Consider the following 57,671-nt stretch of genomic DNA (forward strand, 5'->3'; position numbering starts at 1 on the left):
AGCTCAAGGAAATCGAGTGGGATATGTACAAGACGCAAGTGCATGAGTGGGAGCGCGACCAGTATCTGACGCTGTACTGATTGACGCTGTACTAATGAGGAATCATCCTCAGCCGATTCCGGCTGGGGATCTTTTTGAAAAGTCGGGGGAGACGAACGATGAACATTAAAATCGACGATTTGAATGGACCGGAGATCCAGGCGCTGATCGCAGAGCATCTGCGCGGCATGTCGGAGAGCTCTCCGCCGGAGAGCATCCATGCGCTGGATTTAAGCGGATTGAAAAAGCCGGAAATCACCTTTTGGAGCGCATGGGAGGACGGCGAGCTGCTCGGCTGCGGAGCGGTCAAGGAGCTCGATGCCGCTCATGGAGAGCTGAAGTCGATGCGCACCGCATCCCGCCATTTGCGCAAAGGCGTCGCGCGGGCGATCTTGGAGCATATCATCGGCGAGGCTAGCCGCAGAGGATACAGCAGGCTCAGCCTGGAGACAGGCTCGATGGAAGCTTTCTTCCCCGCCCAAAAGCTTTATGCGTCCTTCGGCTTCACCGAATGCGGTCCTTTCGGAAGCTATGCCGAAGACCCGAACAGCATGTTCATGACCAAAGAGCTGCGCTAGAGCCGTTGAGTTCGGAACGATTATAAAAGAATAAAGAGCGTTGTCCGTGGCGGACAGCGCTCTTTTCGTATTCTAAGGGGCAGCCGCATCCCCGTCCTCGTAGACGACTTCCAAAGCCGTGTTCTCGTCATAATTGCCGAATCCTTTGCCGAACAGCGTCAATCCTCCTTGATGGACGGCATCCTCTTCGACGGACAAGCGAAGCGTCCATTCGCGGCGGCGAAGGTCGATGTCCTGCAGCCTGGCGTCGGACAGCTTCAGCCCGTCCATGAAGGTGCCGTCCGCCGTGACACGCAGCTGCTTGAGCAAGCCGTACTGATTCGTGAACGGCGACCACCAGTCCGGCGTGAATTTGCCCGGCCGGTCTCCGTAGTCGCCGGGACTCGTCCATGTGCAAAGCTCGATGCCGTTCAGCGTGAACGTGATGTCCGATGGGAAATGGTTGTTCGTAGAAGGCGCCTCCGAGGCGACCTCAAGCGTCAGGATGAGCTCGAGCGGCCTCTGGCTGGAGAGCAGATAGTTCGGCGCCTTGTATTCCACAAACCCATTGCCGCCGAACCAGAGTATGGCGGCGGAGATGCGACCCGGCTCCCAAAAATAACGCGGATCGTCGAAGCTGCCGATAACGCTGTCCGCCGTGGCGAGGCCGCAAGTCGGCTCGATGCGGAAGTCGGAGTAATGTCCGACCGGCAGCTCGATCCGATGGCTTTTGCGCCGAAGGACCGGAGCGGATTCGGCAAATTGGACGTGCAGCGACTGGACAGCGGGCTCGCATCTTTTCTGCACGCCGCTCTTCCCGGGGACAAGCTCGTAGCGGATCAGCCCGGCTTCCGCAAGCTTGCGCACATGCATCGTCATGATGGCGCTGGAGAGGCCGCAAGCGGCTGCGAGCTCCTTGACGTTCATCGGCTTGTCCTGAAGCAGCCGCAGGATGCGAAGCCGGACGGGACTGGCCAGAGCTTCGTAGACAGGGAGGGACGTCTCCGTCAGGTCGAGCGAGAGATCAGAGTCCATGGAATCGTATCCTTTTCAAGTGATTTGCTTTCATATTAAGGAAGCCGAGATCTAAATACAAGCCGCGTCGGAAATTCGACCGGAATGGCGTTGACGGTTGGAACCCATTCCCTTATACTATTCGCGAAGTAATTACTTAATTAATATAAATATTAATTAAAGGAGCATCAAACATGACCGCCAAAGGCATTTTGAATCTCGACATTTCAAGAGGAAAGATCGATCGCAACGTGTACGGTCATTTTTCAGAGCATCTGGGACGCTGCATTTATGAAGGCTTCTGGGTCGGTGAAGATTCCGCTATCCCTAATGTGAACGGCATTCGCAGCGATGTCGTGGAAGCGCTTAAGCGAATCCGAATTCCCGTGCTGCGCTGGCCGGGGGGCTGCTTTGCCGACGAGTACCATTGGAAGGACGGCATCGGCTTGCCGGAGAAGCGCAAGCGCATGATCAATACGCATTGGGGCGGCGTCGTCGAGAATAACCATTTCGGCACGCATGAGTTCATGGAGCTGTGCCGACAGCTAGGTTGCGAGCCGTACATCAACGGCAATGTCGGGAGCGGCACGGTGCAGGAAATGGCCGAATGGGTCGAGTACCTCACGTTCGAGGGGGTGTCCCCGATGGCGGAGCTGCGGGCTGCGAATGGCCGCGAGGAGCCTTGGAAGGTGAAGTATTTCGGCGTCGGCAACGAGAACTGGGGCTGCGGGGGCAACATGCGGCCGGAGTATTACGCCGATCTTTATCGCCGCTACCAGACGTACGTCCGGAACTATGGCGGCAACCGGATAGAGCGCATCGCCTGCGGCGCGAATTCCGACGACTATCGCTGGACCGAGGTTCTCATGCGCGAGGCGGGGCGCTACATGGATGCGCTCACGCTCCATTACTATACGCTGCCCCGCGACAGCTGGCAGGACAAGGGCGACGCGACCGGCTTCGACGAGGCGGAATGGTTCTCGACGCTCCAAAAGTCGCTCCGCATGGAGGAGCTGATCTCGCGCCACAGCACGATCATGGACCAGTACGATCCCGAGGCTAGGGTCGCGCTTATCGTCGATGAATGGGGGACCTGGTACAACGTCGAGCCGGGCTCGAATCCGGGCTTCCTGTATCAGCAGAATACGATTCGCGACGCGCTTGTCGCCTCGCTGACGTTCCATATCTTTCACGAGCACAACCGCCGCGTACGGATGGCCAACATCGCTCAGACGGTCAACGTGCTGCAGGCCGTCGTGCTGACGGAGGGAGAGAAGGTCGTCCTGACCCCGACTTATCATGTGTTCGACTTGTACAAGGTGCATCAGGATGCCGAGCGTCTGGATCTGCGCCTGGACAGCGGCAGCTATCGCTTCGGCGAGGAAGAGATTCCGGCTGTGAGCGGCACGGCGACCCGGGACAAGGACGGCCATGTTCATCTCAGCCTCTGCCATGTCGATCCGCATGCCTCGGCCGAGACGAGGCTGACCTTGCGAGGTCTGCAGGGAGACGGCAGCTGGTCGGGCCTCGTGCTCGCCGGAGACAGCATCGACGCGCACAACACGTTCGAGCAGCCGGAGCGCTTGCGGCCCGAGGCGTTCGAGGACTTCCGGGAAGAGGGAGAGGAGCTGATCGTCACGCTGCCGCCGATGTCGATCGTGACGTTGAAGCGGAGCGCGCCGGCTCAGGCCTGATAGCACCATGGCGGACATGGACTGCAAAGGCTGCCGGGAGGGCTACCGGGTAACCGAAGCGCAGATGCAGCGGCTGCTTGCGACGTCCGCATTCGCCCCGGACAAGCGGGTGGACGCGGAAACCTACGAGCGCCGCCTCGAAGCTTGCCGAGCCTGCTCCAAGCTGGAGGACGGACGTACATGCCGGTCATGCGGCTGCATCATGCCCGTCGTCGCCTGGCTGCGGGATCGGGCTTGTCCTCTGCCGGGACAGCGGCGCTGGGACAGCGAGCCGTGAACGATGAAAAGCGGTTCCGGCAGCTTGCGATGGATGGTGAAGAAGAGAAAAGGACGATTCCGCTCTTTCGGAATCGTCCTTTTTTTGCTGCCGTCCGCCCGGTCTAGCGCCGCTGCCGTCCGCATAAGCTGACATCAAGGATATCGGCCCCGAAAAGGAGAGACGCGCATGAGCCTGCCCCGAAAACGAATTCCGTCCGGTCCGCTGCCGGCGTCGGCCCTGTCGCGTGCGGCGGGGGCCATGCTGCCGCTGTACCGGGAGTTCCTCCGCAGCAGGCGATTCGCCGAGCGCTGGTCCGAAGCGGTCCGAGAGGCGGACCTCGATACGCTCCTCAGGCTGTTGAACCGGTTCGTCCCGCGCGAGGAAGTCCAATCGTTCAGTACGAACGGCATCGGCTTTTTTGTCGATCTGCGAGTCCCGCCGCCGCTGGAGCGCTATACGAACGCGACCACGATCGTCCCCGGCACGGCTCAGTTCACCTTCCAGCCGGAAGCGCTGCGGCTGATCAGCCGCGCCATCGTGCCGCTCTACCGTCGGCTGGCATCGAATCCGTCCTACGCGCGGCTGGTGGCGCTGGCGATCAGCCGAAACGACAACGCGAGACTGAAGCGCCTCGTGCTGCCCTATGCCCGCAGCCGCTACCTTGCTGGCATCCAGATCGAGAGCTCCGGCTTCGTCTTGAGGTTCAAATTCCCGGGCACCGGTCTCGTTTATCTGAATGAATTCTTCTACGAGAAGTTCGGCTGAACTCCGCGTGGCACCGCGAAAAACAAGAACCTTTGACAAAAAAACGCGCACTCTGTCGGAGTGCGCGCTTCGGTGAATAAGGGCGAAAAAGGCTGGGTAATGAAGGAAACTCGGCACCGTACTCCGCATTCTCGCGCGGGCGGCCGGGAGCGTCGGACAAGCTTAGTGGATGTCCCGGAACAAGCCGATGACCTTGCCGAGGATGCTGACGTTCTTGAGCCGGATCGGCTCCATGGAGGCGTTCTCCGGCTGCAGCCGGATGTGGTCCTTCTCCTTGTAGAAGGTCTTGACGGTCGCCTCGTCATCCTCCGTCATGGCGACGACGATGTCGCCGTTCGTCGCGGAAGACTGCTGGCGGACGATGACGTAATCGCCGCTATGTATGCCGGCCTCGACCATGCTGTCGCCGATGACGCTGAGCATGAACACGTCGTGATCGCCTACGAAATGAGCGGGAAGCGGGAAGTACTCCTCGATGTTCTCCGTGGCGGTAATCGGCACGCCGGCCGTAACCTTGCCGACGACCGGAATCTTGCTGACTGCGGTCGGGAAGGGAAGCTCTGCCGGAGAATCGCCGTCGAGAATCTCGATCGCGCGCGGCTTCGTGGGATCGCGGCGGATCAGGCCTTTCTTCTCCAGGCGGTCGAGATGGCCGTGGACGGTCGAGCTGGATGCCAGCCCTACCGCTTCGCCGATCTCGCGGACCGAAGGCGGGTATCCCTTGTCGCGGACTTCGTTTTTGATGAAGTCGAGAATCGCCTGCTGGCGGTTGGACACTTTAGACATCGCACTCACTCCAGAATTAGATATAGTAGACCAGCTTGTTTTTCAAAAGTATACCACAGAACCCGAGTTCGTACAAACATAAGTTCGAGAAACAGCTGTTCGCCCGGCCGATCGCAGCGAAGGGAACAAATGTTCCAAAATGCCGTTGACGGAAACAAGCGTTCGTGCTAATCTGATGCCAGAACAAATGTTTGGGGAGTGGATATCATGTTGACGTTATCGGGATACAGCAGTCCAAAACGAGTCGGGTCGTTGCCTGCGGCCGACGGGCTCTCGCCCATGAACGGACCGGTCCGCCGCACTTCGAGCCGGATCCGGCGCGGTTCCCTTTCCGGTACGGCCTTGCAGCGAGCCGAGACGCGCCTGGGGCGAGCTGCGTCCCGTCCCTTCCCCGCAAGGCTTTCGCGCCGGCTGATGCCCTGGGCCGTGTCGGGACTGCTGCTGCTCCTGCTTCTCGTCAGCCTCTGGGGCGTCGGCGGCGCCGAAGGAGCGGAGATCGCTCCTGCTCGCCCGGGAGAGGACACGGTGACCGTCACCGCAGGGGATACGCTGTGGTCGATCGCATCGGCCCACGGGATCGCGGACGATACCCGAGAGGGCGTCTATCGCCTCCAGAAGCGCAATGGACTTTCCTCCCCGTCCATTGAGCCCGGCGACACGCTCATCATTCCGGCCTCGCGCTGAACTTCGGCCCGCATGCGGCCTTTTCTATCGACAGCCATAGATTGTTCTCTTCAGCCCTCCGGCCTCGGCCCGAGGGCCGGGCTGCTTTCTTGACATGTGTTCCCTCATCGTTCAAAGTGAGAAGGAACCGCATTTTCGGCTGAGGGGGGGAGGAATCGGAAGTGGATATCAATGCGCTGATCAACCGGATCAACGAGCTGTCCCGCAAGGATAAGACGATCGGACTCACGCCCGATGAAGTCATAGAGCGCACACGCCTGCGCAAGGATTATTTGGATAATTTCAAGCGCAATTTCAGGCAGCAGCTGGACAGCATCGAGTGGACCGACGAGCCGAAAAAGGAGGAGTAGCGATGGAATACCGTCTGCTCGGCCGGAGCGGGCTGGCTGTCTCCGAGCTGTGCCTCGGCACAATGACGTTCGGCCATACGGCGACGGATGCCGACAGCGAGCGCATGATCGAGGAGTTCCGGGAACGGGGAGGGAACTTCATCGATACCGCCAACGTATACGTCCAGGGCCGCTCGGAAGAAATCGTAGGCAGGACGATCAAGCCGTATCGCGACGAGATCGTGCTCGCGACCAAGGTGAGGATGCGGACCGAGACCCATGTCAACGGCGTCGGCCTGTCCCGCAAGCATATCGTGCAGAACGTGGAGGCGAGCCTGAAGCGGCTCGGCACGGACTATATCGATCTCTACCAAGTGCATGTCTGGGACCGCCTTACTCCGCTCGAGGAGACGCTGCGGGCGCTCGACGATCTGGTCGCCTCGGGCAAGGTGCGCTACATCGGCTGCTCCAACTACCTCGCTTGGCAGATGATGAAGGCGCTGTCCATCAGCGATGCGAGAGGCTGGTCGCGGTTCGTCAGCGTGCAGCCTCAATACAGCCTCGCCTGCCGCGACATCGAGCGCGAGCTGCTGTCGCTGTGCCTGGAGGAGAACGTCGGCATCATTCCTTGGGCGCCGCTTGGGGGAGGCTTTCTGACCGGCCGGTACGGCCAGGACAAGCCCTCCGAAGGCCGGCTGTCCCGTCCATCGGGAGAAAGCGCCTGGGAGCTGCGGGCGACCGAACGCAACTTCGCGATCCTGGACAAGCTCCGGCACATCGCCGAGGCGGCGGGACGGACTCCGGCCCAGACGGCGCTGCGCTGGCTCGCGCAGGCGCCAGGAGTCGTCTCGCCGATCTTCGGCGCCAGCACGCTGGAGCAGTTCCGCGACAACATGGGAGCCGCAGGCTGGTCGCTTCCGGCCGACGCCTGGGCGGAGCTGGACGAGGCGAGCCGCCTGCCGGACGATTACCCGACCCGCTTCATCCGCAAGTTCGACCGCGACCTCGCCGCGGCCGAATGACCCGTCCGCCCCTACTGCGGACGGTTTTGATCCAGCCCACACTTCATAATGGAGGTTATCCGATTTGTCACGCTCCTGGGAACGCAAGGTGCGCCGTAACTCGGCGCAGCTCAATCAGAAATTGAAAAAAAGCGGCATCGATCCGATGGCCGCGAAAGGCCCTTCGGCCAGCTCGTCTTTGACGATGCGCTTCAAGGGCCGCAACTTCATCTCGCCGATCCTGCTGCTGCTGTTCGTCGGCGCCTACGCGATGCTGATGCCGATGCAGGAGCAGGAAGGCAGCAGCGAGGCGATGAACTGGTTCGTCGTTGCCGCCTACGCCTTCCTGGCGCTGATGTTCTTCCTGCGGCGCCCGTACCTGCAAGTCGGTCCGGATCACGTGCAGACGCGGCGCATGCTCGGAGACAAGAGGCTCGGCAAAGATGAGATCAAGGGAATCACGGTGCAGAAGGGCTATGTCATCATCCAGCCGGCCAAAGGAGGCAACTGGGTGTTTTCGCGCGTGATGAACCGCTATCCGGTCGAGCGGATGGGCGAGCGGCTGGAGAAGCTTGCGGCGGCTCACGGCATTCCATTCCAAAAAAGCTAGGCAGAGAGATTTCGGACGAGAGTCGGGGGGAGACGGATGATGGCGAAACAAGCGGTTCTATTCGATTTGGACGATACGCTGCTTTGGGACGACCGCAGCGTGAAAGAGGCTTTCCGCGCGACATGCGAGCTTGCCGAGGCGAGACGGGGCACGGACCCGGACCGCCTCGAGCATGAGGTGAGGGAAGCGGCACGGGAGCTGTACAGCTCCTTCGAGACGTTCGAGTTCACCAAAAGCATCGGAATCAACCCGTTCGAAGGGCTGTGGGCCCGTTTCAGCGGCGGCGAGCACGAGTCGTTCCGCAAGCTGGAGCAGCTCGCGCCGGGATACCGCAAGGAAGCGTGGACGCGCGGCCTGGCTGCGCTCGGCGTCGACGATCCGGAGCTCGGAGCCGAGCTGGCGGAGACGTTTCCCGAGGAGCGGCGCAAGCGCCCGATCGTGTACGAAGAGACGTTCGAGGTGCTGGACGCGCTCAAGGGCAAGTACAAACTGCTGCTGCTGACGAACGGGACGCCGGACTTGCAAGAGGAGAAGCTGCTCGGCGTGCCGGAGCTTTCGCCCTATTTCGACGAGATCGTCATCAGCGGGAGCTTCGGCATCGGCAAGCCGGACGCCAGCCTGTTCCGCCATGCGCTCGAGCTCATCGGCGTGCAGCCGGAGAATGCGGTCATGGTCGGCGACAAGCTGACGACGGACATTCTCGGCGCGAATACGATCGGCATGACGAGCATCTGGGTCAACCGCGACGGCAAGTCGCGCACGGACGAGATCGTGCCCGATCATGAGATTACCCGGCTCGACCAGCTGCTGCAGCTGCTCGGCTGAGAGGGAATTGTCCGACACGACAAAAGCACCTGCCTCCTAAAGGAGCAGGTGCTTTTGTCATGTCGCTCGCTCAGTGGGAGCGGTCAGGCCTTTTGGAACTCGGGATCGGCATAGTCATGCGCAATCCAGCCGTCCTTTTCGATGAAGAGCCGCACGGCGACGATTTGGCGGTTGTCCATCAGCGTGAAGAAATGAGGCTTGTTCTCCGGAACGGAGATGACGTCGCCGGCGCTGAGCTCGACGTCGAAGTAGCCGACATCATCCGTGCCCTTGATGATGAAGATGCCTCGGCCGGCCGTGATGGCGCGGATCTCGTCCTCGGTATGCGTATGCACGTTCTCGAACTTGGCGAGCAGATCCTCGATGTTCGGCGTCGCCTCGGACAGCGTGATGATGTCCCAGATCTGGTAGCCCCGGCGGCTCGCCAGATCGCGGATTTCGACATCATACGTTTCGAGGATGCGGGCCTTCTCCTCGTCGGTCAGGACGAATTTCTCGCGCAGCGGCTCTTCAAGCTTGTCTGGATTCCAATGCTCGTACAGCACTTCCTGCGAATCCAAAAAGGCTTTGACCTGCTCCTCGCCGGTGATGCGTTCATCCGTGTTGCGGATGCGAATTTCAGCCATGTCCAATTCCCTCTTTTCCTATTGGTATGTATTGATTAGGCTTATACCCTCTATTATAAATCAACTTTCAGAGCTTGTCGATGACACTCGCCTCTTCTTCTGCTACACTAAAAGGTAATGATTTTGGGGGGAAGGGTGTAGAGAATTGTCGAAGCCGACTTTGCATGAAATGCTGGAAAAGCGCATCCTGATTATGGACGGAGCCATGGGCACGATGATCCAGCAGGCGGACCTCCGCCCCGAGGATTTTGGCGGCGAGGAGCTCGACGGCTGCAACGAGATGCTCGTGCTGACGCGACCGGACGTCATCCGGTCCATTCATGAGGAATACCTCGAAGCGGGAGCGGACCTGATCGAGACGAACACGTTCGGAGGCGCCAGCATCGTGCTGGCCGAGTACGATATCCCCGAGAAGGCGCGCGAGATCAATCTGGCCGCCGCCCGGATCGCTCGCCAGGCCGCGGACCGATACAGTACGCCCGAGCATCCGCGCTTCGTCGTCGGGGCAATCGGACCTACGACAAAAACGCTGTCGGTGACCGGCGGCGTCACCTTCGACGGCCTCGTCGACAGCTACCGCGAGCAGGCGCTTGCGCTGATCGAGGGCGGCGTCGACGCGATGCTGCTGGAGACGAGCCAGGATACGCTCAACGTCAAGGCCGGCAGCATCGCCATCCGCCAGGCGTACGAGCAGGCGGGCGTGAAGCTGCCGCTCATGATCTCCGGCACGATCGAGCCGATGGGCACGACGCTGGCCGGACAGAACATCGAGTCGTTCTACATCTCGCTGGAGCATCTGGAGCCGATCTCGATCGGCCTCAACTGCGCGACGGGACCGGAGTTCATGCGGGATCACATCCGCACGCTGAGCGACATCTCCCATGCGGCGATCAGCTGTTATCCGAACGCCGGCCTTCCCGACGAGAACGGCCAGTACCACGAGTCGCCGCAGTCGCTTGCGCTCAAGATGGGCGCTTTCGCCGAGCGCGGCTGGCTCAACATCGCCGGCGGCTGCTGCGGCACGACGCCGGCGCATATCCGCGCGCTGGCGGAGACGATGGCGGGCTACGCCCCTCGGCAGCGCCAGGGCTCGCACGCTCCGGCCGTATCCGGCATCGAGACCGTTTACATCGAGCCGGACAACCGGCCGTACATGGTCGGCGAGCGCACGAACGTGCTCGGCTCCCGCAAGTTCAAGCGGCTGATCGTCGAGGGCAAGTACGAGGAAGCGGCGGAAATCGCCCGCGCCCAGGTCAAGAAAGGCGCGCATGTCATCGACGTCTGCCTGCAGGACCCGGATCGGGACGAAAGCGAGGACATGCGGCGCTTTCTGGAGATCGTCGTCAAGCTCGTCAAGGCTCCGCTCGTCATCGATACGACCGATCCGGCCGTCATCGAGCTGTCGCTCAAATACTCGCAAGGCAAGGCGATCATCAACTCGATCAACCTCGAGGACGGCGAGGAGAAATTCGAGGCGGTCGTGCCGATCCTCCATAAGTACGGCGCTGCCGTCGTGGTCGGAACGATCGACGAGCGCGGCCAGGCGATCAAGCGGGAGGACAAGCTGGCCGTCGCGCAGCGCTCCTACGACCTGCTCGTCGGCAAGTACGGCTTGCAGCCGGAGGACATCATCTTCGACCCGCTCATGTTCCCGGTCGGCACCGGCGACGAGCAGTACGTCGGCTCCGCCGAGGAGACGGTCGAAGGCATCCGGCTCATCAAGCAGGCGATGCCGCGCTGCCATACGATCCTCGGCATCAGCAACATCAGCTTCGGCTTGCCGGAGGCCGGCCGCGAGGTGCTGAACTCCGTCTATTTGTACGAGTGCACCAAAGCGGGCCTCGACTACGCGATCGTCAATACGGAGAAGCTCGAGCGCTATGCTTCGATCCCCGAGCATGAGCGCAAGCTGGCGGAGGATCTCATCTACCGGACGAGCGACGAGACGCTCGCCGCCTTCGTCGCCGCTTTCCGCGAGAAGAAGGTCGAGAAGAAAGAGAAGACGTCGAGCCTGCCGCTGGAGGAGCGCCTCGCCTCCTACGTGGTGGAGGGCACCAAGGAAGGGCTGCTCGCCGACCTGGACGAGGCGCTGCTCAAGCAGTCTCCGCTCGAGATCATCAACGGTCCGCTCATGAAGGGCATGGACGAGGTCGGCCGGCTGTTCAACAACAACGAGCTGATCGTAGCCGAGGTTCTTCAGAGCGCGGAGGTGATGAAGGCGTCGGTCGCCCATCTGGAGCCCTTCATGGAAAAGAACGAGTCGTCGGTCAAGGGCAAGATCATCCTGGCGACCGTCAAGGGCGACGTGCACGACATCGGCAAGAACCTCGTCGAGATTATTCTTGCCAATAACGGGTATCATATCGTGAACCTGGGCATCAAGGTGCCGCCGGACCAGCTGATCGAAGCGCAGCGCCGGGAAAAGGCCGATGCGATCGGACTCTCCGGCCTGCTCGTCAAGTCGGCCCAGCAGATGGTCCTTACCGCGCAGGATCTGCGCAATGCCGAGATCGACGTGCCGATCCTCGTCGGAGGCGCGGCGCTCACCCGCAAGTTTACGAAAACGCGGATAAGCCCGGAATACGACGGCCTCGTCCTGTATGCCAAGGATGCGATGGACGGCCTCGACATCGCCAACAAGCTGATGAACAAGGAGCACCGGGCGGCGCTCGAAGCCGAGCATGCCGAGCAAAAGGCATCCGGAGCGGTGGCCGTCGAGGACAAGCCGCAGCTGCCGCAGCTGACGCGGGCAGTCCGCAGCAAAATCTCGCAGCACGCGCCGGTGTTCGTGCCGCCCGATTTGAACCGCCATATCCTCCGCAGCGTGCCGATCCCGCAGATCGTGCCTTACGTGAACATGCAAATGCTGCTTGGCCATCACCTCGGCGTGCGCGGCAAGGTCGAGGAGCTGCTTGCGCAGCGGGACGAAAAGGTCGTCGCGCTCAAGGAAACCGTCGACGGCATTTTGGCCGAGGCGGCAAGGGACGGCATCATCCAGGCCCATGGCATGTACCGCTTCTTCCCGGCGCAGTCGGACGGCGACGAGATCGTCATCTACGATCCGCAGGACAAAGGGACGGTGCTGAAGCGCTTCCGCTTCCCGCGCCAGCAGGTCGAGCCTTATCTCTGCCTCGCCGACTATTTGCGCAGCGTGGAGAGCGGAGAGATGGATTACGTCGGCTTTCTCGTCGTGACGGCGGGAGCGGGCGTGCGCGATCTGGCCGGGCAATGGAAGGACAAAGGCGACTATCTGCGCTCGCATGCGCTGCAGGCGGTCGCGCTTGAAGTAGCCGAGGGGCTGGCCGAGCGCGTCCACCATATGATGCGCGACGTGTGGGGATATCCGGATCCGCCGGAGATGACGATGAAGCAGCGTCATGGCGCGCGCTACCAAGGCATACGCGTGTCGTTCGGCTATCCGGCCTGCCCGAATCTGGAGGATCAGGGGCCGCTGTTCGAGCTCATGCAGCCCGAGGACATCGGCGTGGAGCTGACCGAGGGCTTCATGATGGAGCCGGAGGCATCGGTCTCCGCGATGGTGTTCGCGCATCCGGAAGCGCAATATTTCAACGTAGACAAAGCTTGAGTCGAATCGGAAGCGGATGGACCGCTTGAGGACGATCGGCGGAAGGCAAGAAAGGAGGAGGGAAGCATGGAGCTGACGTTTCTCGGGACGGGAGCGGGGAGGCCGTCGCGGCAGCGCAACGTGACCTCGATGGCGCTGACGCTGCCACCGCCGCGCTGCTCGGCCTGGCTGTTCGACTGCGGGGAAGCGACGCAGCACCAGCTCATGCGGACGCCGATCAAGATGAGCCGGATCGAGGCGGTGTTCATCACTCACCTGCACGGAGACCATGTGAACGGGCTGCCCGGCCTGCTGAGCAGCCGTTCGTACCATCCCGGAGCGGGTCCGCTCCGGCTGTTCGGGCCGGCCGGGATCAAGGCCTACCTCGAAGCCGTATTCAGCGCGACGTACTCCCATCTGGACTACGAGCTGATCGTAACCGAGCTGGCCGAAGGGGTCATCTATGAAGACGATGATTACTCGGTCGAAGCCTATCCGCTGCAGCATCGAGTCCCCTGCTGGGGCTACCGCGTGACGGAAAAGGACCGCCCGGGAGCGCTGGATGCCGAGAAGGCGCGCTCGCTCGGCGTCCCGTTCGGTCCGCTGCTGGGCCAGCTGAAAAACGGCCGCGACGTGCGGCTGCCGGACGGCCGCTTCGTCCGCAGCACGGACGTGACGGCTCCCGACCGCAAGGGCCGCATCATCTCGATTCTTGGGGACACGGTGCCATGCGGCACGATCGCCCGGCTCGCGGCCGATGCCGACCTGCTCGTGCACGAGGCGACCTTCCAAGGCGACATGGCCGAAAAGGCGGCCGCCTACGGGCATTCGACGACGCTGCAGGCGGCGGAGGCCGCCCGGATGGCCGGAGCGAAGCGGCTTTACATGACGCATTTCAGCAGCCGGTACCGCGAGGAGGACATGGATCGGCTCGTCGCCGAGGCGCGCACGCTCTTCCCCGAAGCCTATGCGGGCTCGGACCTGCTGTCCGTAGCCGTCACCCGGCCGGGCGAGCAGCCGGACGGCTCCTGCTGGGCGTGAGCGTGGATTGCGTTCCGGCAAGGGTGCACTTCTTTACCCCGCGGCAAAAGGCAAGCGGCTTCCTTCGGGGAGCCCTTTTTTTGTCTCTTTAGATAGGAAACCACATTAAAGATTAATGGAGCGAAATAAAAACGGGATTAAATGAAGCCGAGGAAAGGATTGCGGGCCGAACATGCATTCTGTACAATGGAATGACTTGAAACGAGAGCGGAGGGGAAAGGCATGAACCGATGGACGGGAAGGGCCGACAGCCTGGACGATTGGCTGCTGGAGCTTCGGGATGACCCCGAAATCATGGAGCATGTGACCCACTGGCATACGATACCTCCGCGCGAGGCTCGGTCGCGCCCGTTTCCGGACGAGCTGCACCCGAAGCTTGCGGATGCGCTGCGGGCCAAGGGCATCGACGCGCTGTTCACCCATCAGCATGACGCCTATCGGCATGTGCGTGCGGGACTCCATGTCGTCGCCGTCACGCCGACGGCCTCCGGCAAGACGATGTGCTACAACTTGCCGGTGCTGCAGTCGCTGCTCGAGGACGAGGCGGGGCGGGCGCTCTACTTGTTCCCGACGAAAGCGCTGGCGCAGGACCAGGTGGCGGAGCTGCAGCAGCTGGCCGATCGGATGGAGGTCGACCTCAAGACGCATACCTACGACGGGGACACGCCGCCGCAGGTGCGGCAAGCGATCCGCAATGCCGGCCATATCGTCGTCACGAATCCCGACATGCTGCATTCGGCCATCCTGCCGCATCATACGAAGTGGGTCAAGCTGTTCGAGAACATCCGCTACATCGTCATCGACGAGCTGCATGCCTATCGCGGCGTCTTCGGCAGCCATGTGGCCAACGTCATTCGCCGGCTGCTGCGCATCTGCCGCTTCTACGGCTCCGAGCCGCAGTTCATCTGCGCCTCGGCGACGATCGACAACCCGCAGGAGCATGCCGAGCGGCTGCTCGGCTGCCCGGTCGCGCTCGTGGACGACAACGGCGCGCCGATGGGCGAGAAGCATTTCATCTTCTATAATCCTCCGGTCGTCAACCAGCAGCTCGGCATCCGCCGCAGCAGCGTGCTCGAGACGCGCAAGCTGGCGGCGCGGCTGCTCAAGCAGGGCGTGCAGACGATCGTCTTCGCCCGCAGCCGGGTGCGGGTCGAGCTGCTGCTGACATACCTGCAGGACGCGGTGCGGGGCAAGCTGGACGACCGCACGATCCGCGGCTACCGGGGCGGCTATCTGCCCAAGCTGCGGCGCGAGATCGAAAAGGGGCTGCGCACCGGAGAAATCCGCGGCGTCGTCAGCACGAACGCGCTGGAGCTCGGCATCGACATCGGCCAGCTGCAGGCCTGCGTCATGAACGGCTATCCCGGCACGGTGGCGAGCACGTGGCAGCAGTCGGGCCGAGCCGGGCGCAGGCAGACGAGCTCGGTGACGTTCCTCGTCGCCAGCAGCAATCCGCTCGACCAGTACATGGTCCAGCATCCGGACTTCTTCTTCAGCGCTCCTCCGGAGCGCGCGCTCATCCATCCCGACAACCTGCTCATCCTCATCGACCATGTCAAATGCGCCGCCTACGAGCTGCCGTTCCGCGCGGGCGACACGTTCGGCGGCGAGCGCCTCGAGGACATGCTTGAATTCCTGACGGAGGAGAAGGTGCTGCATCAGGTCAAGGACCGCTGGTACTGGATGGAGCAGAACTTTCCGGCGCACGGCATCTCGCTGCGCTCGGCCGCGCAGGAGAACGTCATCATCATCGATCTCAGCGAGGGCAGCCGCGTGCTCGGCGAGGTCGACCGCTTCAGCGCGCCGACGCTCGTGCACGAGGAGGCCATCTACATCCACGAGGGCGTTCAGTACCAGGTGGAGAAGCTCGACTTTCCGGAGAAGAAAGCCTACGTGCGGCGCGTCGACGTCGACTACTATACGGATGCGAGCCTCGCGGTGGAGCTCAAGGTGCTCCACGCGGACAAGGAGCGGACGAGCGGCAGGCTGCTCCTGCACTACGGCGAGGTGACGGTCAACGCCAAGCCGACGATCTTCAAGAAAATCCGGCTGCGGACGCACGAGAACATCGGCTCCGGGCCGATCCATCTGCCCGAGGAGGAGCTGCACACGAGCGCCTACTGGTTCAGCTTCAGCCCGGAGGCGGCAGAAGGAATGAACGCGAACGACATGCAGTTCGCGCTGCTCGGCCTCGCGAACGTGCTCGTGCACATCGCGCCGCTCTACCTGATGTGCGATCCGCTCGACATCCGCGTCGTGCCGCAGGTCAAGGCGGTGCATACGCAGCTGCCGACGATTTATTTCTACGACCGCTATCCGGGCGGCATCGGGCTTGCGGAGCGGCTGTACGCCGTACATGACGAGCTGCTGACCCGCGCGAGCGGCCTGATCGCCTCCTGCGGCTGCCTGAGCGGCTGCCCGGCGTGCGTCGGGCCGATCGAGGAGGTCGGGCTGCTCGGCAAGCAGCAGGCGATGCAGCTCATCGGACAGGCGGTGCGCCCATGAGCTCGCTGCGGGATCGGATGAACCGGCTGCGGGGCGTGAAGGCGGCGGAAGAGTCGGAGGACTCGCCGATGGCTGAGGCTCAGGCAGCCGAAGCGGAAGCCGAACGGGATCGTCTCGCCTCGGAGCGGAGCGAAGAATCCGCCTTCGCGGGGGCGGCCGAGCCGGAAAGCCCGGCCGATGCGCCTGCGGAGCAGCCGGTGCGCTCGGGGGCGACATGGCAAGGTGCTGCTGAGCTGACCGTGCAGGAGGACGAGGCGGGCCCCGGCTGGGCCAAGCTCGGCGTGCGGCTGCATGCGAACGGGTCCGGCGAATGCCTGGAGCGGCGGCTGCTGCTGCCGCTGAACCATCGCAGCGGCCATCATCGGCTCAAGGAGTGGATCGATGCCTGCGCCAGGCTGTCCGCCTTTCATCCGGAGGAACAAGCGGCGCCCTCGCCCGGCGACGTGCTGTTCCTCGACCTCGAGACGACCGGGCTCGGCGGCGGCGCCGGCAACGTGGCGTTCATGATGGGGCTCGGCTATTTCGAGGCGGAAGGCTACGTCGTCCGCCAGTTCCTGATCCGCCATCCGGCGGAGGAGCGGGCGATGCTCGCGGAGCTCGAGGCGCTGCTGCCGCGCTTCCGCTGGCTCGCCACGTACAACGGCCGCTCGTTCGACTGGCCGCTCGTGCAGACGCGCCTCATTTTGAACGGCCTTGGCCGCTCGCTGCCGGAGCTGCTTCATCTGGACTTCCTCCACCCGTCGCGCAGCCTTTGGAAAAACACGCTCGCCTCCTGCCGGCTGAGCCACGTGGAGGAGGAGCGCCTCGGCATCTTCCGTCAGGACGACGTGCCGGGCTCGATGGCCCCGACGCTTTATTTCCGTTACTTGGCGGAAGAAGACCCGTCGGTGCTCGAAGGCGTGTTCCGCCACAACGAGCAGGACATGGTGACGCTCGCTTGCCTCGGCATCCGCTTCGGACGGCTTCTTGCCGGCGAGGCGGGGAGCGCGTTCCCGATGCCGGACGCCGGCGAGGAGCTGCTGCGGACCGGCCTTTGGCTGGAGCGCATGGGAGAGCCGCGCGAGGCGGAGCGGATGTACGGGCGGATCGCCGCGTCCGGGGCCGCCCCGGACGTGCTGCACGGGCTCGCGATGAGGGACAAGAAAGCTGGCAATTGGGAACGCGCTGTGGTATTGTGGCAACTAGCTGCGGCCAGGGGCGCGGATAGAGCGCTGCCCGACTGGCGCTCGCATGTCGAGCTGGCGATGTACTTCGAGCACAGGGCCAAGGACAGCCTCGCCGCGCTGGAGCTGGCGGAGGAGGCGCTGGGGCTGGCCTCCGCGCATCCGCTCCAGCGGCGCGACGCCCGGCGCCGCGCGGAGCTCGAGGAGCTGCGCCGGCGCCGGGACCGCCTGCTCCGCAAGGCGGGCGCGGCATCAGACAGGGAGGCGGAAGCATGACGAACGAGGCGGCAATACCGCAGCTTCCCGGACTGCGCCGGCCGGACCGGCCGATATCCGGGCTGCTGCTGGATCTGGACGGCACGATCTACCGGGGAGACGAGGCGATCGAAGGGGCGGCGGAGCTGATCGGCTCGCTGCGCGCCGCAGGGCTCCCTTATTTGTACGTGACGAACAATTCCTCGGCCAGTCCCGAGGACGTGGCCGAGCGGCTGCGACGGATGGGCATACCTGCGGAGGCGGACGAGGTGTGCACCTCCGCGCAGGCAGCCGCCGCGCATGCGGCGGAGCTTTATCCGGGCGGCCGCGTGTTCCTGATCGGCGAGAGCGGGTTGTCCGAGGCGCTGCTTGCGGCCGGACTGACCTTCGCCGAGGAGGGAGCGGACGTGGTCGTGCAAGGCATCGACCGCGAGTTTACATATAGCAAGGCTGCCGCCGCCGTGCGCGAGCTGCTCGGAGGGGCGGGCTACATCATGACGAATCCCGATCTGCTGCTTCCCTCCAAGGGCGGCCTGTTTCCCGGAGCGGGGTCGATCGGGGCGATGCTGCGGGCCGCGTCCGGCATCGAGCCGGTGCTGATCGGCAAGCCGTCCCCGGTGCTGATGGACTACGCGCTGAATCGGCTCGGACTGCCGGCGGACGAAGCCTGGGTCGTCGGCGACAATCTGGCGACCGACATTGCGGCGGGCGAGAGCTCGGGCTGCCGGACGATCCTCGTCCTGACGGGCCTGACGGACGCCGCGAACTATGAGCGCTACGCCGAAACGGCCGGGGTGAGGCCTTTTGCTTCCTGCGAGGGCCTCGGCGAGCTGGCCGCGTATGTTTCGCGCGGGATTGGGACATAAGAACGGGACGCGAAGACCGCTACACCATGAGGAAGGATGCGAAGCCAATCATGCCGGAATATCCCGAGATGGATCGATACCGCGTGCTGCTGTCGGACGCGCTGGCGGGGCAGAAGATCGTCTCCGCCGAAGTCAGCCGCGAAAAATCGCTGAATGTTCCCGCCGACGAGTTCATCCGCCGCGTGCAAGGGCGCGCGATCTGGTTCGTCGAGCGCCGGGGCAAGCATTTGCTGCTGCACTTGGACAGCGGCGAGCGCCTGCTCGCGCATCTGATGCTGGGCGGCTGGATGTATTTCGGCTCGGAGGAAGAGAAGCCGGACCGGACGGTGCAGGTGCGGCTCGGCTTCGAGCACGGCAACCTGTATTTCATCGGGCTGCGGCTCGGATACCTGCATCTGCTGAGCGCCCGCGAGGCGGAAGCAAGGCTGGCCGAGCTCGGCCCGGAGCCGCTGGATCCGAAGCTGACGGAGGAGCGGTTCGCGCAGCGGCTGCTCGCCAAAAAGCGCAGCGCGCTCAAGTCGGCGCTCGTCGATCAGCGCGTGCTCGCCGGCATCGGCAACTGCTACGCCGACGAGATCGCCTGGCAAGCGGAGGTGCTGCCGGGCGCGCGCATCGGCGCGCTGGAGCCCGCTGCGCTGACGAGGCTTTATGCCTCGATGCAGGCCGTGCTGACGGAGGCCAAGACGCTCGGCGGCTACATGGAGCATCCGTTCCGCGCCGGCGACGTCACGACCGGGGGCTACAACAGCCAGTGCAAGGTCTATGACCGTGCGGGCGAGCCTTGCCTGCGCTGCGGTTCCGCGATCGTGCAGGAGGAGCAGGCGTCGCGCAAGGTGTTCTTCTGTCCTTCCTGCCAAAAGGACCATTGACGATGAGCCGCTTCGGCAGGCTGGGCTGCCATGTGAGCACGCGGGGCGGGTATCGAGCGGCGGCGGAGCGCGCTGCGGCAGCCGGTTGCGGGTCCTTTCAATATTTTCCTAAAAATCCGCGCTCGCTCGGCGTCAAGGCGTTCGACCGCGGCGATGCCGGCCGATGCCGCGACTTCTGCGCGGAAAACGGCATCGAGTCGATCGCCCATTCGCCTTATCCGTGCAATCTGGCTTCGGCGGACGCCGGCACTCGGGAGCGCACGGCGCTCTCGCTGCTGAACGATCTCGACATCGCCGAAAGCTGCGGCTCGGCGGGCGTCGTCGTGCATTTCGGCATGTACAAGCAAGCCGATCCGCTGGAAGGGTACAAGCTGATGATCCGCACGCTCGACTTCATCACGGAGCGCTGGGACGGCCGCTGCCGGCTGCTGATCGAGAACCAGGCCGGCAACCACGGCTTCATGGGCATGACGATGGAGGAGCTGGTCCAGGTGCTGGCGCTTTGCCGCGAGCCGGACAAGCTCGGCATCTGCATCGACAGCTGCCATCTGTTCGCGAGCGGCGTCTGGGACGGCCGGCCAGCCCCCGCATGGGCGTCTTCGGCTGCGGGGCAGGCGGCGCGCAGCCAGGTGCGGGCGCTCCATCTCAACGGGTCGGTCTACCCTTCCGGCTCGCGCAAGGACCGTCATGCCCGGATCGGCGAAGGCGAGCTTGGACTGGACGGACTCGGGTGGCTGCTGCGGCACTTTCCCGGCGTCCCCGCCGTGCTGGAGACGAGCCAGGACGACGGCGGCGGCTATGCCGGCCAGCTGGAGCGGCTGCTCGGCACGGGCGAGGGAGTCAATCGATGATCGGCGATGGCGCTTGCGATCGCCCGCGAGAGGAGGCATGCCCATGACGGCCGTCATGGAGCTGGACCGGCTGCATCTGCAGCGGGACCAGCGGACGATACTGAGCGAGGTCAGCCTGAGCATCGGCGGCGGGGAGCAATGGGTGCTGCTCGGCCGCAACGGCTCGGGCAAGACGACGCTGCTCGAGATGATGACCGGCTATCTGTTTCCGACCTCCGGCACGATCGACGTGCTCGGCTTCCGGTACGGGGAGTGCGACGTGCGCGAGGTCCGCAAGCGGATCGGCTATATCAGCCAGTCGCTGCTCGAGAAGCTGGCGCTCGCCGATCCCGTATGGGAAGTCGTGGCGACGGGCGAATACGCTTTCCTGCGGTTCTACCAGGAGATCGATCCCGCCGTCAAGAGCAAGGCGCTCGCCCAGCTCGAGCGGGCGGGTCTCGCCCATGCGGCCGAGCAGCCGCTCGGCACGCTGTCCCAGGGCGAACGCAAAAAGGTGCTGCTCGCCCGCGCCCTCATGAGCTCGCCGGAGCTGCTCATCCTCGACGAGCCGTGCTCCGGCCTCGACCTGCATGAGCGGGAGAAGCTGCTGGCGGCGATCGCCCGGTTGACGAACGAGCGGATGACCGTGCTGTACGTGACTCACCATATGGAAGAGATCCTGCCGCTGTTCACCCATGTGGCGCTGCTGCATGAGGGACGCCTGCTCCATGCGGGTCCCAAGGAGCAGGTGCTGCGCGGCGACGTGCTTTCAGAGGCGTACGAGATGCCGATCGAGGTGGACTGGGATTACGGCAGGCCATGGATAAAAGTAAGAGCGGATGGTGTAGAGAATTGACCGTTTGGATAGGTACCGCCAACAAGCAATACGCCTCCTACGCGATGGAGGAGCTCCGCCGGCAGTTCGAGGGCTTGTCGCTCTCGCAGCTGTCGCCGGGCGAGACGTTTTTGATGCAGCTGCCGCAGGGGCGGGACGAGGTGATGAAATCGATCCGGGACCGCAAGCCGATCTTCCTGAGGCATCTCCAGCCGGTCGACTCTTCGCGCGCGATGTCGCTCGACGCCGACGACCTGGACTGGCTCAGCGACTGGCTGCGGTTGTCCCGGAGCCATCTCGCGGGCAAGCGGGTCGGGGTCCATATCCGCAAGGCGGAAGGCAGCCCGTTCCCTTATTCCGCCGCTGACGCCCGCGCTGTGCTCGACGCCGTGCTGGCCGAGGCGGGAGCGGAGCCGGCGCACAAGCAGCCGGACTCGCTCGTCGCCGTCTACGCCTCGCGCGATACGCTGTACGCGGGCATCGGCACGCCGGAGGAGATGCTGAGCGACTGGCCGGGCGGAGCCGTCCGCTTCCAGCGCGAGGACGGCCAGATTTCGCGGGCGAAGTTCAAGCTGCTGGAGGCCGAGCGGGAGTTCGGGCTCGACTACTCGCGCTTCTCGCGGGCGCTCGATATCGGGGCGGCGCCGGGAGGCTGGACGTCCCTGCTGCTCGAACGAGGGCTCAAGGTGACGGCGGTCGACCCCGCCGAGCTGCATCCGTCGCTGCAGGCGTACCGAACGCTGACCGTGCTGCGCAAAAACGCCTCCGAGGTCAAGTTCGAGCCGGGCAGCTTCGACCTGCTCGTCTGCGACATGAGCTGGAGCCCGATGCAGATGTGCCGGCTCGTGCTGGACCTCGCGCCTGCGCTGCAGAGCGGAGGCTCGGCGATCGTCACGATCAAGCTCATGCATCGCAAGCCGCTGCAGACGATCCGCGAGGTGATGCAGCGCTTCGGCGAGTCGTTCGACATCGTCGGCGCGCGCCAGCTTTTTCACAACCGGGAGGAAATGACCCTCTGCATGAAGAAACGCTAAGATGATACGGCAATCATGACGACGGGAAAGCATCCCGCATGCCGGCAGACTCTCCAAGGGAGAGCTCTGCCTGCGGCGGGATGCTTTTTTTGCTTAGAGAAAGGGGAATCGGCATGCGGAGAAAGAAGGACGGAATGCGGTCGACGGAGGAAACGGGCCAGCTCGGGCTGCCCGAGGAAGCGGCGGAGGGCTCGCTGCAGCCCGGCGACGTCGTGGGAGGCCGCTATCGCGTCCTCAGCCTGATCGGCCAGGGCGGCATGGGGGAGGTCTATGCGGCCGAAGACTTGCGTCTCGGCGGAGCGCTGCGGGCGCTCAAGCTGAAGCCGGCCGGCAGCTGGAGCGAGCTTCCGAGCGCGGACGAGGCGAGGCTGCACATGAAGCTGGAGCACCCGCATCTGCCGCGGCTGCATGATTATTTCCCTTCGGAGGGAGGTCGGCCGGAGATGCTCGTCATGGATTACATCGAAGGCTGCACGCTTGAGGAGGCCGCGAGGGCCAGGCCGGAGGGCTATACGGCGCTCGAGGCGGCCGCCGCCGCGCTGCAGCTAGGCTCGGCGCTCGCTTACCTGCACGAGCAGCGGCCGCCGATCATCCATCGCGATCTCAAGCCGGCCAACGTCATGGCCGCGCGCTCCGGCCGGCTCATGCTCATCGACTTCGGCATCGCCCGCCGCTTCTCGCCTGAAGCGGCTTCCGACACGACGCAGCTCGGCACGCCGGGCTATGCGGCTCCGGAGCAGCTTGCCGGATGCCAAAGCGATGCCCGCACCGACATGTACGGGCTCGGCTGCCTGCTCGTCCGTCTGATGCGAGGCGCTGCGCCGGACCTCCGCGTCCAAGCGGGACGGACAAAGGAGCTGCCGTACTGGCTGACGCGGCTGCTGGAGCCGGAGCGCGCCCGCCGATTCGCCAGCATGCGGGAGGCGGAGTCGGCGATCCGCAGCTGGCTGGAGGGGGAGGGCGAAACGCCTCCGCCCGCCGGCGGCTCCGGCCCCTTCGGCGGGCTGTCCGCCGCATTCCCGGCCGCATTCCCGGCCGCTCTCCCGGGAGCCGCCGCGCCGGGGCGGATCTCCGTGCTGTCGCTGTCGCCGGGCAGCGGCGCCACGTTCATCTGCCTCATGCTGGCGAGGCTCGCCGCCGACCGAGGCTGGCCGGTGCAGGCGGCCGAGCTCGCGTGCGACCGTCCGCACTGGCAGGCTCTGCTCGGAGCTCCGGAGCCGCTGCCTGCTGCGCTCGATCCGCGCTTCGGCCGCTGGCTGCAGGACGGCGTGGAATGGCTGCCGCGTCAGAGCGGCGCGCCTGACCTGGAGCGGGACGAAGCGTCGGCTCGGCTCGATCTCATGCTGAAAAGCCGTGCCGGCACGCTGCAGCTGCTCGACTGGTCATCCGGCTGGACCGCCGGCGACGCGCTGCAGCGCATCGCCGGCTCGGCAGCGGCCGTCGTCGTCGCCGATCCGGATCCCTCCCGCTGGAGCCGCGAGCGCATCCGGCTGCTGGAGGAGCTGTCCGCCCGGCTCGGCCCGGACCGGATCCACTGGATCGCCAACAAGGATGTCCGCTTCGCGGACCGGCGCGAATGGCTCGGCCTGCTTCCGGCCCGTCCGTCCGCCTTCATGCCGTTTTTGGACGCGGAGTCGTGGTACGGACTGCTGTGGCAAGGCTTTCCGCTGCCCCGGCGCGGCGAGGCGGCAGCGGCCGTGCGCGGTGCCTTGTCTCCGCTTTTGGAGCGGATCGCCGCGAGCCTGCGCATTTAGCTCGCGGGAGGGGGGAGCCAAGAAGGGGCGGTTTATGGTACAATCACCTATTAGGGGCCGCTGATCCGGTTTCCTTCGCATTTCTAAGGAATGGAGAAATCAACTACTCATGAGCTTACTTACTGTAGAAAATTTATCGCATACATTCGGAGACCGCATCCTGTTCAAGGAAGTCTCCTTCCGCCTGCTCGCAGGCGAGCGGGTCGGCCTCGTCGGAGCCAACGGCGCCGGCAAGTCGACCTTGATGAACATCCTGACGGGCAAGCAGCTCAAGGACGAGGGCCGCGTGGAGTGGACGCCGAAGATCCGCTACGGCTACCTCGACCAGCATACGAAGCTCCAGGCCGGCAAGACGATCCGCGACGTGCTGCGCGACGCCTTCGCTCCGCTGCTCGTGCTGGAGCAGGAGCTGTCCGAGGTGACGGCGGCGATGGCCGAGCCGGACGCCGACCTCGACGCGCTGCTGGAGCGCATGGGCGAGATTCAGGAAGAGCTGGAGATCGGCGACTACTACATGCTCGACGTCAAGGTCGAGGAGATGGCCAACGGCCTCGGCTTGAACGCGATCGGCCTCGACCGCGACGTCACGGCGCTGAGCGGCGGCCAGCGCACCAAGGTGCTGCTCGCCAAGCTGCTGCTGGAGAAGCCTACGGTCCTTCTGCTCGACGAGCCGACGAACTATTTGGACGAGGAGCATATCACGTGGCTCGCGGGCTACCTGCGCAACTATCCCAACGCCTTCCTGCTGATCTCCCACGATACCGGCTTCATGAACTCGGTCGTCAGCGTCATCTACCATCTGGAATTCGCACGGTTGACCCGCTACACGGGCAACTACGAGAAATTCCTCGAGATGGCCGAGCTGAATAAAGCCCAGCATCTCGGCGCATACGAAAAGCAGCAGGATTTCATCAAGAAGCAGGAAGACTTCATCCAGCGCAACAAGGCGCGCGCTTCCACTTCAGGACGGGCGAAGAGCCGCGAGAAGCAGCTGGACCGGATCGATCGTATCGACAAGCCCGAGGAGGCCGCCAAGCCGACGTTCAAGTTCAACGAGGGCCGGACGAGCGGCAAGACGATCTTCGAGGCCAAAGGGCTGCGCATCGGCTATACGAAGCAGCTCGTGCCGGAGATGGACATGCTGATCGAGCGCGGCGACAAGATCGCCATCGTCGGCTGCAACGGCGTGGGCAAGTCGACGCTGCTCAAGACGATCCTCGGCCGCATCGAGCCGCTCGGCGGCGAGGTGTATCGGGGCGACTACCTGCTGCCGGCCTACTTCGAGCAGGAGGCCAAAGCTCCGACGATGACGCCGCTCGACGACGTGTGGAACGAGTTCTCCGGCATGAACCAGCATGAGGTGCGCGCGGCGCTCGCGCGCTGCGGGCTCAAGAACGAGCACATCACCCGCGCCCTCAACCAGCTGAGCGGCGGCGAGCAGGCCAAGGTCCGGCTCTGCAAGCTGATGCTCCGCGAGAGCAACTGGATCCTGTTCGACGAGCCGACGAACCATCTCGACGTCGTCGCCAAGGCCGAGCTGAAGCGCGCCCTCGAGGCGTACCGCGGCACGGTCGTGCTCGTCTCGCACGAACCGGACTTCTACGAGAGCTGGGTGACCAAGACCTGGGACGTCGAGTCCTGGTCGCTCAAGCAGGCTCAGAGCCAAAACTAGCCAACCCACCGGAAAGCAGGTGACATCGAAGAATGAATGAACGCGTTCTGGTCATTGAAGACGAAGAGAGCATCGCCCGCATCCTCCAGCTGGAGCTGGAGCATGAAGGCTATGAGGTCGGACATGCCGCGGACGGCCGCAGCGGCTTCACGCAGGCGTCCTCCGGCGAATGGGACCTCGTCCTGCTTGACGTCATGCTGCCGGAGCTCAACGGCATCGAGGTGCTGCGGAGGCTGCGGCAGTCCGGCAATCCCATTCCCGTCATTCTCATCACGGCCCGCGATACGGTTCCCGACAAGGTGAGCGGATTCGAGCACGGAGCGAACGACTACGTGACGAAGCCCTTCGCCATGGAGGAGCTGCTCGCGCGCGTGCGCAACCTGCTCCGCATCTTCCAGCAGAACCCCAAGGAATCCGAAGGCTCCGACCTGCTCAAGATCGGCGACCTGACGGTCGAGCTTCGCACCCGCAAGGTGTTCCGCAAGGAGCTCGCGATCGATCTGACCCCTCGCGAGTTCGAGCTGCTCGTCTACCTCGCCCAGCATAAGAACGAGGAGAAATCCCGCGAGGAGATCCTCTCCGAGGTATGGGGCTACGACTTCATGGGCGAGACGAACCTCGTCGACGTCTACATCCGATACTTGCGCCAGAAGCTCGACAAGGGCTTCCGCCACAAGCTGATCCATACGGTGCGCGGCGTCGGCTACATGATGAAGGAGCCCGAGGCATGACCCTCCGCAAGAGGTTCACGCTCTTCACCATCTTTTGGCTCATCTTCATCCTGATCCTGTTCAACATCTTCGTCTATCTGTTCATGACCAAGATCACGACCCGCAGCGAGCAGCAGGTCATGACCAACAAGGTCAACCTGATCCTTGAGAACAACAAGATCATGGACAAGGACCATCTGTCCGACGAAGGGCTGCTGCGGGAGTTCTACAACGTCAACGAGCTGATCCGCATCATCACGCCTGACGGCAAGACGGTCAACCTGCAGGGCTCCGACACCGACCTGCTCGCGCTGCCGGTCAAGTTCGAGCCGTATCACGTGCAGGGCGAGATGTTCGTCGGCAGCACGCGCGTCCTCTACATGAAGGTGCCGCTGTACGAGGACTCCGAAATCATCGGCATGCTGGAGATCGAACGCAAGCTGAACCTCCAGGACAGCTACATGAAGGTGCTTGTCGCCGCGCTGTCGGTGACGAGCATCGGGGCGATCCTGTTCGCCATCTTCGGCACGTACTGGTTCACCTCGCGCCTGACGGCGCCGATCCAGCACATGGTGCAGACGATGCGGGAGATCGACCGCAGCGGCAAGCTGCGCAAGATCGAGATCGGCGACAAGGAGGAGTCGGCGGAGCTGCTGCAGCTCATCCGCGCCTTCAACCAGATGATCGAGCGGCTCGACCGCACGTTCGCGCGCCAAAAGCAGTTCGTCGCCGACGCCTCGCATGAACTCAAGACGCCGCTGACAGTCATCAGCAGCTATGCGGGCATGCTCAAGCGATGGGGACGCGACGACGTGAAAATCCGCGACGAGGCGATCGAGGCGATCGCCAAGGAGTCGGAAAGGCTGCAGAACCTGACCAAGTCGATGCTCATGCTGGCCGAGGCGGAGCAGGAGGACTGGCTCAGCCTGCAGACGTTCGACGTCGTGCAGATGGTCGACGAGCTGGCCTCGATGCTGCAGCTGACGTTCCAGCGGCAGATCCGCGTCCATACTTCTGCCGGCGATCTGCGGATGTCCGGCGACAAGGACAAGATCCGCCAGCTGCTCGTCATCCTGCTCGACAACGCGATCAAGTACAGCAAGGAGCCGATCGATGTCACGGTGAGCTCCGTCAAGCAGTCGGTGCGCATCCATGTGACCGACAAGGGCATCGGCATCGAGGAGAACGAGATCCAGCACTTGTTCGAGCGCTTCTACCGCGTCGACGGCGCCCGCCGGCGCACGACGGGCGGAGTCGGGCTCGGCCTGTCGATCGCCAAGCGCATCGTCGACCTGCACGAAGGCCAGATCGACGTGTTCAGCAAGCCCGGCAAGGGCACGACCATAACGCTGCAATTCCCGCAGACGCTCAAAAACACGTCCGGCCGCTGAGCGGCCGGACGTGTTTTTTGGGCTTGAATATCGGCGCATGCAAAAAGCCCCGGTCGGCGGCTCGTCGGAGCAGCGGTCCGGGGCTTGGGGAGGCAGGAGTCGGATTCGGGACTACAGCACGCGCTTGGCGGTCACATAATGCTTGTTCCAGTACGAGGTGCCGAGACTGGAGACGGTGACGCCCGTCTTGCCGTATGTATGCAGGAGCTTGTTCGAGCCGGCGTAGATGGCCACATGGCCGATGCCTTTGCCGTTGCTGTTCGTGAAGAACACCAGATCGCCTTTGCTCAAGTAGCCGCGAGCCACTTTCGCGCCTTTCTGGGCTTGCTGCGACGACGTTCTCGGCAGGGCGACGCCGTTTTTCTTGAAGACGTATTGCGTGAACGAGGAGCAGTCGAACGCGTATGTGACGCCGCTTGGAGCTCCGAGCCGGTACGGCACGCCGAGGTACTGCTTGCCGTAATCGAGCAGCTTCTCCGACTCCGGCGTAGCGGCCGAGGCCGATTGAATCGATCCGAGATTGATGCCAGCCACGCCGATAGCAGCACAGAGGCTGAGGCGGGCGATCGTTTTTTTCCAGTTGCTCATGCGCATATCTTGTGGTGTCCCTCCATCATGGTGTACGGTGTACAAGGGTGTTTGTTGACTGAGGCTACTATACCATAGGCTCAGTGACCTAATTTATTCCAGTAAGAGCGTCATGCCAGTTCTGGCGCGATTCCCCCGTCAATATGAGAACTTCGTGAGAATCTTCTCATGAAGGCGTTTAGAGGAGGCGATTTGCGGTGAAATATAGAGTTTCGGCGGTCCAGTACCATCTGGAGGATATCGGCAGCTTCGATGAATTCGCAGCCCAAGTCACGCATTACGTGCGCAACGCCTCCGAATACGGCGTGCAGATGCTGCTTTTCCCGGAGTTTTTGACGACGCAGCTGCTGTCGATCGGAGACGGGCAGGGAAGGCCGCTCGGCATCGGCCGCCTGCCGGAGTTCACCGAGCGCTACGAGCGGCTGTTCCGCTCTCTCGCGGCCGAATACGGCATGCACATCGTCGGCGGCACGCATGTCGTCCGCTCGGACGACGGCAAGCTCCGCAATACGGCTTATTTGTTCCAGCCGGACGGCGGCATCCGCACGCAGGCCAAGATCCATCTGACGCCGACCGAGGTCGAGGAGTGGAACATGGCGCCCGGAGACGGGCTCGAGGTGTTCGAGACGCCTTTCGGCACGATCGCGATGCTGACCTGCTACGACATCGAGTTTCCGGAAATCGTGCGCATGGCGCGGGCCAAAGGCGCGGACGTCATCTACTGCCCGTCCTGCACGGACGACCGCCACGGCTTCTACCGCGTCCGCTACTGCGCGCATGCGAGGGCCGTGGAGAACCAGGTCTACATCGTCACGACCGGCACGACCGGCTCGCTTCGCCGCGTCGACTTCATGCGCGCCAACTACGGCCAGGCCGCCGTCATCACGCCGAACGACATTCCGTTCCCGCCTCGGGGCATCCTGTGCGAGGGCGACGACAACCAGGACATGCTGATCGTCGCCGATCTCGACCTGCGGCTGCTGGAGGACGTGCGCCGAGCCGGCTCGGTGACGACATGGCGCGATCGCCGCACCGACCTGTATCCGGACTGGTCCTGACTCGCCAAGGAGGGCTGACGCGACATGTACAAGACGCTTTACGTCCAGCATGAGGGCAAGCCGGCCGAGACGGTCATCCGCCGCTATTCGCTCGAGGACGCCGATGCGCTGATCGAGGTGCAGCGGCGGAGCTTCCCGCCGCCTTATCCGCAGGAGCTGCTCTGGACGCGCGGACAGATCGCCGAGCATGTGCGCCTCTTTCCGGAAGGAGCGTTGTGCGCCGAGGCCGGCGGCATCCTCGTCGGCTCGATGACCGGCATGCGGCTGCATGCGGCGGAGGGGGAGCACCGAAGCTGGTCGGAGGCGACCGGGGACGGCAGCCTTTCGACCCACGAGCCGGACGGGCAGACGCTGTATGTCGTCGACATCTGCGTCGTGCCGGAGTACCGCAAGAGCGGCATCGGCCGCTGGCTCATGCAGACGATGTACGAGACGGTCGTCCATCTCGGCCTGGAGCGGCTGCTCGGCGGCGGCCGCCTGCCGGGCTATCATCGCCACGCGGAGCGGATGAGCGCCGAGGCGTACCTCTCCGCCGTCCTGCGCGGCGAGCTGAACGACCCGGTGCTGGGCTTCCTGCTGCGCTGCGGCCGCACGCCGGTCGGCGTCGCATCGGCCTATTTGGACGACGAGGAATCCTGCGGCCATGCCGCGATGATGGAATGGCGCAATCCGTTTCTTCCCCGCTGACGACTGAACGACAAGGAGAGCGATCACATGGACTATTACCGCATCACATCGATCGAGGACGAGCATTTTTCCAAGCTGCACCGCCTGCTCCAGGATATCTTTCCTCCGGAGGAGGTGCTGGCCTACGAGCTGTGGGAGGGGCCGCTGCAGGACCCGGGCATCCACGTCTGCGTCGCCCTGCATGACGGGGAAGCCGTAGGCGCGACCGAATACCGCTACTATCCGCAGCTGCGCGTCGCGATGACCGACTTCACGATCATCGGCCGTCCCGGCCTTGGCGTCGGACGGTTCCTGCTGCGCAGCCGGGAGAAGGAGCTTGCCCGCCTGGCGGCCGAATCCGGTACGGAGCCGATCGGCATGTTCGCGGAAATCTACGATCCGTACCGCACGGAGCACGGCTTCGGCGGCGCCGATCCGATGAACCCGTTCGTGCGGCGGGAGGTGCTGTCCCATATCGGCTACAAGCGGCTGGAGCTCGACTACGTGCACCCGTCCTGGGATTTGCAGGGAGGAGCCGTGAGCGGCCTCGATCTCGGCTTCCTGCCGCAGGACGAGGAGCTGGACGGCATACCGGGCGCTCTGGCGGCGGAATTCCTCGAGACGTACTATTCGGCCATCGAGGCCAAGCCGGCGCAGTGGTACGACATGGTGGCGGGGCTGAAGCGGCAGGGTCGCGTCGCCCTGCTTCCGCTGTAGCATGAGCGCTTACGAAGACGGCCGTCCTGGTCCGCTCGAGCTGCGCTTTCTCGGCACGGGAGATGCGATGGGCGTGCCGCGCGTCTATTGCAGCTGCGTCGTATGCGAGGAATCCCGCCGCACGGGCTTCAACCGCCGGCCGCGCTCGTCGCTGCTGCTGCGCGGGCTCGATGCGGACGGAGCGGCGACGCTGATCGATTGCGGCCCCGACTGGGGCCGCCAGATGGAGGAGGCCGGACTGCGCTCGGTCCGGCGCATCCTGATTACCCACGCGCACTTCGACCATATCGGCGGGCTCGTCGAATGGGCGGACGCCTGCCGTCGGACGAAGCAAAAAGGAACGGCCTTCGCCCCGGCGGAAGTCATCCCGGCCATTCTCGACCGGTTTCCCTGGCTGGAGAGCTGGATCGACTTTTTGCCTTGCGACGAGCCGCTCCGCCTCGGCAGCTGGACGATCCGCTGCTGGCGCGTGAATCACGGGCACAACGGCTACTCCTACGCCTACCGCTTCGAACAGGCGGAGACGGGGCTGAGCTGGGCTTACTGCTCCGATGCGATCGGCCTCGACGACGGCATGAAGGCTCCGCTTCGCGGCTGCCGCCTCGTCATCCTGGGCACGAGCTTTTACGAAGAGCCGTACTCGTACGAGACGCGATCCTTGTACGACGTGAAGGAGGCGATCGAGCTGCAGCGGGAGCTGCAGCCCGGCGAGCTGCTGCTGACCCATCTGTCGCATGACATCGACCTGATGCGCGACTATGGCTTGCCGGCAGGAATGGCTTTCGCCCAGACCGGCTTGACGAGGCGGATCGGAGGCCAGGCGCAGGCCGATTGATCGGCATGGCCGACCGCAACCCAAAACAACCGCATTCGCCGGAGACTTGCTCCGGCGAATGCGGTTGTTCGTTCTTCCACGGAAATCGGTCGAAGCAGGGATGCCGGATGCTCGTGCCGCTGCTTCCGCCTGTCAGCCTGCAGGCTGGCTGCCGGAGTCCGGCCGGCCCTGGGAGTGGCGGTACAGGCGGGCGTATGGGCCGCCCTTGCCGAGCAGCTCGCCGTGCGTGCCGGACTCGACGATGCTGCCGCCGCGCATGACGACGATCCGGTCGGCGTTCATGATCGTCGACAGCCGATGCGCGATGACGAGCGTCGTCCGTCCCTCGGAGACGGCCGCGAGCGCCTGCTGCACCATCTGCTCGGTGCTGGAGTCGAGGCTGGCGGTCGCCTCGTCGAGGATGAGGATCGAGGGGCGGAAGACGACGATGCGGGCGAAGCTGATGAGCTGGCGCTCCCCGGCCGACAGTCCGCTCCCTTTCTCGCTGAGCATCGTCCCGTATCCGTCCGGCAGCCGCCGGATGAGGCGATCGGCCCCGACGAAGCGGCATGCCTCGCGCGCCTCCTCCTCGGATATCGACGGATCGAACAAGCGCACGTTGTCGAGGATCGATCCGGAGAACAGATACGGCTCCTGCTGCACGAGCCCGACGACGCGCTGCAGGCGCGCGAGCGGAATATGGCGCACGTCGACGCCGTCGATCGATACCGATCCCCGCTGCACGTCGTAAAAGCGGCAGAGCAGGCTGATGAGCGAGCTCTTGCCGGCGCCGGTCGTGCCGACGATGCCGATCGTCTCGCCGGGCGCGATGTCGAGGCTGATGCCCCGCAGCACGGGCTCTGCCGGATCATAGCCGAACTCGACGTCCCGGAAGCGCACCGCGCCGGAGCCGATGCCGTCCAGCTCCGGCGCGGCTGCGGGGGCGGCGTCCGGCAGCGCCGAACGGGTCTGGAACAGCTTCCAGATGCGGTCCATGGAGACGGAGGCGGCCTGCAGCGTGTTCCACTGCTGGGTGATCGAGTTGATCGGCTGGAAAAACTGGCGGATGTACGTGATGAACGCATAGAGGACGCCGAATTCAAGCCCTTCTCCGTAGACGGCGCGGCCGCCGAGCCACGTGACGAAGGCGACCGACAGGTTGCCGAGCAGGTCGAACGAGCGGTTGAACAGCACGTTCGTACGGATTTCCCGCAGGTTGGCTTCGTAATAGGAGCCGTTGCGCTCCTCGAACTGCCGCTGCTGCTCGCGCTCCTGGCGGAACGCCTGGACGAGGTTCATGCCGCTCAGGTTCTCGGCGGTGAAGGCGATCAGCCGCGACAGGCGGCTGCGCGACTGCTGGTACGTGCGCCGCATGTAGCTGCGGAACCCGGCGGCGATGAGCGCGATCAGCGGCAGCAGCAGCAGGCTGTAGCCGGCCAGCACCGGATCGAGCTGGAACATGAGGAACAGGATGAAGACGAGCGTCAGCCCGTCGCGGAACAGGCTGAGGCATACCTGCGTGAAGAACTGGCTGACCGTCTCCGTGTCGCCGGACATATGCGTGACCAGGCTGCCGCTGGACATGCGGTCGTAGAACGACGGCGACAGCCGCGACAGATGGCGGAACAGATCCTTGCGCAGCTTGGAGACGATGCCCTGTCCGGCCCGCTGGACGAGCAGGCTCTGCCAGTAGCTGAAGGCGAGCGCGAGCAGCGACAGCGCCAGGTACAGTCCCGCCAGCAGCAGGACGGGGCCGAGCTCGCCGCCGCCGCTCATCAGGTGGTCGTCGATTGCGATCTTCACGAGGTACGGCTGCAGCAGGTCGGCCGAGATCGCGAAGACCGTGCAGGCGACAACGCCGGCGAACGTCTTGCGGTAAGGCTTCGCGTAGGTCATCAGGCCGCGCAAGGCGGTCCGCTCGGAACCGTCGGCCGCCGAAGAGGGGGCAGGAGGAGGCTCCGGCCCCTTCTTTCCGCGTTGGTCGGGGGCAGGCTCAGGCGCCGTTTCGGCCATGCTCCATTCCTCCTTTCTGCAGCGCCGCGAGTTCCGCGTACAGTCCTTCCTCGAGCAGCAGCTGCTCATGCGTGCCGCGTTGGACGACGCGCCCTTCGTCGAGCACGACGATCTCGTCGGCATGCTGGATGGCGCTGATGCGATGGGCGATGACGAGCGTCGTCCGGCCCGCTCTTCCGCGGCGGATGCTGGACACGATGGCCGTTTCCGTCTCCGCGTCGACCGCGCTCACGCTGTCGTCGAGGATGAGCAGCGGCGCTTCCTTGACGAGCCCCCGCGCCAGGCTTGCCCGCTGGCGCTGTCCGCCGGACAGCGTCACGCCGCGCTCGCCGAGCCGGGTGCCGAAGCCTTCCCGGAACTGCTGGACCTGCTCGTAGATCATCGCCTGTCGGGAAGCGCTCTCGATCTCGGACGCGGTGGCGTCCCGCTTGGAAAAGGCGATGTTGTCCCCGAGCGTCGTGCTGAACAGGAACCCGTCCTGCGGCACGTAGGCGATCGAGCCGCGCAGCGAGCGCAGCGTCACGTCCCGGATGTCGGAGGGGCCGATCCGGATCGCGCCGGCAGGAGGCTCCATCATGCGCAGCAGCAGCTTGGCGAGCGTCGTCTTGCCGCTGCCGGTGCGCCCGACGAGCGCGGTCGTGCGGCCATAGCGGATGTCGAGATCGACGCGATCGAGCGCCGGCCGCGAGGAGCCCGGATAGCGGAACGTCAGGCCCCGGACGGCAATGTCCGCATGCTGCGGCAGCTCGGCTGCTTGCGGACTGTCCTCGATGTCCGGCCGGCTCGCGAGCAGCTCCTGGATGCGCTCGAGGCTGGCGCGCGAGCGCTGCATCGTATTGATGACGTTGCCGATCTGCTGGAGCGGGCCGATCATGAGCCGCACGTACAGCGTCAACGAGACGTACATGCCGACGGTGATGTTTCCGCTCAGCGCATGATAGCCGCCGGCGGCCAGCGTCACGACGAGCGACGCGGAGCCGAGGAACGGCAGCAGCGCCTGGAACAGCGAGCTCAGCCGCACGAGCCTCAGCTGGCTGCCGTAGACGCCGTCGACGCGGGCGCCGAAGCGGGCTTCCATCATCGGCTCGACCGCGAACTTCTGCGTGACGCGCATGCCGCCGATCTGCTCCTCCGCGGATTCGGTCATGGCGGCCAGCTCCTCTTGGGCGAGCCGGGAGCGCTCGCGGATGCGCGGGCCGAAGTAGACGACGATCGGCGGGATGAGCAGCAGCGGGGAGACGCAGGCGGCGACGAGCCCGAGCGGCAGGCCGGACAGCGCCATCATGACGACGGCGCTGCCGAGCAGGATGACGGCGTTGGCCGTCTGGTTGAAGCCGGCGGAGATCGCTTCCCGCACCGACTTGACGTCGTTCAGCACGTAGCTCAGCATGCTGCCGACGCCATGCTTGGCGTAATACGCCTCGCTGAGGCGTGTGAACTGCTTGAACAGCTTCTTGCGCGTCAAGCGCTCGAAGTTCCGTCCCAGCCTCATGATGAGGTATTGGCCGGATCCGGCGAGCGAGCTGTAGAGCAGGGCGATGCCGGCGAGCATCAGCGCCGAGCGGCTGATTAGCTCCGGCGTCAGCGCCTCGTGCTGCAGCCGGTCGGTGAAGTCGCCGAGCACGCGCGGATACAGCGACTGGACGATATTGCCGAGCGCGATGGCCAGCAGCGCCGCGGCGTACAGCTGCGCCTTGGCGGCCAGATACGGGCGCAGCAGGCGTTCCTTCATCCTGAGCATTCCTCCCCGTAAAATTCTTCGCCTCCATTATACCTCCATCCGCTTCGTGCCGAACATTTTAGGGCCAAAATCTTTCCTTTGAAGCAAAAATTGACTTCCGCACGGGATTCCGGGTAGGATAGGGGAAGGCCGATTCCAATCGCCTTTCATCCACTTTTCCAAAAAGGGGAGCTATTGATGATTAAGGGTGTTCAGATCTCGTAATTTCATAGGATCGCAGTCGATTCGCCTGCCGGCGCAAGCGCCGTTTTTCCGCAGGCTTTTTCGAAGCGGTCCATGATCGAGCTCTGAACCGAAGGATCCTCCCTGACCATAGACGGTCATCCGTCCGTTCCGCCGCCTGCTATCGTCAGGCTCTGCGGATCGCGGATGATCCGCGTCTAAGACAGGAATGGAGCGCTTCTGCGTTCCGTTCCTGTCTTTTTTGCGTTCATGCGAGAGGATGAGGCGCACGGAATCGGCTTGTCCACCCTTCGGCTTGCGCTGCATGCCATGGAACGTTGCATCCCAATCAAGGAGGTTTTTTACATGAATCACGCATCCATGATGCGACTTGAATATAGCTTCATTCAAAATCAACTGCTCGAACTCGCCGTATCCGAGCCGGGCCGCCGGCTGGCGGAGCGTCATGCCCCGACCGCCCATTTCCGTCAGGCGGAAGCCTGGCAGCAGGAGACGGCGGAGGCGGACGCGCTTCTGCGCGCCGGCTCCAGCGTGCCGCTGTCCGCGATGGAGGGCATCGGCGCGTTCCTGGCTTTGCTCGGCAAAGGGCGGGTCTACGACGAGAAGGAGCTCTCGGGCCTGTCGGCCTGGCTCGGCTCCATCTCGCAGATGAAGCGCTACATGGCGTCCAAGCGGGAGCTGGCTCCGCGGCTGTCGGGCTATGCGGACGCCATGCGGGACTGTCCCGCCCTCAAGGAGGAGATCGATCGCTGCATCCGCGGCGGCTGGCTGGCGGACCACGCTTCGCCCGAGCTGTCGCGGATCCGACGCGGCGCGCAGGTGGCCGAGGATCGGATCCGCCGCAAGCTCGACGCGGCGCTCGCGAAGTACAGGAGCAGCCTGCAGGAGGCGATCGTCAGCCGCAGGGGCGAACGTTTCGTCATTCCCGTCCGCAGGGATCAGCGCCGGCTCGTGCCGGGGACGGTCTGGGACGAATCGGCGAGCGGGCAGACGCTGTTCATCGAGCCGCATGACGTCGCCGACCTGCAGGCGGAGCTCGCGATGTGGAAGCAGGAGGAGGAACAGGAGAGAATCCGCATCCTGTCCATGCTGTCGTCGATGGCCGAAAGCGAGTCGGAGCCGTTGACGGTCAACCTGGAGGCGATGGCTCTGTTCGACTTCATCCTAGCGCGAGGCAAGCTTTCCCGTTCTTATGACGGGACGAGGCCGCGTCTGCTCGCCGAACCGCTCATCCGGCTGCGCGGCGGACGCCATCCGAAGCTCGGCGCTCGAGCGGTGCCGATCCACGCGGAGCTGGGCGACGGCTGGGACCAGCTTTGCATTACCGGGCCCAACACAGGCGGCAAGACGCTGGCGCTCAAGACGCTCGGCTTGTTCGCGCTCATGGCGCAAGCGGGACTGTTTCTGCCTGCGGACGAAGGCTGCGAGTTCGGGCTGTTCGATGACGTGCTCGCCGATGTCGGAGACGGACAAAGCATCGAGCAGTCGCTCAGCACGTTTTCGTCGCATCTGGCCGTCCTCGGCGAGATTCTCGGGCAGGCAAGCCGAACGACGCTCGTCCTGCTTGACGAGCTGGCCGCCGGGACCGATCCCGGAGAGGGGATCGCGCTGTCGATCGCGGTGCTCGAGGAGCTCGGCGCGAGAGGGACGAAGGTGGCCGTGACGACCCATTTCAATGAAATCAAGGCTTATGCGTCGCGGACCCCGCGCTGCATGAACGCGAGGATGGCGTTTGACGCCGAGTCGCTGCAGCCGTTGTACCGGCTTGAGCCGGGCGAGGCGGGAGACAGCTATGCGCTGTCGATCGCGCGGAGATACGGCTTGCCGGAATCGCTGCTTGCCCGAGCGGAAGAGCTGAAGCGTTCCGGAGTCAAGCCGGCGGCGGCAGCGTCCGAGGCCAAGCTGGATGAGGACCGCGCAGCGGCTGCCCCGAGGCGAGAGGCCGAGCGGCAGGCAGAGCGGCGGGGCGGGAAGCGCCGCGGAGCGGATGATCGGGCAGAGACGGAGCAGGGCGGCCGGGCGCTTTCTCCCGGAAAGCCGGAAAAGCCGAGAGCCCGCGGCGAAGCCGGCAGCCCCGAGTCCCCGCACGACGGCGGCAAGGCGGCCGCGCGGTCCAAGGAATTCGCGGTCGGGGACTGCGTCTGGATCCATCCGCTCCAGCGGACCGGAATCGTCTTCCGCGAGGCGGATGCGAGAGGAGAGGTGATCGTGCAGGTGAAAAGGGAAAAGAGAGCCTTCAACCGCAAAAGGCTGTCCCTTTACATCAGCAGGGACAGCCTTTATCCGGGCGAGGATTACGATATGGACATCGTGTTCGATACCAAGGAGAACCGCAAGGCGAGGCATCGGATGTCGCGGATGCACGTGCCCGGACTGCAGATCGAATCGCCGGACGGAGACAAGTGAGCAAGCGGGGCGTTCAGCCGATCGACTCGATGACGAGCAGCCAGCCTTCGCGAAGCGAGACGGTGCCTCTCTCCCCGTCCAGCGCGTTGCTGATCCCGAGCGACTGCCCGATGCGCAGCTCCGCCTCCCGAAGCGGATAGCGGAATCCGTCCAGATTGATGCCGGCGGTCGTTTCGCTCAGCGGAAGCAGGGAGACATGCGGGAAGCGGCTCCGCTCGACGGGCATCGACCGGCCTCCGCGCAGCAGGCGGATGCGGTTCGTCTCGTCTTCGATCGCGGTCTCGATGCCGCGATCGGCCGCCAGCCGAAGCAGATGCACGTTGGCGAGCGAATGATCGAAGCGGCTGCCGAGAGCGCCGACGATCAGGATCGACGCCGGATTCAGATCGAGCGCGCGCCGCAAGGCCAGCTCGGTGTCGGTATAGTCTTTGTCGATCGGATCGAACGAGGCGAGCTCGGCGCTGCCCGCCTCGATCTCGGCCCGCTCCGCCTCCTGTACGGAGTCGAAGTCGCCGAGCGACAGATCCGGCCGGATGCCCGAACGGACGAGGAAAAGCGCTCCTGCGTCCGCTCCGATGAGGTAATCGTCCGCCCGAAGCAGGCCGGCCGCCCACGGTCCAAGGCTGCCACCCGTCACGATGGCGGCCCGCTGCAGCTGCTGCGGCATATGGCTCATTCCTCCCTCTAGGTTCTGCGGCCCATTATAGCGCGGAGGAGGCGCCGCCGCAATGCGGTTGCGGGAAGGGCCGGCCCCGGCTATTATAGGTAGGACAGTCGCGGCATCTTGCATCTTGCATACGGGGGCGTAATCGATTTGTACACAGAGATTTTTGCGGTATTCAGCATCATCGGCACGATCGCCTTCGCGGTCAGCGGCGCGATCGTCGCCATGGAAGAAGAGTACGACATCCTCGGCGTGTTCGTGCTGGGTCTGGTGACGGCATTCGGAGGCGGCGTGATCCGCAATCTGCTCATCGGCATCCCGGTGCCGACGCTCTGGACGCAGGGCTTGCTCATCAAGATCGCGCTCGCCTCGATGACGATCATTTTCCTGCTGCCGGTCAGCTGGATTCAGCACTGGCGCAAGGCGGAGGCGCTGTTCGACGCGATCGGGCTGTCGGCCTTCGCCATCCAAGGCGCGCTCTATGCGACGGAGATGAAGCATCCGCTCAGCGCCGTGCTCGTCGCCGCGACGCTGACGGGCATCGGCGGCGGCATCGTCCGCGACTTGCTCGCCGGGCGCAAGCCGCTCGTGCTGCGGGACGAAATTTATGCCGTCTGGGCGATTCTCGGCGGGGCGGCGATCGGGCTTGGCTTGTTCCAAGGGACGGCGATGCTGCTCGTGCTGTTCGTGCTCATCATCGTCATGCGGATGCTGTCCGTCGTCTTCAAATGGCGCCTGCCTCGAAGGTCGCTCCGGACGGCGGCAGCCGACCGCAGGGAAGGAGGGATGTTCTGATGGAGCGCGGAGTAAAAGTCGTATTCGTCTGCTTAGGGAACATCTGCCGCTCTCCCATGGCGGAAGCGGTGCTCCGCCACCTCGCCGCGCAGCGCGGGCAGGGGCCGTACATCGAGATCGACAGCGCCGGAACGGGCGACTGGCATCTCGGAGCGGTCCCGCATGAAGGAACGCGCCGCGAGCTCGATCGCGCAGGCATTTCCTACGAGGGGATGAGGGCCCGTCTGGTCGACCGCGCCGATCTCGAGGAGGCGGATTACATCGTCGTCATGGACCGCTCCAACGAGCGGGACGTGCAGGAGCTCGTCCGCGCCTTGGGCATCGTGCCGCAGGGCCGGCTGCTCCGCTTCATGGAGCTGCTACCGGACGAGGAGCTGGACGGCGTGCCCGATCCGTACTATACAGGCGACTTCGAGCAGACCCGCCGGCTCGTCACCGCGGGCTGCGAGGCGCTGCTTGACCGGATCGAGCGGGAACGCCTCTCTTGAACGACGACGCCAAAAAAGCGGGACGAAGCCGGGTCAGCCCGGCTTTCGTCCCGCTTTTTGGTTGGGCATCATCGGAGCTGCCCTTAGTCCAGGAAATGCTTCAGGCCGTCGGGAATCTCGCGCTGCCAGGAGCCCCATTGATGCTTGCCGTCCTTCTCCACATAGCGGATCTCGGCGCCGCGGTCGGCGAGCAAGGCGTCCATCTCGCGGTTCAGCCTCACGAAGTCGTAGACGCCCGTGTCCGTCTCGTAGTCGGTCTCCTGGAGGCCGACATACAGATAGAGCTGCAGCCAGGACAGATCGCCCTGCCTCGCCGCGATCGCTTGGGAAGCGGGATAAAAAGCGCCCGACAAGGAGAGGACGCGGTTCCACAGCTCGGGGTAGCGCAGCGCGAGATGGAGCGATACGGTGCCGCCGAGCGAGTCGCCGATCAGCAGCCGCTCGCGGCGTTCTCTCCGAACGGGGTATTTATCTTCGATATAGGGAAGCATCTCCTCGGCGAAAAAGCGAGCGTACGCCTCGTGCCGGGCTCCGTCCGGAGCGTATTCGCTCGTCCGCTTCTTCTTGTCGACGTCGACGCCGACGAGGATGAACGGCTCGAGCTCGCCGTCGATGATGAGCCGGTTGGCCAGCGTGGCCGCGCGACCGAAGTTGAACAGGTCCTCGCCGTCCTGCCCGTAGACGACCGGATAGCTGAGCACCTCGTTGTAGCCGGGGGGGAGGTAGACGCGCAGCTCGCGCGAGCCTTCCTCGAGATGGCGGCTCGGGACCGTTTCCTTGAGGATCGTTCTTTTCAAATAAATGTCGTCTGGCATCGTTCTCTTCCTCCTTGGCTGCATGGGACGGCGTAGGTCGGGGTAAACAATAAGGAGATGTCCGTTCCGCGCAGGTCGATACGGACGGGACCCCTCCAATGTAACCGCTCTTGTACTATCCTGTTATATATGTTCCGATAAGCTGTTGCACATACACAAACCGTTAAAAAACCGTGAAAGTAATGAAAAAACAACGTTTTTTCCTTTTTTGCTTTGACCGTTTCAACGCAACAGGTTTATAATAATTCTATAACAGAAGCAGGCAAGTTTCAAATAACAAATCGAGGTGAACCTCTCTGATGAGCAAGCTGCTGAACAAGCATTCGTACGAAGTGCATAGCGAGGACGTAACGCCGCTTACGATTCTTTCCCCCGAAGGCGAAGTCGTCAATCCCGACCTCATGCCGGACCTCAGCGACGACCAGCTGAAGGAACTGATGTACCGCATGGTGTTCACCCGCACCTGGGACGAGCGCGCCGTCAACCTCGGCCGCCAAGGCCGTCTCGGCTTCTACGCGCCGGTATCCGGCCAGGAAGCGTCGATGATCGGCAGCGAGTTCGCGCTGAACAAGGACGACTTCATCTGCCCGGGCTACCGCGACATGCCGCAACTCGTCTGGCACGGACTGCCGATGTACCAGGCGTTCCTGTACTCCCGCGGCCACCAGCACGGCGGCCAGATTCCGGAGGACGTGCACGTCCTGATGCCGCAGATCATCATCGGCGCGCAGATCCTGCACGCGACCGGCGTCGCGATGGCGTTCAAGAAGCGCGGCGAGAAGCGCGTCGCCATCACGTACACGGGCGACGGCGGCTCCTCCGAGGGCGATTTCTACGAGGGCCTGAACTTCGCCGGCGTCTACAAGCTGCCGGTCATTTACACGGTCCAGAACAACCGCTATGCCATCACGACCCCGTACGAGAAGCAGACGGCCGCCCAGTCGATCGCCCACAAGGCGCTCGCCGCCGGCATCAAGGGCGTGCAGGTCGACGGCATGGACGTGCTCGCGGTGTACAAAGCCGTCTCCGAAGCGGCTGAGCGCGGCCGCAACGGCGAAGGCGCGACGCTGCTCGAGCTGCTCACCTACCGGTTCCGTCCCCACTCCATGGCGGACGACACGACCAAGTACCGCACGAAGGACGAGGAAGGCGAATGGTCGCTCAAGGATCCGATCATCCGCTTCGGCAAGTTCCTGGAGAAGAAAGGTCTTTGGACGGAAGAGGATACGGCCCGCGTGAAGGACGAGGCGAAAGCCTCCGTCAACGAAGCCATCAAGAAGGCGGAAGCGACCGAGAAAATGACGGTAAGCGGCTTGATCGACACGATGTTCGAGCACACGCCTGCCCACCTGGAAGAGCAAAAAGCCGATTTCTGATCCGAACCCAAGCGACCGATGAGTCCGGGGCGGCGCTCGCCGCTCCCCCTAAGGAGGAACCTGTTAATCATGGCTCAAATGAACATGTTGGAAGCAATCCGCGACGCTCTTCGCACCGAGCTGAAGCGGGATGAGAACGTAATGCTCTTCGGAGAGGACGTCGGCCACACCGGCGGCGTATTCCGCGTCACCGAAGGGCTGCAGAAGGAATTCGGCGAGGAGCGCGTCTTCGATACGCCGCTGGCGGAATCCGCGATCGCGGGCATGGCGGTCGGCCTCGGCATCCAGGGCTTCCGTCCGATCGCCGAGATCCAGTTCGTCGGCTTCATCTACGAGGCGATGGACCAGATGTTCATCCAGGCGGCGCGCATGCGCTATCGCTCCGGCGGCCGCTACAACTCGCCGATCGTCTTCCGCACCCCGTTCGGCGGCGGCGTCAAGGCAGCCGAGCTGCATACCGACTCGCTCGAGGGACTGGCGCTGCAGACGCCGGGCATCAAGGTCGTCATTCCTTCCAATCCGTATGACGCCAAAGGCCTCATGATCGCGGCGATCCGCGACAACGATCCGGTCTTCTTCATGGAGCATCTCAACCTGTACCGCGCCTTCCGCGCCGAAGTGCCGGAAGAAGAGTACACGGTCGAGCTCGGCAAGGCCAACGTCGTCCGCGAAGGCTCCGACGTCACGATCGTGACGTACGGCATGATGGTCCATACGTCCGTCAAGGCCGCCGAAGAGCTGGAGAAGGAAGGCGTCAGCGTCGAGGTCATCGACATCCGCACGCTCATGCCGCTGGACATCGACACGATCGTCGAGTCCATCAAAAAGACGAACCGCGCGATCGTCGTGCAGGAAGCCCAGAAGACATCCGGCGCGGCGGCCGAGATCATCGCCCAGATCAACGAAAAGGCGATCCTTCACCTGGAGGCGCCGGTGCTTCGCGTCGCGGGACCGGATACGGTCTATCCGTTCGCCCAGATCGAAGATCAGTGGCTGCCGTCTCCGGCGCGCGTCGTCGCCAACGTCAAGAAAGTTCTCGAATTCTAATTCCGTCCTAGCGGAATTGGCTTGCCCCTTTTTTCCCCTGCAGCCGCCGCGGCGGGCTGCGCGTCCTTCGCGGGCCGCAGCTTGTCCGCTGCCGGTCGGCACAGCTTCAGATGCAAAAGGAGGTTCACCCCGTGGCAAAGTTTGAATACCGGTTCCCAGAGCTGGGCGAAGGCCTTCATGAAGGCGAAATCATCAAGATCCACATCAAGGTCGGAGACAAGGTCACCGACGACGACATCATTATGGAAGTGCAGAACGACAAGGCTGTCGTCGAGGTTCCTTGCCCGGTCAACGGCACCGTTCTCGAGGTTCTCGCCAAGGACGGCCAAGTCTGCCATGTCGGCGACGTCGTGGCTGTCATCGACGCCGAGGGAGACCTGCCTGAAGGCGCCGCTCCGAGCGAGGACAGCGCGAAGGAAGTCGCCAAGGACGAAGCGTTGAACGTCGCTCCGGGCGCAGTCAAGGCCGACGCCGAAGTGACGGCGAAGGACGCGGCTCCAGCTGCGGCGTCCGCTCCTGCTACCGCTCCGGCCGCCAAAGGCCAGGTTCTCGCGACGCCTAGCGTGCGCAAGTTCTCCCGCGAGAAGGGCGTGGACATCGCGTCCGTGCCAGGCAGCGGCAAGAACGGCCGCATCACCCGCGAAGACATCGAGAAGGCAGCCTCCGGCGGCGCGTCCGCTCCGGCGGCATCCGCTTCCGACAATGCCGCCGTCGCAGCGAAAGGCGCGGGCGAAGCCAAAGCCGCTCCGGTCGCCAGCCAGGGCGGAGACCGTCCGGAAGAGCGCCTGCCGTTCAAGGGCATCCGCAAGATCATTTCCAACGCGATGTCGAAATCGGCTTACACCGCTCCTCACGTGACGCTGATGGACGAAGTCGACGTGACCGCGCTCGTCGAGCTGCGCAAGAAAGCGAAGCCGGTCGCCGAGAAGAAGGGCGTCAAGCTGACGTACCTGCCGTTCATCGTCAAGGCGCTCGTCGCCGCCGTGCGCGAGTTCCCGATCATGAACTCGATGCTCGACGAGGAAGCGCAGGAAATCGTGCTTCGCAAGTACTACAACATCGGCATCGCCACCGATACCGACAACGGCCTCATCGTGCCGGTCATCGAGCATGCGGACCGCAAGAACGTCTGGAACATCGCCAGCTCCATCAGCGATCTCGCCGCTCGCGGACGCGAAGGCAAGCTGTCGGGCGCCGAGCTCAAGGGCAGCACGATCTCCATCACCAACATCGGCTCCGCCGGCGGCATGTTCTTCACGCCGATCATCAACTTCCCTGAAGTGGCGATCCTCGGCGTCGGCCGCATCGCCGACAAGCCGGTCGTCAAGAACGGCGAGATCGTCGCCGCTTCCGTCATGGCCCTCTCGCTGAGCTTCGACCACCGTCTCATCGACGGCGCGACGGCTCAGAATTTCCTGAACTACATCAAGCAGCTTCTGGCCGACCCGCAGCTGCTAATCATGGAGGTATAAGCTCATGGTAGTAGGAGACGCATCTCTCGATATCGATACACTGGTCATCGGTGCCGGTCCCGGCGGATATGTGGCTGCGATTCGCGCAGCCCAGCTGGGCCAAAGCGTGCTTTGCGTGGAGAAGGAGCATGTCGGCGGCGTGTGCCTGAACGTCGGCTGCATTCCTTCCAAAGCGCTCATCTCGGCTTCTCATCAATATGACGCGGTCAGCCATGCCGAAGCGATCGGCATTACGGCCGGCGACGTCAACGTCGACTGGAACAAGATCCAGGAGTTCAAGGGCGGAGTCGTGAAGAAGCTTACGGGCGGCGTCGCCAGCCTGCTCAAAGCGAACAAGGTGCAATACTTCGCCGGCGAAGTCATGTTCATCAACGAAAACGAAGCGCGCGTCTTCAACGACCAGGAAGCTCCGCGCTACCGCTTCAAGAACTGCATCATCGCGACGGGCTCCCGTCCGATCGAGCTGAAGGCATTCCCGTTCGGCGGACGCATCGTCTCCTCCACGGGCGCGCTTTCCCTGCCTGAGATTCCAAAGAGCCTGGCCGTCATCGGCGGCGGCTACATCGGCGTCGAGCTGAGCCAGATGTACAGCAAGTTCGGCACGAAGGTGACGATCATCGAAGGCCTCGACTCCATCCTGGCCGGCTTCGACAAGGATATGTCCCAGCTCGTAGCCAAGAAGCTCAAGGCCAAAGGCGCGGAAATCATCACGAACGCTCAAGCGAAGAGCGCCGAGCAGACCGACAAGGACGTCACGGTGACGTACACGGTCGACGGCAAGGAGCAGTCGGTGACGGCGGATTACCTGCTCGTCACGGTCGGACGCCGTCCGAACACGGACGGAGAGCTTGGCCTCGACCTCATCAACGTCAAGATGACGGACCGCGGCCTCGTCGAAGTAAACGACGAAGGACGCACGAGCATCCCGCACATCTTCGCGATCGGCGACATCGTGCCGGGACCTGCGCTCGCCCACAAGGCGATGTACGAAGGCCGCGTCGCGGCTGAAGTCATCGCCGGACAGCCGAGCAAGGTGGACTACAAGTGCATGCCGGCCGTCTGCTTCTCCGATCCGGAGTGCGCCAGCGTCGGCCTGACCGAGAAGGAAGCGAAGGAAAAAGGCTACAACGTCAAAGTCGGCAAATTCCCGTTTGCCGCCAATGGCCGCGCCCTTTCCCTCAACGCTGCAGAAGGCTTCGTGAAGCTTGTCGCCGACAAGGACAGCGGCCTCGTGCTCGGCGCCCACATCGCGGGCATCGAGGCGTCCAACATGATCTCCGAGCTTGGCCTCGCGATCGAGATGGGCGCTACGCTTGAGGATATCGCGCTGACGATCCATGCGCACCCGACGCTTGGCGAGATCACGCTGGATGCTGCGGAAGTCGCTCTCGGCCATCCGATCCATACGTTCGTCAAGTAATTGCGCTTTTCAGGCCGGCCCCTTCTGGGGCCGGTTTTTTTATGGGCCGAAGAAATTCGGTCCGTGGATTGGTTTGATTGCGAGTCCGATAGAAGGAACGAGCACTCCCGCGAAGCGGCGCATGGTTCGGGAATCAAGAGCGAAGCGGGCGGGGAATTCGTGAAGAAGCGGCAGCGGTTCCCTTGGAGGCCGGATTCCACCCCTGTTGGGAAATGGAATCAAAGGAATCGGGGCTCCAGGGAGATCGGAACGAATCCCCGTCTCGCGAAGCGGACCGGCTCAGCATGCCTGTCCGCGAACCGAAATCAGTTTCCGCTATTCATAAGGACGGGCATCTTTTTGTTCTGCAGCACGATACAAATAAGAGACAAACGAGCCTTTAAGATGATAAACTAATAGAAAGGTTCGCGAGATCGAAGGAGGCTCCGCCGCTTCGGCGGGTCCTGAGCTAGGGGGAAACCGATGAAAAATTATTTGGAGCTTTTGCAGGACATCCTGGACAACGGCACGGAGCGTTCCGACCGTACGGGAACCGGCACGATCGCGGTGTTCGGCCGGCAGCTTCGGTTCGATTTGTCCAAGGGCTTTCCGCTCGTCACTACGAAAAGGGTGCATGTCAAATCGATCATCCACGAGCTGCTCTGGTTCCTCAGCGGCGAGACGAACGTGAAATACCTGCAGGAGAACGGAGTTCGGATTTGGAACGAATGGGCGGACGAGAACGGGGACCTGGGGCCGGTGTACGGCTCTCAGTGGCGCGCCTGGGAAGGCAAGGACGGGCGCAGCCATGACCAGATCGCCGCGGTCGTCGAGTCGATCCGCACGAATCCGGACTCGCGGCGCCACATGGTGAGCGCCTGGAACGTAGGCGAAATCGACGGCATGAAGCTGCCTCCTTGCCATTTCGTGTTCCAGTTTCAGGTGAGCGGGGGCAAGCTGAACTGCATGTTCACGATGCGCTCCTCGGATACGTTCCTCGGCCTGCCGTTCAACATCGCCCAGTATGCGATGCTGACGCATATGATGGCCCAGCAATGCGACCTGCAGCCGGGAGAGCTGATCTATTCCGGAGGCGACGTGCATATCTATGCAAATCATCTGGAGCAGGTGAAGCTGCAGCTGACGCGCGAGCCGTACCCGCTTCCGCAGCTTGTGCTGAAGCGCAAGCCGGAGAGCATCTTCGACTACCGCTATGAGGACTTCGAGCTCGTCGGCTATGAGCATCATCCGACGATCAAGGCCGAGGTGTCGATATGAGGATCACGATGATCGCGTGCATGGACCGCGACCGGCTGATCGGGCGCGGCAACGACTTGCCGTGGAAGCTGCCGGAGGACATGCGCTTCTTCAAGGAGCAGACGATGGGCAAGCCGGTGCTGATGGGGCGCAAGACGTTCGAGTCCTTCGGCAGCCGTCCGCTCAAGGGCAGGCGCAACCTGCTGCTGAGCCGCGGCGAGGGGGAGGCTCCGGCAGGCACGGAGCTGTTCCGGACGCCGGAGGAGGCGCTGCAGGCGGTCGCCGGCGAAGAGGAGCTGATGGTCATCGGCGGGGAGCAGGTGTACCGGCTGCTGCTCAGCCGCGCGGACCGACTGCTGCTGACGGAGATCGACCGCTCCTACGGCGGCGGCGACGCATACTTTCCGGAGCTGCCGGAGGGAGAGTGGGAGCTCGCGGACTCCGCGGCGGGTCTTGAGCAGGGACCGCAAGGGGAGACGTATGCCTTCCAAACGTATGTCCGAAAAGCCCTTGCGCGCAAATCGTAATCTCTATGCCGCTGTTATGCGACAAAGTGCAAATGATTGTACGCATACTCCATTATGCTAAGTTGTAAAACAATGCTACGATGTTGTACAAAGTATGCGCAGGAATGCAATATTATGTAGCAACGCAACGGGTCTTGCATCCGAAGAACGGGAACAGAGAGACGGAGCGGGACCTAAAGGATGGAGGAATGGGGAAAAGATGTCGACACCAACTGGTTTCATGGAATATAAGCGAGAGCTGCCGGCTGACCGCAGTCCGCTGGAGAGAATCAAGGACTGGGACGAGTTCCACAAGCACTTGCCGGACGATCAGCTTCGCACGCAGGGCTCCCGCTGCATGGATTGCGGCACCCCTTATTGCCATACGGGCATGGAGCTGGCCGGGGGAGCGTCGGGCTGCCCGGTCAACAACCTCATTCCCGAGTGGAACAACCTCATCTATCGCGGCTTATGGCGCGAGGCGCTGGAGCGCCTGCACAAGACGAACAACTTCCCGGAGTTCACCGGACGCGTCTGTCCGGCGCCATGCGAAGGCTCCTGTACGGTCGGCCTTATCGGCGATGCCGTCACGATCAAGACGATCGAGCAGTCGATCATCGACCGCGGCTTCGACGAGGGCTGGGTCGTGCCGCAGCCTCCGCAGCTCCGGACGGGCAAGAAGGTCGCTGTCGTCGGCTCGGGTCCCGCCGGCATGGCATGCGCGGCCCAGCTCAACAAAGCCGGCCATACGGTCACGGTTTATGAGCGCGCGGACCGCATCGGCGGCCTGCTGACGTACGGCATTCCGACGATGAAGCTCGACAAGCAGATCGTGCAGCGCCGCGTCGATCTGCTCGAGGCGGAAGGCGTCGACTTCGTGACGAACACGGAGATCGGCAAGGACGTCGCCGCCGAAGAGCTGCTGGAAGGCTTCGACGCGATCGTCCTGTGCGGCGGCGCGACGAAAGCTCGCGGCGTCGATATCGAAGGGGCGGGCTTGGACGGCGTGCATATGGCGATGGACTACCTCAACGGTACGATCAAGAGCTACCTGGACTCCGGCCTGGAGGACGGCAACTACATCTCCGCCAAGGACAAGGACGTCATCGTCATCGGCGGCGGCGACACGGGCACCGACTGCGTCGCCACGGCGCTGCGACATGGCTGCAAGTCGGTCACGCAGTTCGGCACGCATGCCAAGGCTCCGCTGCAGCGCGATCCGATCTCGAACCCTTGGCCGCAGTTCCCGAACGTGTACACGCTGGACTATGCGCACGAGGAAGCCAAAGCGCTTTATGGAGAGGACCCGCGCGCCTTCTCCGTCCTGACCAAGAAATTCGTCGGCGACGAGAACGGCAAGCTGAAGGAGCTCCACACCGTCCAGATCGAGCGGACCGTCGACGAGACCGGCCGCAAGATCTACAAGGAGATTCCAGGCACCGAAAAGGTCTGGCCGGCGGATCTCGTCTTCATCGCGGTCGGCTTCGAAGGGCCGGAGAACACGCTTGTCCAGGCGTTCGAGGTCGAGCAGGACCGCCGCACGAACGTCAAGGCCCTCTACGGCGACTACCGGACGAGCGTCGACAAGGTGTTTGCGGCCGGCGACATGCGGCGCGGTCAGAGCCTTGTCGTCTGGGCGATCAACGAGGGACGCGAAGCTGCCCGCGAAGTCGACAAGTTCCTCATGGGAAGCAGCATGCTTCCTTGATCCTGCCTAAGCCGCTTTGAGCTTGGCCCAAGCGGATCGGAAGCAACAACCCCGCCCTTTGACGAGGGCGGGGTTTTTATGCTGGAGTTTTGCTGCTCTGTGGAAATAATCGTTCTGGCGGGCTTGCTCGGCATCTGGCTCGGCTGGCGTCATCTGCCTGCTCTTGCCGGTATGGCGGCGCCGAGCTGGTCAAACAAGCACTTTGTAATTTTTGGCTATCCAGGAGAGAGGAGGCGATTTCTCCAGCAGCTTTTTTCGCCCCTTCTCATGAATTATGGTACAATCGGCCTATTGCCATTTGAACCTAATTCATTTCAAGGAGAGATGTCACGTGAACACACCTCATGGTGCCGCGATCCTCACTCCTTCGGATATTCGCCATATCAGAACGTTTATCGACGATAAATATCCGGAGAAGCCGCAGAGCGAAAAAAGCGAGCTGGTCGCGGACGCGATTCGCCGCGCCATTTTCCATCAGCTGCCCGATTTTGCAGATAGCATCAAGAAAGAGCTGACCTCCCGTCTCGTACGCCGATACGTCGTCGGACAGAAAGGCTTCGTTCGCGGCGACGATATCGTCGAAGCTTGCCTGGAGCTCGACATTCGCGATCAGCGGATCGTCCGGCCGCTGCGCAGTTGGATCGAACGGAAGCTTGACGTCACGGTCGAGGAGCGGGAGCTGCAGCGCGTGCTGCGCCTGGTCAAGCCAACGCATGCCCGCGCAGAGAGCATGGAGCTGCTGGGACGAATTGCCGAGGAGCTGGATGCGCCAGCGCCGGGGACTGTCGATCCGTCTGCGGACGAGCGGCAGGGAGCGCCATCATGGCTGGCCTCGATGCCGAGCATGCGCATCTTGACGGCTGCGATCGGATGCGTCATGATCATGGGAGGCATGCTGGTCTATGTATGGTCGCTCCTGCATGACCGCCCGCAATCGGCAGGCATGGCGGTCGTGTCGGCAGCCGAGCTCGAGCAGCCGGCAGCGTCACCGCAGGCGGCCCCGCGCTCGGAGCCGGCGGCACCCGAGCCTGCCTCGGCAGCCGCTGCCGAGCAGGCCCCGATGATGGACAACGAGCTGCCGCGATCGCTGCAATATGCCGACATCGACGAAGCGGCGCTGCAGGACTTCTTGGAGGGCCGCTCCTCGATGCTGGCCGGGTCGCGCTACATGGAGGCGATTCTGGATGCGGCGCGCCATTACAATATCCATCCCTTGCTGCTGTTCGCCATAACGGGACAGGAACAGAGCTTCGTCCCTGATGACCACAAGCGGGCGGAGCAGATGGCCAACAATCCGTTCAATGTGCACTACAGCTGGCAGAACTTCAACACGACGATCGAGGAATCCTCTATGATCGCAGCCAAAACGGTCGTCAACCTCAGCAAAAACCGTCCCGAGGACCGGGACGCGATCGTCTGGATCAACCGCAAGTACGCGGAGGATCCGAACTGGTCCAAGGGCGTCACGAGCATTCTGGACATGCTGGAGGAGATCGCGGCCTGACGGATGGACCGCGGCCGGGCTGGCGCATGGAGCCTCTTTCGCTACGGAGAGGAGCCGGTGTAGCTGAAGACGCTGATTATCGCCGAAAAACCGGATATGGGCCGCAACATCGCGGCCGTCATGGAGCCCAAGGCACTGAACCGCCGCACTCATCTGGAGGGCGAGCGGTTCATCGTCACTTGGGCTATCGGTCATCTGGTCGGACTTGCCGAGCCCGATGACTATGATCCACGCTACAAAAAATGGAAGGATGCCGATCTGCCGATCATTCCGGATGCCTTCAAGCTGTCCCCGAATCCGCGAACGAAGGACCAGCTCAAGGTCATCGGCGAGCTCGCCCGCAAATGCGGCCGGATCGTCAATGCCTGCGATGCCGGACGGGAAGGACAGCTGATCTTTCATCTCATCCGCCGCCAGCTCAAGCTGACGCAGCCGGTCGACCGGCTCTGGATCTCCGATCTGACGCCGGAGACGATCCGCCGCGGCTTCGAGCAGCTTGCAAGCGACGACAAGTATGCGCCGCTGACACGCGCCGCCCAGGCCCGCAGCGAAGCGGACTGGCTGATCGGCATGAACGCCTCCCGGGCGTTCACGATCCGCCACAAGGCGCTGCTGTCGGTCGGACGCGTGCAGACGCCGGTGCTTGCGCTGCTGTACGACCGCCATCGGGAGATCGAGGCGTTCCGCCCGGAAACGTATTATCGAATCGAAGCGCAATTCGTGCAGAAGGCGGCCGCGTACAAGGGCATCTGGCAGGGCGAGCGGCTTGTCGACGGGGCCAAGGCTTCTGCGATCGCCGAAAAGGTGAAGGGCAAGACGGGAAGGATCGCCAGCTATGAGGCAGCCGAATCCAAGGAATATCCGTTCCGCCTGCATGACCTGACGCTGCTGCAGCGCGAGGCGAACGGCCGCTACGGCTTCCCCGCCAAAAAGACGCTTGATGTGGCGCAGGCGCTCTACGAGAAGCATAAAGTCATCACCTATCCCCGCACCAGCTCCAACTACGTGACGGAAGAGACGATTCCCGTCATGGGCAAGGCGCTCGACATGCTGCGACAGACCGAGTATGCCGAGCTGGCCGCCGGAGCGGATCGCGGGAGGGTACATAAAGGCAACAAGGCCGTCTGCAATCCGGCCAAGGTCGAGGACCATCATGCCATCCTGCCGACGCCCAAGCGGCCCGGCTCGCTGAGCGCAGACGAGAAAAAGATTTACGATCTTATCGTGCGCCGGTTTTTGTCCCATTATTACGGTCCGGCCGTCTACCGCAACCATACGGTGCTTACCGTCGTGGAGGAGGAGACGTTCCGGACGCGCGTCAAGCAGCTGCTTGAGCCGGGCTGGAAGGTGACGCAGGGAGAGCCGGAGCCGGGAGAGAAGAAAAAGAGCCGCTCCAAAGGAGCGGCCGAGGAGGAAGCGGACGAGGAAACGCTCACGGACAGCGAGTTCGCCGTCGATCCCGAGGCCCCGGCCCGCTGCAAGTCGGCCAAGGCGGAGGAAAAGGCGACCCAGCCTCCCAAATCCTATACGGAGGGCACATTGCTGAAGGCGATGGAGAGCGCGGGCAAGGCGATGGAGGACGAGGAGCTGCGGGAGACGATGAAGGACAGCGGTCTCGGAACTCCAGCGACGCGCGCAGCGACGATCGAGCGGCTCAAGCAAGTCGGTTACATCCGGACGGCTGGCAAGAAGCTTGAGATCGAGCCGAAGGGAGCCGCCGCGATCGAGCTGATCCGCGGAGCGGGAGTCGAGCTCCTCGCCTCGCCGGTCATGACCGGACAGTGGGAGCGCCGGCTCACGCAGATCGCGCGCGGGGAGGCCTCGGACGAGGCGTTCATGGACAAGGTCAAGCAGTTCGCCCGCTCCATCGTCGACAAGGTGCGCCAGCAGCCTCCCGCTCCAGCAGGCACCTTCCAGGAGCCGGAGCGCAAGGGCGGGCGCAAGAGCTCCCGAGCCGGCTCAAGGCGATCCCAGGACGCTCCCGCAGCGTCAGGCTCGCAGGGACGCAGGTCCTTCGGAGCGGGCAGGAGCTCCTCGTCCGGTCCGAGTGCGAGGGCCGGATGGAAAAAGGACTCTGCGGACGCATCGCGCGTCCGCCAGGCGGCGAGAACCGAAAAGCCCTCCGCATCCGAAGCCCGGCCGGGCCCTCTGGAGCGGAAGGCGTTCGGAGCCTGCCCGCTCTGCGGTGGGCCCGTCATCGAAGGCAGCCGAGGCTACGGCTGCTCCCGCTTCCGCGAGGGCTGCCGCTTCGTCGTCTGGAAGGAGCAGCACGGCAAGAAGCTGAGCGTGCCGATGCTGAACGCGCTGCTAGCCAAAGGGAAGACCGGCGTGCTGGCGTTCAAGACCGGAGACGGCCAGAGCCGCAAGGGCCGTCTGGAGCTGACGCCTCCCTATACCGGCGAGACGAGGCTTTCTCTGGAGCGCTCCTGAGCTTCCGAGACCAGCCATACATCCTTGAAGTCCATCCAACCGAGCTTGTTGATGTCGATGCCGCGGACGGAAGGATGCACGAACGTATTCATCGCCCGGTGGATGAGGGGCAGAATTTGATGCTCGTCCAGCAAGCGCTGCTCGATTTGCCGGAGCAGCGCTTTTCGCTGTTCCGGCAAGTGGGCGGTGAACAGATGATCCAGGTTGCGCTTGACCCAGCGAAGGAGCGATTCGTCCATGTGCTGCCGCATGTAGCTGGATTCCTGCAAGTAATTCTCGAGCTCGCACACCTCATCCTCGGCGATGACGAGGTTTTGCAGGATGCAGTCGGCTTCCAGCACGAGCTCGGCCTGATAGATGGCTTGATGGGACTCGAAGCGCAGCTCGAGCGGAATGCCGATCTCGGCGAGGCGATCCTGCAGCCACTCCGCTTCGTTGCGGTAGGCGGGGCTTGTCAGCAGCACGATCGGACGGCCGTCATAACCGCTTTCCTCCAGCAGGCGCTGCGCCGTCTCCGGCTCATGCCGTTCCAGCGTAGGGAAATCGGGCGTAGCCGGCATATAGCTGCGAGCGGGCCGGCAAGCCTCTCCGACTGTGCGGCTTAGGCCCCAGCGGTCGACGGCAAGCTCGACCGCCTGACGGAAGACGATGGACCGCTGCGGTCCGTTTTTGCGCCGGTTCCAAGAGATCAGGCTGCAGCCCTTGTTCAGCGTTCGGATCTGGCCCCAGTTGTGCTCCGGGCGCACGGTCAGGCGGCTGTCGCTCGCCAGGATCTGGCCCCATTTCTGCCGTGTTTCGGTCGGAATGTCCTCGGGCATGACGGCGATCTGGACTTCGTCCAGGTAAGCTCGTCCCTGAAAATAATGCTCGTGCACGGCAAGGTCGATTCGCTCCGGCGTCCAGCGCGACAACCGAAAAGGTCCGGTGCCGGAGGGGAGCTGCCAGTACCGTTCCGGATCTCCCTGCACGAGGTCTGCCGGCAAGATGGATGCGACCGCGGAACAGAGCAGCCGGGGCAGCAGCCGGTTCGGCTGGCTGAGCGAAATCCGGACCGTGCGGCTGTCGAGCGGCACGGCGGCGATCATTGTCTCGAGCAGGAAGCGGTTGGGCTGTCCGTCGGCCAGCCGGTTCAGCGTGAAGCACACATCTGTGGAGGTCATCTCCGTGCCGTGATGGAAGCGGACCCCTTTGCGAAGGTGGAAAATCCAGACGCGCGCGTCGTCGCTGCTCTCCCAGTGATGGGCGAGCGCGGGAAGCAGCTTTTCCTCTCGGGCATCGAAATCAAGCAGGCGGTCGAAGATTTGATGGATGAGATGAGAATCGAACGAAAAGAACAGCCGGGCGGGATCAAGCGACACCGGCGGCCGATAGACCGGCAGGCGGAAGATGTCGCGCTGGTCCTGCTGGCCTTCGTCGATCCGATTCGAGCCGAAATGGCCGTTCAAAAAGTCCACGAAGCGATCGCGGGCCGCAGTCCGGTCGCCGTGATGCTTCATGAGCTGGAACGCTTTTTGATAATCGCCGTCGCCGGCCATCTGCATGGCCGTATCGAGCAGGAACTGCTCGCGGCTCATCAGGAATTCGATGCGCGAGCGAACGCCGCGCCCGCGTCCGGCATGCCAGCGCAGCCAGGCCTCCTCCTCGAGCTTGCGGATAATGAGCTTGACGTTGCGCTCGGTACAGTGGAACAGCTCGGCCAGCTCTTCGAGCGACACTTCGACGATCGTATCGGGATCCATGACGCGGTAATGGTCGAGCAGCAGCAGGTATCTCTCGGCGCTCAGCATATCGGTTTCTTTCTCCTTTTTCGGGCTCTTTCGCATAAGGGACAAGCATCGCGGGCCAAGGGCAGCGTTTTCTTTCCTTGAAAAGAGGAAGTGTATTGAATCAATTGTACACTTTTTGTTCCTGTTATGTCATGCGATACTGGATTCAGGGCAAAAGACGAATGAAACCAAATGAAGCCCGCGAGGAGAAATGAACGATGTACGATACGATTTTCAGGCATGAGATGGAGATTGAGCGCCATCACCGCAACCAATCCGGCAAGCAGAGCTACGCCGTGAACGAGATGTCGCCGAAAGCGAATGATTCCGACTACAGAGGCCGGATGAGCCGGCAGATCTGGAAGCCGCTGCACGCGATGATCGTATTCACGGGCCTGCGCAAATGAGCCGCGGCGGCGGAAATAGAAAAAGCCAAAAGCAAAGGGCATGATAAGGACCGGAAATCCGGATCTTATCATGCCCTTTGCTTTTGATTCGGGCCGTTAAGAAATGCGGCCGCCATACGAAGCGATGCCCTCAGGAACATCCCGCAGATGCTTCAGCTGCAGGAACGCTCCCTGAGGCTCGACATCGATCGTCACGATATTGTACTCCCACTCCGTGAACGGCTCGACATGGATCGCATGGATGCCCGTCGACAGCGCCGGCACGACATCGGTGCGGATGGAGTTGCCCACCATCCAGGTGTGGGAACGGTCGAATCCGCCCGAGCGCAGGATTTCCTCCAGCGCGTCGGTGTTCTTGTGCTGGCGGATATAGATCCGGTCCCCGAAAAACCGCTGCAGGCCGAGCCGATCCACCTTGCGCTGCTGGATGGAAGGCTCGCCTCCCGTATACAGATGTAGGCGGTGGCCGGCATCGGCCAGCTCCTCGAGCGTGCTCTCCATGTCGGGATAGGGCTCCGCTTCCTGCTCGTAGACGCTCTGTCCCATCCGCCATAGCAGATCGATCTCGTCGGAGCCCTCCTCGCGGCCGGTGAGTCGGGAGAAGTCGATATAGGTATCGAGGAAAGACTGCGGAAAGTGCTCGCTCTTGAAGCCGATCGCATGCACGCCGGCAATGTCGATTTCCTGCTGCTTGCGGCGGATCGCGGCCTCCGTCAACTCCGGGTAGGCGTGGAACCAGGTCCGCATGGCGTCGACGAACTGGTCGATGACCAGGTTGAAATATTTGTTGCAATGGATGAGCGTGTCATCCAGATCGAACAGGATGGTCTGCGGCGTAGGCTTGGCCATAAGCGGTCGTTGTCCCTTCTGGTCTGACTGGAGCAGTCAAGCTTTTCTCTCCAATCTACTTCACCGGGGAACATCCGTCAAACGGACGGCATCGACGCCGCAACCGATCTATGCGTAGCGTTGCGCCTTGGAGGCGAGGTTCTTCTTGATGAAAGCGATGCGCTGCCGCACATAGAAATCGCGGCTCTCGCCCTTGAGCTCCGAAGGAGTCACGGAAGAGTGGGAGCCGTTGTCGATGATGGCCAGCCGGCCGTCGTCGTAGAACTTGAAGGTGAGATCACGGAAGGGGCGATGGCGTTCGACAAATCGAAAGTGATTGCAATTCATCTCGATCACGCTCCAGATCAAGGAATGGGAGGAACGTTTGTTCCTGTTTCCATTGTAGCAAACATTTGTTCGCGTGGAAAGTGTTTTTTTAATCCCGTACACTGTTGGAATAAGGATGACAACGATTGCAGGCCGGCTGAGCCTACGAGCCGGACCGCCAGAAGGAGTGCAGCAGCAGCCATGATCCATATCGCTCATCTCAAGAAACAGTTGCCCGCCGGACCGACCGTGCTCGACGACATCAGCTTCCGCGCGGACGACGGGGAATTCATCGCCATCAAGGGAGCGAGCGGCAGCGGGAAGTCCATGCTGCTCAAATGTCTCGCGCTTCAGGAAAGCTGGACCTCCGGCTCGTACAAGGTGGACGGCAAGGAAGTCCCGACGACGTGGTCCGGGCGCTACCGGATCCGCCGCGAGGTCGCGCTGATCGAGGAGAAGCCGTCACTCCATCCCGGACGCACCGCGCTCAAGAACGTGCTCGTCGGCTCGGCGGCGCAGGCCTCGGCGCTCCGGCGTCTGACCGGCATGGTGCGCAACGACGACTACATGGGCGCGATGGACACGCTCGAGAAGCTTGGCCTGCTCGACAAAGCCCACAGCAAGGCGGACAAGCTGAGCGGGGGCGAGCGGCAGCGGGTCGCCGTCGCCAGGGCGCTCGTCCATGGCGCCAAGGTGCTGCTGGCGGACGAGCCGGTGTCCGGGCTCGATCCGCATGCGGCCGACAAGGTGCTCGGCGACCTCAAGCGGCTGTGCAAGGAGCAGGGCTTGATCGTGATCGCCGTGCTCCACCAAGGCGACTGGGCCGAGCGCTACGCCGACCGCATCATCGGACTGAGCGGCGGCAAGCTGGCGCTGCAGGTGAACGGCCGCAGGCTGACCGAACGCGAAAAGAACTTGCTGTGACCAGGCGGCATGATTTTCCGCCCTGCCTTCATACAATCGGAATGACCGATTCTATGGATATGGCAGGTGGAGAATCATGCCGTTCGTGCAACC

53 protein-coding genes (2 of these 53 only partly in view) are annotated in these 57,671 nt (G+C 63.4%); 42 read left to right on the forward strand and 11 right to left on the reverse strand.

Annotated features, from left to right (window positions below; all coding sequences use genetic code 11):
- A protein-coding gene (gene glnA / locus HGI30_RS10895) for a type I glutamate--ammonia ligase (protein ID WP_168907583.1) crosses the window boundary here: on the forward strand, positions 1-80 show its end. Its footprint begins 1,249 nt before the window's first position; 80 of the gene's 1,329 nt are visible here — the last part of the coding sequence; its start codon lies off the left edge, out of view; its stop codon occupies positions 78-80.
- 78 nt (positions 81-158) lie between these two features.
- Positions 159-617: a GNAT family N-acetyltransferase gene (locus tag HGI30_RS10900; protein ID WP_168907584.1), complete on the forward strand. Its 459-nt coding sequence runs from the start codon at positions 159-161 to the stop codon at positions 615-617.
- Positions 618-689: 72 nt separating this feature from the next.
- On the opposite strand, the gene HGI30_RS10905 is transcribed toward HGI30_RS10900, so the two are convergent.
- Positions 690-1,631 (reverse strand): ArsR/SmtB family transcription factor, encoded by a 942-nt coding sequence (locus HGI30_RS10905; RefSeq protein WP_168907585.1) that lies wholly within the window; start codon positions 1,629-1,631, stop codon positions 690-692.
- 173 nt (positions 1,632-1,804) lie between these two features.
- Between HGI30_RS10905 and HGI30_RS10910 the strand changes: the two genes are divergently transcribed.
- From HGI30_RS10910 to HGI30_RS10920, 3 genes are all read left to right on the forward strand, one after another.
- Positions 1,805-3,304 (forward strand): alpha-N-arabinofuranosidase, encoded by a 1,500-nt coding sequence (locus HGI30_RS10910; RefSeq protein ID WP_168907586.1) that lies wholly within the window; start codon positions 1,805-1,807, stop codon positions 3,302-3,304.
- A gap of 7 nt (positions 3,305-3,311) precedes the next feature.
- Complete coding sequence (locus HGI30_RS10915; protein ID WP_168907587.1) at positions 3,312-3,581, forward strand: DUF6171 family protein; 270 nt, start codon at positions 3,312-3,314, stop codon at positions 3,579-3,581.
- 168 nt (positions 3,582-3,749) lie between these two features.
- Complete coding sequence (locus HGI30_RS10920; RefSeq protein ID WP_168907588.1) at positions 3,750-4,328, forward strand: hypothetical protein; 579 nt, start codon at positions 3,750-3,752, stop codon at positions 4,326-4,328.
- A gap of 162 nt (positions 4,329-4,490) precedes the next feature.
- Here HGI30_RS10920 and lexA read toward each other — a convergent pair whose 3' ends face one another.
- The gene (gene lexA, locus HGI30_RS10925; protein ID WP_168907589.1) at positions 4,491-5,114 is read right to left on the reverse strand and encodes a transcriptional repressor LexA; all 624 of its coding nucleotides are present in this window, start codon (positions 5,112-5,114) and stop codon (positions 4,491-4,493) included.
- Positions 5,115-5,528: 414 nt separating this feature from the next.
- Between lexA and HGI30_RS10930 the strand changes: the two genes are divergently transcribed.
- The 5 genes from HGI30_RS10930 (at position 5,529) to HGI30_RS10950 (ending at position 8,563) form a co-directional block, all read left to right on the forward strand.
- A complete protein-coding gene (locus HGI30_RS10930) occupies positions 5,529-5,798 on the forward strand; it encodes a LysM peptidoglycan-binding domain-containing protein (protein WP_168907590.1) in 270 nt (89 codons plus the stop codon).
- A 161-nt stretch (positions 5,799-5,959) separates the two neighbouring features.
- Complete coding sequence (locus HGI30_RS10935) at positions 5,960-6,148, forward strand: DUF896 domain-containing protein (protein WP_168907591.1); 189 nt, start codon at positions 5,960-5,962, stop codon at positions 6,146-6,148.
- A gap of 2 nt (positions 6,149-6,150) precedes the next feature.
- Entirely contained in the window at positions 6,151-7,149 is a 999-nt protein-coding gene (locus tag HGI30_RS10940; RefSeq protein ID WP_168907592.1) for an aldo/keto reductase, read from the forward strand.
- A 64-nt stretch (positions 7,150-7,213) separates the two neighbouring features.
- Positions 7,214-7,738, forward strand: a complete 525-nt coding sequence (locus HGI30_RS10945; RefSeq protein ID WP_168907593.1) for a hypothetical protein — start codon at positions 7,214-7,216, stop codon at positions 7,736-7,738.
- A gap of 39 nt (positions 7,739-7,777) precedes the next feature.
- Entirely contained in the window at positions 7,778-8,563 is a 786-nt protein-coding gene (locus HGI30_RS10950; protein ID WP_168909837.1) for an HAD family hydrolase, read from the forward strand.
- Positions 8,564-8,646: 83 nt separating this feature from the next.
- Here HGI30_RS10950 and HGI30_RS10955 read toward each other — a convergent pair whose 3' ends face one another.
- Positions 8,647-9,189, reverse strand: a complete 543-nt coding sequence (locus HGI30_RS10955) for an acireductone dioxygenase (RefSeq protein ID WP_168907594.1) — start codon at positions 9,187-9,189, stop codon at positions 8,647-8,649.
- 145 nt (positions 9,190-9,334) lie between these two features.
- Between HGI30_RS10955 and metH the strand changes: the two genes are divergently transcribed.
- The 13 genes from metH (at position 9,335) to HGI30_RS11020 (ending at position 27,679) form a co-directional block, all read left to right on the forward strand.
- The gene (gene metH / locus HGI30_RS10960; RefSeq protein WP_168907595.1) at positions 9,335-12,775 is read left to right on the forward strand and encodes a methionine synthase; all 3,441 of its coding nucleotides are present in this window, start codon (positions 9,335-9,337) and stop codon (positions 12,773-12,775) included.
- Positions 12,776-12,841: 66 nt separating this feature from the next.
- The gene (gene rnz / locus HGI30_RS10965) at positions 12,842-13,795 is read left to right on the forward strand and encodes a ribonuclease Z (RefSeq protein WP_168907596.1); all 954 of its coding nucleotides are present in this window, start codon (positions 12,842-12,844) and stop codon (positions 13,793-13,795) included.
- A 222-nt stretch (positions 13,796-14,017) separates the two neighbouring features.
- Entirely contained in the window at positions 14,018-16,300 is a 2,283-nt protein-coding gene (locus tag HGI30_RS10970) for a DEAD/DEAH box helicase (protein WP_168907597.1), read from the forward strand.
- A 443-nt stretch (positions 16,301-16,743) separates the two neighbouring features.
- Positions 16,744-17,739 carry a ribonuclease H-like domain-containing protein gene (locus HGI30_RS10975; RefSeq protein ID WP_407945039.1) on the forward strand — a complete coding sequence of 332 codons (996 nt, stop codon included), beginning with the start codon at positions 16,744-16,746 and terminating at the stop codon, positions 17,737-17,739.
- Positions 17,736-18,584 carry an HAD-IIA family hydrolase gene (locus HGI30_RS10980; RefSeq protein ID WP_168907599.1) on the forward strand — a complete coding sequence of 283 codons (849 nt, stop codon included), beginning with the start codon at positions 17,736-17,738 and terminating at the stop codon, positions 18,582-18,584. Before HGI30_RS10975 ends, HGI30_RS10980 begins: the two co-directional genes overlap by 4 nt.
- A gap of 50 nt (positions 18,585-18,634) precedes the next feature.
- Positions 18,635-19,453, forward strand: a complete 819-nt coding sequence (locus HGI30_RS10985) for an Fpg/Nei family DNA glycosylase (protein WP_168907600.1) — start codon at positions 18,635-18,637, stop codon at positions 19,451-19,453.
- 2 nt (positions 19,454-19,455) lie between these two features.
- A complete protein-coding gene (locus HGI30_RS10990; protein WP_168907601.1) occupies positions 19,456-20,304 on the forward strand; it encodes a deoxyribonuclease IV in 849 nt (282 codons plus the stop codon).
- 43 nt (positions 20,305-20,347) lie between these two features.
- Entirely contained in the window at positions 20,348-21,139 is a 792-nt protein-coding gene (locus tag HGI30_RS10995; protein ID WP_168907602.1) for an ABC transporter ATP-binding protein, read from the forward strand.
- Positions 21,136-22,152, forward strand: coding sequence for an SAM-dependent methyltransferase (locus tag HGI30_RS11000; protein ID WP_235680380.1), 1,017 nt, complete (start codon positions 21,136-21,138; stop codon positions 22,150-22,152). Before HGI30_RS10995 ends, HGI30_RS11000 begins: the two co-directional genes overlap by 4 nt.
- Before the next feature lie 113 nt (positions 22,153-22,265).
- Positions 22,266-23,906, forward strand: coding sequence for a serine/threonine-protein kinase (locus HGI30_RS11005; protein WP_168907604.1), 1,641 nt, complete (start codon positions 22,266-22,268; stop codon positions 23,904-23,906).
- 109 nt (positions 23,907-24,015) lie between these two features.
- Positions 24,016-25,578, forward strand: a complete 1,563-nt coding sequence (locus HGI30_RS11010; RefSeq protein WP_168907605.1) for an ABC-F family ATP-binding cassette domain-containing protein — start codon at positions 24,016-24,018, stop codon at positions 25,576-25,578.
- Positions 25,579-25,610: 32 nt separating this feature from the next.
- Positions 25,611-26,309 carry a response regulator transcription factor gene (locus tag HGI30_RS11015; protein WP_168907606.1) on the forward strand — a complete coding sequence of 233 codons (699 nt, stop codon included), beginning with the start codon at positions 25,611-25,613 and terminating at the stop codon, positions 26,307-26,309.
- A complete protein-coding gene (locus tag HGI30_RS11020) occupies positions 26,306-27,679 on the forward strand; it encodes a HAMP domain-containing sensor histidine kinase (RefSeq protein ID WP_168907607.1) in 1,374 nt (457 codons plus the stop codon). The genes HGI30_RS11015 and HGI30_RS11020 overlap by 4 nt, the downstream gene beginning before the upstream one ends.
- 111 nt (positions 27,680-27,790) lie before the next feature.
- On the opposite strand, the gene HGI30_RS11025 is transcribed toward HGI30_RS11020, so the two are convergent.
- Entirely contained in the window at positions 27,791-28,273 is a 483-nt protein-coding gene (locus HGI30_RS11025; RefSeq protein ID WP_168907608.1) for a C40 family peptidase, read from the reverse strand.
- Between the two features lie 191 nt (positions 28,274-28,464).
- Here HGI30_RS11025 and HGI30_RS11030 point away from each other — a divergent pair, with 191 nt between their 5' ends.
- Genes HGI30_RS11030 through HGI30_RS11045 form a run of 4 tightly spaced genes read left to right on the forward strand, consistent with a single transcriptional unit; the run spans position 28,465 to position 31,543 of the window.
- Positions 28,465-29,325 (forward strand): carbon-nitrogen hydrolase family protein, encoded by an 861-nt coding sequence (locus HGI30_RS11030; RefSeq protein ID WP_168907609.1) that lies wholly within the window; start codon positions 28,465-28,467, stop codon positions 29,323-29,325.
- A 24-nt stretch (positions 29,326-29,349) separates the two neighbouring features.
- Positions 29,350-30,012, forward strand: coding sequence for a GNAT family N-acetyltransferase (locus tag HGI30_RS11035; RefSeq protein WP_168907610.1), 663 nt, complete (start codon positions 29,350-29,352; stop codon positions 30,010-30,012).
- 27 nt (positions 30,013-30,039) lie between these two features.
- On the forward strand, positions 30,040-30,708 hold the full coding sequence (locus HGI30_RS11040) for a GNAT family N-acetyltransferase (RefSeq protein WP_168907611.1): 669 nt from the start codon (positions 30,040-30,042) through the stop codon (positions 30,706-30,708).
- Between the two features lies 1 nt (position 30,709).
- A complete protein-coding gene (locus HGI30_RS11045; RefSeq protein WP_168907612.1) occupies positions 30,710-31,543 on the forward strand; it encodes an MBL fold metallo-hydrolase in 834 nt (277 codons plus the stop codon).
- A gap of 132 nt (positions 31,544-31,675) precedes the next feature.
- Here the strand turns inward: HGI30_RS11045 and HGI30_RS11050 are convergent, their stop codons facing one another.
- Entirely contained in the window at positions 31,676-33,535 is a 1,860-nt protein-coding gene (locus HGI30_RS11050) for an ABC transporter ATP-binding protein (protein WP_168907613.1), read from the reverse strand.
- Positions 33,516-35,267 (reverse strand): ABC transporter ATP-binding protein, encoded by a 1,752-nt coding sequence (locus HGI30_RS11055; protein WP_168907614.1) that lies wholly within the window; start codon positions 35,265-35,267, stop codon positions 33,516-33,518. Before HGI30_RS11055 ends, HGI30_RS11050 begins: the two co-directional genes overlap by 20 nt.
- A gap of 537 nt (positions 35,268-35,804) precedes the next feature.
- On the opposite strand from HGI30_RS11055, the gene HGI30_RS11060 reads away from it, so the two are divergent.
- A complete protein-coding gene (locus HGI30_RS11060; RefSeq protein ID WP_168907615.1) occupies positions 35,805-37,865 on the forward strand; it encodes an endonuclease MutS2 in 2,061 nt (686 codons plus the stop codon).
- A 13-nt stretch (positions 37,866-37,878) separates the two neighbouring features.
- Here the strand turns inward: HGI30_RS11060 and HGI30_RS11065 are convergent, their stop codons facing one another.
- A complete protein-coding gene (locus HGI30_RS11065; RefSeq protein WP_168907616.1) occupies positions 37,879-38,532 on the reverse strand; it encodes a thiamine diphosphokinase in 654 nt (217 codons plus the stop codon).
- 147 nt (positions 38,533-38,679) lie between these two features.
- Between HGI30_RS11065 and HGI30_RS11070 the strand changes: the two genes are divergently transcribed.
- Both HGI30_RS11070 and HGI30_RS11075 read left to right on the forward strand, forming a co-directional pair.
- A complete protein-coding gene (locus HGI30_RS11070; RefSeq protein ID WP_407945025.1) occupies positions 38,680-39,324 on the forward strand; it encodes a trimeric intracellular cation channel family protein in 645 nt (214 codons plus the stop codon).
- Positions 39,324-39,812: a low molecular weight protein-tyrosine-phosphatase gene (locus tag HGI30_RS11075; protein ID WP_168907617.1), complete on the forward strand. Its 489-nt coding sequence runs from the start codon at positions 39,324-39,326 to the stop codon at positions 39,810-39,812. The genes HGI30_RS11070 and HGI30_RS11075 overlap by 1 nt, the downstream gene beginning before the upstream one ends.
- An 83-nt stretch (positions 39,813-39,895) precedes the next feature.
- Here HGI30_RS11075 and HGI30_RS11080 read toward each other — a convergent pair whose 3' ends face one another.
- Complete coding sequence (locus tag HGI30_RS11080) at positions 39,896-40,627, reverse strand: alpha/beta hydrolase (protein ID WP_168907618.1); 732 nt, start codon at positions 40,625-40,627, stop codon at positions 39,896-39,898.
- A 299-nt stretch (positions 40,628-40,926) separates the two neighbouring features.
- Here HGI30_RS11080 and pdhA point away from each other — a divergent pair, with 299 nt between their 5' ends.
- The 9 genes from pdhA (at position 40,927) to HGI30_RS11125 (ending at position 53,326) form a co-directional block, all read left to right on the forward strand.
- Complete coding sequence (pdhA, locus tag HGI30_RS11085; protein WP_206110062.1) at positions 40,927-42,003, forward strand: pyruvate dehydrogenase (acetyl-transferring) E1 component subunit alpha; 1,077 nt, start codon at positions 40,927-40,929, stop codon at positions 42,001-42,003.
- Between the two features lie 69 nt (positions 42,004-42,072).
- Positions 42,073-43,050, forward strand: coding sequence for an alpha-ketoacid dehydrogenase subunit beta (locus HGI30_RS11090; RefSeq protein WP_101809121.1), 978 nt, complete (start codon positions 42,073-42,075; stop codon positions 43,048-43,050).
- A gap of 131 nt (positions 43,051-43,181) precedes the next feature.
- Complete coding sequence (locus tag HGI30_RS11095; RefSeq protein ID WP_168907619.1) at positions 43,182-44,522, forward strand: dihydrolipoamide acetyltransferase family protein; 1,341 nt, start codon at positions 43,182-43,184, stop codon at positions 44,520-44,522.
- Between the two features lie 4 nt (positions 44,523-44,526).
- A complete protein-coding gene (lpdA, locus tag HGI30_RS11100; protein WP_168907620.1) occupies positions 44,527-45,942 on the forward strand; it encodes a dihydrolipoyl dehydrogenase in 1,416 nt (471 codons plus the stop codon).
- A 462-nt stretch (positions 45,943-46,404) separates the two neighbouring features.
- Complete coding sequence (gene thyA / locus HGI30_RS11105; RefSeq protein ID WP_168907621.1) at positions 46,405-47,199, forward strand: thymidylate synthase; 795 nt, start codon at positions 46,405-46,407, stop codon at positions 47,197-47,199.
- Positions 47,196-47,705, forward strand: a complete 510-nt coding sequence (locus HGI30_RS11110; protein WP_168907622.1) for a dihydrofolate reductase — start codon at positions 47,196-47,198, stop codon at positions 47,703-47,705. Before thyA ends, HGI30_RS11110 begins: the two co-directional genes overlap by 4 nt.
- Before the next feature lie 199 nt (positions 47,706-47,904).
- The gene (locus HGI30_RS11115) at positions 47,905-49,392 is read left to right on the forward strand and encodes a glutamate synthase subunit beta (protein WP_168907623.1); all 1,488 of its coding nucleotides are present in this window, start codon (positions 47,905-47,907) and stop codon (positions 49,390-49,392) included.
- 331 nt (positions 49,393-49,723) lie between these two features.
- On the forward strand, positions 49,724-50,896 hold the full coding sequence (locus tag HGI30_RS11120) for a glucosaminidase domain-containing protein (protein WP_168907624.1): 1,173 nt from the start codon (positions 49,724-49,726) through the stop codon (positions 50,894-50,896).
- 63 nt (positions 50,897-50,959) lie between these two features.
- Positions 50,960-53,326 (forward strand): DNA topoisomerase 3, encoded by a 2,367-nt coding sequence (locus tag HGI30_RS11125; RefSeq protein WP_168909840.1) that lies wholly within the window; start codon positions 50,960-50,962, stop codon positions 53,324-53,326.
- Here HGI30_RS11125 and HGI30_RS11130 read toward each other — a convergent pair.
- Positions 53,287-55,113, reverse strand: a complete 1,827-nt coding sequence (locus HGI30_RS11130; RefSeq protein WP_168907625.1) for an ABC transporter substrate-binding protein — start codon at positions 55,111-55,113, stop codon at positions 53,287-53,289. The genes HGI30_RS11125 and HGI30_RS11130 overlap by 40 nt on opposite strands.
- Before the next feature lie 197 nt (positions 55,114-55,310).
- Between HGI30_RS11130 and HGI30_RS11135 the strand changes: the two genes are divergently transcribed.
- The gene (locus HGI30_RS11135; RefSeq protein WP_168907626.1) at positions 55,311-55,499 is read left to right on the forward strand and encodes a hypothetical protein; all 189 of its coding nucleotides are present in this window, start codon (positions 55,311-55,313) and stop codon (positions 55,497-55,499) included.
- Between the two features lie 96 nt (positions 55,500-55,595).
- Here HGI30_RS11135 and HGI30_RS11140 read toward each other — a convergent pair whose 3' ends face one another.
- Positions 55,596-56,348 (reverse strand): HAD family hydrolase, encoded by a 753-nt coding sequence (locus HGI30_RS11140; protein ID WP_168907627.1) that lies wholly within the window; start codon positions 56,346-56,348, stop codon positions 55,596-55,598.
- Between the two features lie 108 nt (positions 56,349-56,456).
- Positions 56,457-56,675 carry a hypothetical protein gene (locus HGI30_RS11145; protein WP_168907628.1) on the reverse strand — a complete coding sequence of 73 codons (219 nt, stop codon included), beginning with the start codon at positions 56,673-56,675 and terminating at the stop codon, positions 56,457-56,459.
- Between the two features lie 180 nt (positions 56,676-56,855).
- On the opposite strand from HGI30_RS11145, the gene HGI30_RS11150 reads away from it, so the two are divergent.
- Positions 56,856-57,578 carry a phosphonate ABC transporter ATP-binding protein gene (locus tag HGI30_RS11150; protein WP_168907629.1) on the forward strand — a complete coding sequence of 241 codons (723 nt, stop codon included), beginning with the start codon at positions 56,856-56,858 and terminating at the stop codon, positions 57,576-57,578.
- A gap of 76 nt (positions 57,579-57,654) precedes the next feature.
- Positions 57,655-57,671 carry the 5' end (the start) of a DUF3298 and DUF4163 domain-containing protein gene (locus HGI30_RS11155; protein WP_168907630.1) on the forward strand. The gene runs 595 nt beyond the window's last position, so only the first 17 of its 612 coding nucleotides appear in the window; its start codon is at positions 57,655-57,657; its stop codon lies off the right edge, out of view.

This window comes from Paenibacillus albicereus (assembly GCF_012676905.1).
GTDB lineage: Bacteria > Bacillota > Bacilli > Paenibacillales > Paenibacillaceae > Paenibacillus_O > Paenibacillus_O albicereus.

Coding starts and splice junctions, on each gene's coding strand:
- HGI30_RS10980 (WP_168907599.1), top strand. CDS start 17,736: ATGACGAACGAGGCGGCAATACCGCAGCTTCCCGGACTGCGCCGGCCG.
- pdhA (WP_206110062.1), top strand. CDS start 40,927: ATGAGCAAGCTGCTGAACAAGCATTCGTACGAAGTGCATAGCGAGGAC.
- HGI30_RS10995 (WP_168907602.1), top strand. CDS start 20,348: ATGACGGCCGTCATGGAGCTGGACCGGCTGCATCTGCAGCGGGACCAG.
- HGI30_RS11135 (WP_168907626.1), top strand. CDS start 55,311: ATGTACGATACGATTTTCAGGCATGAGATGGAGATTGAGCGCCATCAC.
- HGI30_RS11115 (WP_168907623.1), top strand. CDS start 47,905: ATGTCGACACCAACTGGTTTCATGGAATATAAGCGAGAGCTGCCGGCT.
- HGI30_RS10990 (WP_168907601.1), top strand. CDS start 19,456: ATGAGCCGCTTCGGCAGGCTGGGCTGCCATGTGAGCACGCGGGGCGGG.
- HGI30_RS10930 (WP_168907590.1), top strand. CDS start 5,529: ATGCCCTGGGCCGTGTCGGGACTGCTGCTGCTCCTGCTTCTCGTCAGC.
- HGI30_RS11050 (WP_168907613.1), bottom strand. CDS start 33,535: ATGGCCGAAACGGCGCCTGAGCCTGCCCCCGACCAACGCGGAAAGAAG.
- HGI30_RS10940 (WP_168907592.1), top strand. CDS start 6,151: ATGGAATACCGTCTGCTCGGCCGGAGCGGGCTGGCTGTCTCCGAGCTG.
- HGI30_RS11015 (WP_168907606.1), top strand. CDS start 25,611: ATGAATGAACGCGTTCTGGTCATTGAAGACGAAGAGAGCATCGCCCGC.
- HGI30_RS10920 (WP_168907588.1), top strand. CDS start 3,750: ATGAGCCTGCCCCGAAAACGAATTCCGTCCGGTCCGCTGCCGGCGTCG.
- HGI30_RS10915 (WP_168907587.1), top strand. CDS start 3,312: ATGGCGGACATGGACTGCAAAGGCTGCCGGGAGGGCTACCGGGTAACC.
- HGI30_RS11065 (WP_168907616.1), bottom strand. CDS start 38,532: ATGCCGCAGCAGCTGCAGCGGGCCGCCATCGTGACGGGTGGCAGCCTT.
- HGI30_RS11020 (WP_168907607.1), top strand. CDS start 26,306: ATGACCCTCCGCAAGAGGTTCACGCTCTTCACCATCTTTTGGCTCATC.
- HGI30_RS11055 (WP_168907614.1), bottom strand. CDS start 35,267: ATGAAGGAACGCCTGCTGCGCCCGTATCTGGCCGCCAAGGCGCAGCTG.
- thyA (WP_168907621.1), top strand. CDS start 46,405: ATGAAAAATTATTTGGAGCTTTTGCAGGACATCCTGGACAACGGCACG.
- HGI30_RS11110 (WP_168907622.1), top strand. CDS start 47,196: ATGAGGATCACGATGATCGCGTGCATGGACCGCGACCGGCTGATCGGG.
- HGI30_RS11140 (WP_168907627.1), bottom strand. CDS start 56,348: ATGGCCAAGCCTACGCCGCAGACCATCCTGTTCGATCTGGATGACACG.
- HGI30_RS11080 (WP_168907618.1), bottom strand. CDS start 40,627: ATGCCAGACGACATTTATTTGAAAAGAACGATCCTCAAGGAAACGGTC.
- HGI30_RS10985 (WP_168907600.1), top strand. CDS start 18,635: ATGCCGGAATATCCCGAGATGGATCGATACCGCGTGCTGCTGTCGGAC.
- HGI30_RS11010 (WP_168907605.1), top strand. CDS start 24,016: ATGAGCTTACTTACTGTAGAAAATTTATCGCATACATTCGGAGACCGC.
- HGI30_RS11075 (WP_168907617.1), top strand. CDS start 39,324: ATGGAGCGCGGAGTAAAAGTCGTATTCGTCTGCTTAGGGAACATCTGC.
- lexA (WP_168907589.1), bottom strand. CDS start 5,114: ATGTCTAAAGTGTCCAACCGCCAGCAGGCGATTCTCGACTTCATCAAA.
- rnz (WP_168907596.1), top strand. CDS start 12,842: ATGGAGCTGACGTTTCTCGGGACGGGAGCGGGGAGGCCGTCGCGGCAG.
- HGI30_RS11150 (WP_168907629.1), top strand. CDS start 56,856: ATGATCCATATCGCTCATCTCAAGAAACAGTTGCCCGCCGGACCGACC.
- HGI30_RS11045 (WP_168907612.1), top strand. CDS start 30,710: ATGAGCGCTTACGAAGACGGCCGTCCTGGTCCGCTCGAGCTGCGCTTT.
- HGI30_RS11040 (WP_168907611.1), top strand. CDS start 30,040: ATGGACTATTACCGCATCACATCGATCGAGGACGAGCATTTTTCCAAG.
- lpdA (WP_168907620.1), top strand. CDS start 44,527: ATGGTAGTAGGAGACGCATCTCTCGATATCGATACACTGGTCATCGGT.
- HGI30_RS10905 (WP_168907585.1), bottom strand. CDS start 1,631: ATGGACTCTGATCTCTCGCTCGACCTGACGGAGACGTCCCTCCCTGTC.
- HGI30_RS10955 (WP_168907594.1), bottom strand. CDS start 9,189: ATGGCTGAAATTCGCATCCGCAACACGGATGAACGCATCACCGGCGAG.
- HGI30_RS11060 (WP_168907615.1), top strand. CDS start 35,805: ATGAATCACGCATCCATGATGCGACTTGAATATAGCTTCATTCAAAAT.
- HGI30_RS11035 (WP_168907610.1), top strand. CDS start 29,350: ATGTACAAGACGCTTTACGTCCAGCATGAGGGCAAGCCGGCCGAGACG.
- HGI30_RS10910 (WP_168907586.1), top strand. CDS start 1,805: ATGACCGCCAAAGGCATTTTGAATCTCGACATTTCAAGAGGAAAGATC.
- HGI30_RS11130 (WP_168907625.1), bottom strand. CDS start 55,113: ATGCTGAGCGCCGAGAGATACCTGCTGCTGCTCGACCATTACCGCGTC.
- HGI30_RS11025 (WP_168907608.1), bottom strand. CDS start 28,273: ATGCGCATGAGCAACTGGAAAAAAACGATCGCCCGCCTCAGCCTCTGT.
- HGI30_RS11005 (WP_168907604.1), top strand. CDS start 22,266: ATGCGGAGAAAGAAGGACGGAATGCGGTCGACGGAGGAAACGGGCCAG.
- HGI30_RS11090 (WP_101809121.1), top strand. CDS start 42,073: ATGGCTCAAATGAACATGTTGGAAGCAATCCGCGACGCTCTTCGCACC.
- HGI30_RS11145 (WP_168907628.1), bottom strand. CDS start 56,675: ATGAATTGCAATCACTTTCGATTTGTCGAACGCCATCGCCCCTTCCGT.
- HGI30_RS10950 (WP_168909837.1), top strand. CDS start 7,778: ATGGCGAAACAAGCGGTTCTATTCGATTTGGACGATACGCTGCTTTGG.
- HGI30_RS10900 (WP_168907584.1), top strand. CDS start 159: ATGAACATTAAAATCGACGATTTGAATGGACCGGAGATCCAGGCGCTG.
- HGI30_RS10970 (WP_168907597.1), top strand. CDS start 14,018: ATGAACCGATGGACGGGAAGGGCCGACAGCCTGGACGATTGGCTGCTG.